Annotated in this window: 43 protein-coding genes, 1 tRNA gene and 1 pseudogene; 21 read left to right on the top strand and 24 right to left on the bottom strand. The window is 72.9% G+C overall.

The genetic code is table 11. From position 1 onward, the window contains the following. From JFN87_RS12865 to JFN87_RS12855, 3 genes are all read left to right on the top strand, one after another. A partial coding sequence (locus tag JFN87_RS12865; protein ID WP_209340144.1) for a glycoside hydrolase family 3 C-terminal domain-containing protein occupies positions 1-1,142 on the top strand: 1,142 nt, incomplete at its 5' end. Positions 1,143-1,429: 287 nt separating this feature from the next. After that, entirely contained in the window at positions 1,430-2,500 is a 1,071-nt protein-coding gene (locus JFN87_RS12860) for a glycoside hydrolase family 25 protein (RefSeq protein WP_209340143.1), read from the top strand. 72 nt (positions 2,501-2,572) lie between these two features. Continuing rightward, complete coding sequence (locus tag JFN87_RS12855; protein WP_030910251.1) at positions 2,573-3,223, top strand: HAD family hydrolase; 651 nt, start codon at positions 2,573-2,575, stop codon at positions 3,221-3,223. Between the two features lie 69 nt (positions 3,224-3,292). Here the strand turns inward: JFN87_RS12855 and JFN87_RS12850 are convergent, their stop codons facing one another. The 6 genes from JFN87_RS12850 to JFN87_RS12825 form a co-directional block, all read right to left on the bottom strand. After that, positions 3,293-3,505: a hypothetical protein gene (locus JFN87_RS12850; RefSeq protein WP_209340142.1), complete on the bottom strand. Its 213-nt coding sequence runs from the start codon at positions 3,503-3,505 to the stop codon at positions 3,293-3,295. Positions 3,506-3,548: 43 nt separating this feature from the next. Beyond that, positions 3,549-4,049 (bottom strand): GNAT family N-acetyltransferase, encoded by a 501-nt coding sequence (locus JFN87_RS12845; protein ID WP_209340141.1) that lies wholly within the window; start codon positions 4,047-4,049, stop codon positions 3,549-3,551. A gap of 76 nt (positions 4,050-4,125) precedes the next feature. Continuing rightward, a complete protein-coding gene (locus tag JFN87_RS12840) occupies positions 4,126-4,863 on the bottom strand; it encodes a hypothetical protein (protein WP_209340140.1) in 738 nt (245 codons plus the stop codon). A gap of 336 nt (positions 4,864-5,199) precedes the next feature. Beyond that, a complete protein-coding gene (locus JFN87_RS12835) occupies positions 5,200-5,820 on the bottom strand; it encodes an Rv1352/Rv1906c domain-containing protein (RefSeq protein ID WP_209340139.1) in 621 nt (206 codons plus the stop codon). 52 nt (positions 5,821-5,872) lie between these two features. Next, positions 5,873-6,481 carry a GntR family transcriptional regulator gene (locus JFN87_RS12830; protein WP_209340150.1) on the bottom strand — a complete coding sequence of 203 codons (609 nt, stop codon included), beginning with the start codon at positions 6,479-6,481 and terminating at the stop codon, positions 5,873-5,875. Between the two features lie 263 nt (positions 6,482-6,744). Next, positions 6,745-6,816, bottom strand: a tRNA-Val gene (locus JFN87_RS12825). Between the two features lie 190 nt (positions 6,817-7,006). Between JFN87_RS12825 and JFN87_RS34325 the strand changes: the two genes are divergently transcribed. The 3 genes from JFN87_RS34325 to JFN87_RS12810 all read left to right on the top strand — a co-directional run bounded on the left by JFN87_RS34325 (position 7,007) and on the right by JFN87_RS12810 (position 9,673). After that, entirely contained in the window at positions 7,007-7,783 is a 777-nt protein-coding gene (locus tag JFN87_RS34325; RefSeq protein ID WP_209340138.1) for a DUF4097 family beta strand repeat-containing protein, read from the top strand. Between the two features lie 122 nt (positions 7,784-7,905). Then, the gene (locus JFN87_RS12815) at positions 7,906-9,303 is read left to right on the top strand and encodes a hypothetical protein (protein WP_245179366.1); all 1,398 of its coding nucleotides are present in this window, start codon (positions 7,906-7,908) and stop codon (positions 9,301-9,303) included. A 145-nt stretch (positions 9,304-9,448) separates the two neighbouring features. After that, a complete protein-coding gene (locus JFN87_RS12810) occupies positions 9,449-9,673 on the top strand; it encodes an FmdB family zinc ribbon protein (RefSeq protein WP_209340137.1) in 225 nt (74 codons plus the stop codon). Positions 9,674-9,759: 86 nt separating this feature from the next. Here the strand turns inward: JFN87_RS12810 and JFN87_RS12805 are convergent, their stop codons facing one another. From JFN87_RS12805 to JFN87_RS12790, 4 genes are all read right to left on the bottom strand, one after another. Next, positions 9,760-10,947: a MalY/PatB family protein gene (locus JFN87_RS12805; RefSeq protein WP_209340136.1), complete on the bottom strand. Its 1,188-nt coding sequence runs from the start codon at positions 10,945-10,947 to the stop codon at positions 9,760-9,762. Between the two features lie 163 nt (positions 10,948-11,110). Further along, the gene (locus JFN87_RS12800) at positions 11,111-11,956 is read right to left on the bottom strand and encodes an HAD family hydrolase (RefSeq protein ID WP_307865425.1); all 846 of its coding nucleotides are present in this window, start codon (positions 11,954-11,956) and stop codon (positions 11,111-11,113) included. Continuing rightward, positions 11,953-14,592 (bottom strand): phosphoribosyltransferase, encoded by a 2,640-nt coding sequence (locus tag JFN87_RS12795; protein WP_209340135.1) that lies wholly within the window; start codon positions 14,590-14,592, stop codon positions 11,953-11,955. The genes JFN87_RS12800 and JFN87_RS12795 overlap by 4 nt, the downstream gene beginning before the upstream one ends. Positions 14,593-15,258: 666 nt before the next feature. Beyond that, the gene (locus tag JFN87_RS12790; RefSeq protein ID WP_209340134.1) at positions 15,259-16,422 is read right to left on the bottom strand and encodes an HpcH/HpaI aldolase/citrate lyase family protein; all 1,164 of its coding nucleotides are present in this window, start codon (positions 16,420-16,422) and stop codon (positions 15,259-15,261) included. A 202-nt stretch (positions 16,423-16,624) separates the two neighbouring features. Between JFN87_RS12790 and JFN87_RS12785 the strand changes: the two genes are divergently transcribed. Beyond that, positions 16,625-17,458, top strand: a complete 834-nt coding sequence (locus JFN87_RS12785; RefSeq protein ID WP_209340133.1) for a TerD family protein — start codon at positions 16,625-16,627, stop codon at positions 17,456-17,458. Between the two features lie 9 nt (positions 17,459-17,467). Here JFN87_RS12785 and JFN87_RS12780 read toward each other — a convergent pair whose 3' ends face one another. The 6 genes from JFN87_RS12780 to JFN87_RS12755 form a co-directional block, all read right to left on the bottom strand. Then, positions 17,468-18,205, bottom strand: coding sequence for a TerD family protein (locus JFN87_RS12780; protein ID WP_209340132.1), 738 nt, complete (start codon positions 18,203-18,205; stop codon positions 17,468-17,470). Positions 18,206-18,488: 283 nt separating this feature from the next. Beyond that, positions 18,489-19,643, bottom strand: coding sequence for a DUF475 domain-containing protein (locus tag JFN87_RS12775; RefSeq protein WP_209340131.1), 1,155 nt, complete (start codon positions 19,641-19,643; stop codon positions 18,489-18,491). A 48-nt stretch (positions 19,644-19,691) separates the two neighbouring features. After that, positions 19,692-20,267: a TerD family protein gene (locus JFN87_RS12770; protein ID WP_030910296.1), complete on the bottom strand. Its 576-nt coding sequence runs from the start codon at positions 20,265-20,267 to the stop codon at positions 19,692-19,694. A gap of 217 nt (positions 20,268-20,484) precedes the next feature. Continuing rightward, a complete protein-coding gene (locus JFN87_RS12765) occupies positions 20,485-21,060 on the bottom strand; it encodes a TerD family protein (RefSeq protein ID WP_209340130.1) in 576 nt (191 codons plus the stop codon). Between the two features lie 217 nt (positions 21,061-21,277). Beyond that, a complete protein-coding gene (locus JFN87_RS12760; RefSeq protein WP_209340129.1) occupies positions 21,278-21,742 on the bottom strand; it encodes a peroxiredoxin in 465 nt (154 codons plus the stop codon). A gap of 139 nt (positions 21,743-21,881) precedes the next feature. Then, entirely contained in the window at positions 21,882-22,310 is a 429-nt protein-coding gene (locus JFN87_RS12755; protein ID WP_209340128.1) for a DUF3052 domain-containing protein, read from the bottom strand. A 487-nt stretch (positions 22,311-22,797) separates the two neighbouring features. Here JFN87_RS12755 and aceE point away from each other — a divergent pair, with 487 nt between their 5' ends. Beyond that, positions 22,798-25,530: a pyruvate dehydrogenase (acetyl-transferring), homodimeric type gene (aceE, locus tag JFN87_RS12750; RefSeq protein ID WP_209340127.1), complete on the top strand. Its 2,733-nt coding sequence runs from the start codon at positions 22,798-22,800 to the stop codon at positions 25,528-25,530. 78 nt (positions 25,531-25,608) lie between these two features. Here the strand turns inward: aceE and JFN87_RS12745 are convergent, their stop codons facing one another. Beyond that, entirely contained in the window at positions 25,609-25,887 is a 279-nt protein-coding gene (locus tag JFN87_RS12745; protein WP_209340126.1) for a small hydrophobic protein, read from the bottom strand. A gap of 185 nt (positions 25,888-26,072) precedes the next feature. Next, positions 26,073-27,668 carry an MFS transporter gene (locus tag JFN87_RS12740; protein ID WP_209340125.1) on the bottom strand — a complete coding sequence of 532 codons (1,596 nt, stop codon included), beginning with the start codon at positions 27,666-27,668 and terminating at the stop codon, positions 26,073-26,075. Between the two features lie 203 nt (positions 27,669-27,871). Here JFN87_RS12740 and JFN87_RS12735 point away from each other — a divergent pair, with 203 nt between their 5' ends. The 3 genes from JFN87_RS12735 (at position 27,872) to JFN87_RS12725 (ending at position 30,877) form a co-directional block, all read left to right on the top strand. Next, a complete protein-coding gene (locus JFN87_RS12735; RefSeq protein ID WP_209340124.1) occupies positions 27,872-28,585 on the top strand; it encodes a TetR family transcriptional regulator in 714 nt (237 codons plus the stop codon). Between the two features lie 90 nt (positions 28,586-28,675). Then, positions 28,676-29,887 carry an alpha/beta hydrolase gene (locus tag JFN87_RS12730; RefSeq protein ID WP_209340123.1) on the top strand — a complete coding sequence of 404 codons (1,212 nt, stop codon included), beginning with the start codon at positions 28,676-28,678 and terminating at the stop codon, positions 29,885-29,887. A gap of 63 nt (positions 29,888-29,950) precedes the next feature. Next, positions 29,951-30,877, top strand: coding sequence for a DUF4429 domain-containing protein (locus JFN87_RS12725; RefSeq protein WP_209340122.1), 927 nt, complete (start codon positions 29,951-29,953; stop codon positions 30,875-30,877). A gap of 97 nt (positions 30,878-30,974) precedes the next feature. Here the strand turns inward: JFN87_RS12725 and JFN87_RS12720 are convergent. Continuing rightward, a pseudogene (locus JFN87_RS12720) lies at positions 30,975-31,442 on the bottom strand (MerR family transcriptional regulator); the annotation flags it as partial. Positions 31,443-31,628: 186 nt separating this feature from the next. Here JFN87_RS12720 and JFN87_RS12715 point away from each other — a divergent pair. Both JFN87_RS12715 and JFN87_RS12710 read left to right on the top strand, forming a co-directional pair. Further along, entirely contained in the window at positions 31,629-32,033 is a 405-nt protein-coding gene (locus JFN87_RS12715) for a GNAT family N-acetyltransferase (protein ID WP_245179374.1), read from the top strand. Between the two features lie 69 nt (positions 32,034-32,102). Then, the gene (locus tag JFN87_RS12710; protein ID WP_209340119.1) at positions 32,103-32,927 is read left to right on the top strand and encodes a serine hydrolase domain-containing protein; all 825 of its coding nucleotides are present in this window, start codon (positions 32,103-32,105) and stop codon (positions 32,925-32,927) included. A 3-nt stretch (positions 32,928-32,930) separates the two neighbouring features. On the opposite strand, the gene JFN87_RS12705 is transcribed toward JFN87_RS12710, so the two are convergent. Then, entirely contained in the window at positions 32,931-34,088 is a 1,158-nt protein-coding gene (locus JFN87_RS12705; RefSeq protein WP_209340118.1) for an alpha-hydroxy-acid oxidizing protein, read from the bottom strand. Positions 34,089-34,168: 80 nt separating this feature from the next. Continuing rightward, positions 34,169-34,843 (bottom strand): pirin family protein, encoded by a 675-nt coding sequence (locus JFN87_RS12700; protein WP_209340147.1) that lies wholly within the window; start codon positions 34,841-34,843, stop codon positions 34,169-34,171. A 42-nt stretch (positions 34,844-34,885) separates the two neighbouring features. Between JFN87_RS12700 and JFN87_RS12695 the strand changes: the two genes are divergently transcribed. The 5 genes from JFN87_RS12695 to fabF all read left to right on the top strand — a co-directional run bounded on the left by JFN87_RS12695 (position 34,886) and on the right by fabF (position 39,819). Next, on the top strand, positions 34,886-36,085 hold the full coding sequence (locus tag JFN87_RS12695) for a PucR family transcriptional regulator (RefSeq protein WP_209340117.1): 1,200 nt from the start codon (positions 34,886-34,888) through the stop codon (positions 36,083-36,085). Positions 36,086-36,172: 87 nt separating this feature from the next. Continuing rightward, positions 36,173-37,114, top strand: a complete 942-nt coding sequence (locus tag JFN87_RS12690; RefSeq protein WP_209340116.1) for an ACP S-malonyltransferase — start codon at positions 36,173-36,175, stop codon at positions 37,112-37,114. A 14-nt stretch (positions 37,115-37,128) separates the two neighbouring features. Next, on the top strand, positions 37,129-38,133 hold the full coding sequence (locus tag JFN87_RS12685) for a ketoacyl-ACP synthase III (RefSeq protein WP_209340115.1): 1,005 nt from the start codon (positions 37,129-37,131) through the stop codon (positions 38,131-38,133). A 76-nt stretch (positions 38,134-38,209) separates the two neighbouring features. After that, positions 38,210-38,458, top strand: a complete 249-nt coding sequence (locus JFN87_RS12680) for an acyl carrier protein (RefSeq protein WP_209340114.1) — start codon at positions 38,210-38,212, stop codon at positions 38,456-38,458. Between the two features lie 98 nt (positions 38,459-38,556). Beyond that, positions 38,557-39,819, top strand: a complete 1,263-nt coding sequence (gene fabF / locus JFN87_RS12675; protein WP_209340113.1) for a beta-ketoacyl-ACP synthase II — start codon at positions 38,557-38,559, stop codon at positions 39,817-39,819. 97 nt (positions 39,820-39,916) lie between these two features. Here the strand turns inward: fabF and JFN87_RS12670 are convergent, their stop codons facing one another. Then, on the bottom strand, positions 39,917-40,792 hold the full coding sequence (locus JFN87_RS12670) for an NAD(P)-dependent oxidoreductase (protein ID WP_209340112.1): 876 nt from the start codon (positions 40,790-40,792) through the stop codon (positions 39,917-39,919). Between the two features lie 54 nt (positions 40,793-40,846). Then, positions 40,847-41,341 carry a DUF3145 domain-containing protein gene (locus JFN87_RS12665; RefSeq protein ID WP_209340111.1) on the bottom strand — a complete coding sequence of 165 codons (495 nt, stop codon included), beginning with the start codon at positions 41,339-41,341 and terminating at the stop codon, positions 40,847-40,849. A 357-nt stretch (positions 41,342-41,698) separates the two neighbouring features. On the opposite strand from JFN87_RS12665, the gene JFN87_RS12660 reads away from it, so the two are divergent. Beyond that, positions 41,699-42,637 (top strand): GDSL-type esterase/lipase family protein, encoded by a 939-nt coding sequence (locus tag JFN87_RS12660; protein ID WP_209340110.1) that lies wholly within the window; start codon positions 41,699-41,701, stop codon positions 42,635-42,637. Positions 42,638-42,657: 20 nt separating this feature from the next. After that, complete coding sequence (locus tag JFN87_RS12655) at positions 42,658-43,632, top strand: aldose epimerase family protein (protein ID WP_372449223.1); 975 nt, start codon at positions 42,658-42,660, stop codon at positions 43,630-43,632. Here JFN87_RS12655 and JFN87_RS12650 read toward each other — a convergent pair. After that, positions 43,619-44,215 carry a TetR/AcrR family transcriptional regulator gene (locus JFN87_RS12650; protein WP_209340146.1) on the bottom strand — a complete coding sequence of 199 codons (597 nt, stop codon included), beginning with the start codon at positions 44,213-44,215 and terminating at the stop codon, positions 43,619-43,621. The two genes, JFN87_RS12655 and JFN87_RS12650, sit on opposite strands and share 14 nt — an antisense overlap. Before the next feature lie 177 nt (positions 44,216-44,392). Between JFN87_RS12650 and JFN87_RS12645 the strand changes: the two genes are divergently transcribed. Beyond that, on the top strand, positions 44,393-46,903 hold the full coding sequence (locus JFN87_RS12645; RefSeq protein ID WP_209340109.1) for a beta-glucosidase family protein: 2,511 nt from the start codon (positions 44,393-44,395) through the stop codon (positions 46,901-46,903). Positions 46,904-47,637 lie beyond the last annotated feature (734 nt).

The following is a 47,637-nucleotide window of genomic DNA, read 5'->3' as shown; positions in this document are numbered from 1 at the left end:
CCCGCGAGGGCGCGCCCGCGCCGGCGGAGTGCCGGGCGGCCCCGCGCCGCATCGCGGTCGTCGGCCCGCAGGCCGGGTCCCCGACCGCCGTGCTCGGCTGCTACTCGTTCCCCGTGCACATCGGGACGCAGCACCCGGACATGCCGTTCGGCATCGAACTGCCCACCCTGCGCGAGGCGCTGGCGGCCGAGTTCCCCGGCAGCGAGATCGTCGCCGCCGAGGGATGCGGCATCGACACGCGGGACACGGACGGGATCGCCGGCGCCGTGGCCGCGGCGCGGGACGCCGACGTCGTGATCGTGGCGCTCGGCGACCGCGCAGGGCTGTTCGGCCGCGGCACGAGCGGCGAGGGGTGCGACGCGCCCGACCTCGCGCTGCCCGGGGTGCAGCAGCGGCTGCTCGACGCCCTGCTGGACTCGGGCACGCCGGTCGTCGCCGCGCTGATCGCCGGACGTCCCTACGCGCTCGGCCGTGCGGTGGACGAGGCGGCCGCGATCGTGCAGACGTTCTTCCCCGGCCAGGAGGGCACCCGCGCGCTGGCGGGGGTGCTGTCCGGGCGCGTCGCGCCGTCGGGCCGGCTGCCGGTGAGCGTCCCGCGCCTGCCGGGTGCCCAGCCGTCCACGTACCTGGCCGCGCCGCTCGCCGCGCGCTCCACCGTGTCGAGCATCGACCCGACGCCCGCGTTCCCCTTCGGCCACGGCCTCACGTACACGGACTTCACGTGGTCGGAACTGAGCGTGTCCACGGCGCGCGCGTCCACCGGGGGCGAGCTCGGCCTGGCGTTCACGATCCGCAACACGGGGGGCCGCCGCGGCACCGAGGTGGTCCAGCTGTACCTGCACGACCCGGTCGCCTCCGTCGTGCGCCCCGTCCAGCGGCTCGTGGGGTGCGTGCGGGTGACGCTGGCGCCGGGCGAGCGGGCCAGGGTAGGGGTGACCGTGCCCGCGGATCTCGCGTCGTTCACCGGCTTGGACGGCCGGCGGATCGTGGAGCCCGGCGCGCTGCGGCTGCGGCTCGGCGCGTCGAGCGGGGACGTGCGGCTGAGCGCGGACGCGGAGCTGTACGGGCCCGTGCGGCAGGTGGACCACACGCGCGCGCTGCACGCACGGTTCACCGTCGGCGCGCCGACGGGCCCCGCCTGACGCGGGGGGGGCGTGCCGGGCGGTACGGGGTAGGGGGCGGTACGGGGTAGGGGGCGGTACGGGCCGGGCGGTACGGGCCGGGCGGCGTGGTGGCGCTGTCGGGCCCGTACCGCCGCCGGTCGCATCCGGACGCGCAACGCGCACGACCCGCACAAGAGTTGTCGGCTTCGCGTAGATCCGGGCAACAGGGCGCGGGAGAGCTACGGCTTCTGGTACGGATGTCCTGGTACGGATGACGTAGTCGTACGGATGACGTAGTCAACGAGTCGGGTCCCCGAGGAGACCGCATGGCCACCAGCCGAGGGGTCGACGTATCCGCCTACCAGGGCGTCCAGGACTGGGCCGCCCGCAAGGCCGAGGGCGTCGTCTTCGCGTTCGCCAAGGCGAGCGAGGGCCAGACCACGCACGACGCCCGCTTCGCCACGCACATCGGCGGCATCAAGAGGGCGGGTCTCGTGCCCGGCGCCTACCACTTCGCCTGGCCCAGCCAGTCGGCGGCGAAGGAGGCGGCCAACTACGTCGCCGCCGTCAAGCCGCACGCGGGCAAGGGGTTCTGCCACTGGCTCGACCTGGAGCGCTACCCCGACGGCCGCAACTACGCGGGCAGGTCGGCCGCCCAGATCAAGGCGTACGCGACGGAGTGGCTCGCCGCCGTGCGCAGGGCCTTCCCCGGGCAGCGGGTGGGCGTCTACACGTCCGGCTCCGACCTCGCCGCCGGTCACGTGCCGGCGGACGTACCGCTGTGGTACCCGGCGTACACCTGGGGCACGACGGCCGTCTCGTACGCGAAAGCGGAGGCGGCGGCGCGGCCGCGGCCGTCCGGGCGCTCGCCCCTGGTCTGGCAGTTCACCAGCACGCCCATCGACCGCTCCCTGTGCTACCTGTCCGCGACCGCCCTGCGCGCCTGGGCCGCGGGCGCCGACGCCCCGGAGGACGACATGCCCCAGTACGTCAATCTCGCCCTGGCCAGGCCTTACACCATCGCCCCAGGTCAGGACTGGGACGCCATCGAGTTCACCAAGGAGTGGACGGACGAGACCGGCGACCACGCGAAGGACGGCAGTGTGTTCGTCCGCGGCAAGGCGCGCTTCACGGGCGAGGTCAGCCTCGTGCTCGAAGGCGCGCCGGCGGGCGCGCAGATCCAGGTGCGCCAGTCGGAGGTGGACGCGAAGGGCGCGTACGTGCTGGACCATCCGATCGCGGAGATCATCGCGACCGAGGGGAACACGTACGCGACGGTGCCGATCACCAACCACCTCCCGGCGGGGCACGGCATGCGCATCCGCGTGAAGGCCTTCCAGCCGACGCCGCTGAAGGTGGCGGCCGCGGTGGTGAAGGCACTGGTCTGGAAGGGCTGACAGAGCGACAGAAACACGCCTCATGACCGTACTGCCTCTCACGGGCACCCCGTTTGCCCTAGATTGACCGTCATGATCCGCGCAGTAGTCCTCGACATCGGCGAGACGCTCGTCCGAGACGACCGGTACTGGGCCTCATGGGCCGACTGGTTGCAGGTCCCACGGCACACCGTCTCCGCACTCGTGGGCGCCGTCGTCGCCCAGGGCAGGGACCACGCGGACGCGCTGCGGCTGATCAGCCCGGGGATCGACGTGGGCGCATCGTACGCGGCCCGGGACGCGGCGGGACGCGGCGAGCACCTCGACGAGAGCGACCTCTACCCGGACGTGCGCCCGGCGCTCGGCGAGTTGCAGGCACGCGGCCTGCGCGTCGTCGTCGCGGGCAACCAGACCGTACGCGCGGGCGAACTGCTGCGCGGCCTCGACCTGCCCGCCGACCTGGTCGCCACGTCCGGTGACTGGGGCGTCGCCAAGCCGGACCCGGAATTCTTCCACCGCGTCCAGCGCGCGGCCGAGGCCGAGGAGGACGAGATCGTCTACGTGGGCGACCATCCGGCGAACGACATCCTCCCCGCACGGGCGGCGGGCCTGCACACGGCCCACCTCAGGCGCGGGCCCTGGGGCCACTTCTGGGCCGACGACCCGACCGTGCTGGACGCGGCGGACTGGTCGGTCGACAGCCTCACCCAGCTGGTCGCGGCGGTCACCGCGGTCGCGGCCTGACGGCCTGACGGCATGACGGCCTGACGGCCTGAGGGCTCAGGCCGCGCTCAGGCCGGGCCCAGGCTGGGCTCAGGCCGCGGCCTCCGCGGCGAGGGCCATCACGTCGTCGCCGCTGAAGCCCGTGACGCGGGCGACCTCCGCCTGGTCTGCGGGGGCAGCGGGGGCAGCTCCCTGCTGGAGTGCGGCGACGGCCTCGGCCCGCAGATCGACCCGGGCGGCTTCGAGGGCGTCGACGGCCTCCTTGTAGCGCTTGGCGGCGAGTTCCAGCTTGGCGGTGTCCATGCGGGCCAGCCTCCCACACCCGCGGCCGTGCCCCGCTGTCTCCCTACGGCCGGGGCTCCAGCTCCCGCTGGTACCAGCTGCCGGGCTTGCCGCCGAGCTCCGAAGGATCGGCCGGGCCGACCCGGACGAACCCGGCCTTGAGCAGCACCCGCTGGGACGCGACGTTGCCGTGCGAGGCGGCCGCCCGCAGTGTGTGCAGCCCGTGGCGCGCCGCAGCCAGCCGGCACAGCTCGCGGACGGCCCCGGTCGCCACCCCGCGACCGGCGACGCGCTGCGCGACCCGGTAGCCGAGCGCGGCCACTCCGTCCTCGAGGTCGTACAGGTTGAACCGGCCGAGCACCGAGCCGTCCTCGTCGAGGAGCACGTGGAAGACGCAGACACCGGCGTCCTGCTCGGCCATCAACGCCTTGAACCGGTCGGCGAACTGCTCGAAGTACGCGTCGCCGCGGTCGGTGATCGAGGCGGCGAAGTAGGCGCGGTTCGCGAGCTCGAAGGCCAGAACCGCGGGCTCGTCGTCGGCTTGAAGTCGTCTCAGCTCGGGCATCGTCCGACCGTACCCGGACGGGGCGCCGCGGCCACCCGAATTTCCGCTCCGGCACTCAGTACTGCCCGCGCCTTCCTCACCGGTGCCGCATCCAGACGTTGGGCTCGCGGTACACGCCCTGGTCGGCGGACCGATCGACGGTGAGCAGGCTCAGGCCGTCCGGGATCACGTAGTCGCCCGACGCGGGAAACGCCATGCCGCTCCACCGCTCCCACTCGGCGACCGTGCCGGTCATCGTCTGCGAGACGGGCGCCGCCGCCAGGATCTCGGCGCCGAGACGCTGATGCGTCCGTATCCACGGGTCGAGGGACATGCCGTCCTCGCGCTTCCACGCCATGAACGTCTCGATGGGAGTCAACGGGTACCGCGCCTTCGTCGTCGGCCGGACCGGCGCGACGACCCGCGCGAGACCGGCCTCCCCGGCGGCCCGGCACAGGGCGGTGATGACCTCGCCCGCGAGCCCGCGTCCCTTGAGCGACGGGGTGACGATCGCGCCGCACACCACCAGGGTGTCGGCCTCCACGCCCTGTTCCCGGCCCTCGACGGCCCGCGCGAGCGACTGCGTGTACCCGCTGGGCAGGGCGTCGGCCGTGCCGTCCCATCGAATGGGCACGCCCCATCCGGACGCCACCGGCACGCCGCTCTCGTCGACCAGCATGAGGTTCAGATCGGCGAAGTACTCCCGCACCCGGCCCAGGTAGTCCTTCACGAGCCGGTCCGCGGTGATGAACTCCGGAAAGCCCTCGCTGAAGAGCTCTTTCATCTGCTCGTCGGGCCAGGTGCGTGCGTCGGTCCGTTCGATCTTCAGTGCCATGGCCTGTTCATAGCACAGCCGTTCGCTACTCCTACCTTGCGGAGATCGCTCCGGGCAGCTCGATTCGGCATGTCCATGACGGATACGTGCCGCCGCCAACACGAGGCGGCCTTCATGCCGCTCGCCCCGCGCCCCGCGCCCCGCACAGCTCGTCATCGACCCGGCGGCGGCCGACCTGGCCATCATGGGTCGACCTCGGGCTCGCGCCTGAGCAGCCCGAGCCGTCACCGCCGGAACCGCCTGCCGCCGATCCGCCACAGAATGGCTCCTGACGAAGCGAAGCCCCCCACCGCGACGCCATACGGCGCGCGGTGGGGCTTGTTCGTGCGTCAGGGGTCAGCCGACCTTCTTCCACTCGGAGCAGCCGGTCGTCTGAAACGCCTTATCGCTGCTGCGGATGGTGACGGTCGTCTGCCCGCTCGGGTTGCCATTCGCGAGAATTTCGCCGAAGTCCCCGGACGTGCCCTTGAGACGAGCCCAGTAGCAGGAGGGGAAGCCCGAGTCCGCCGGCCCGGACGTCTTGTACGTGCCCGCCTTGATGTCGCTACCGACGACGAACGTCCCGTCGCCGGGGATCGTCGCCGCCGCCTTTGGCGCGACCGTCTTCGTTCGCGTCTTCGTCACCGTCTTCGTGGCGGTGGCTGTCACCGTGACCGTCGGCGCCGGCTTCGCCTTGGCCATTGGCGCGTCCGTGACCGTCTCGGTTGCCGTCGTCGTGGCTGTCGGCACCGGAGCGGGCTTCGCGTCCGCAGCCGTCTTCGTCGTCGCGCTGTCGCCGCCGCCGGACGTGCCGATGGCGACACCGACGAAGAACAGGACGGCGGCGCCCGGGATGACGAACCGCTTCAAGGTCCAGCCGGGCCGCCGACCGTAGTCCTTCGGCTGCTGCGGCTCAGGCTGCTGCCCCCACTGCGTCGGCTCGTCGGGCGTCGGCTGCTGCTGATTGTCCCAAGTCATGGAATCCCCCCAAGTCTGTGGAGAGATGACCGTAGCGCCCCGGTCTGACAGTTCATGAGGAGCAGACTCCGGTCGTGGCCAAACCGTGACGGATAGGTGGGGGTGGGGTGATCAACGCGGAGGGCACTAGTCTCTGTTGCTGTTCCTGCTGACGATCAGACCCTTCACCAAACGGTCGGTAGCAGAACCGGCGTTGTCGAGCGGTCCTCGAGCAGCGGCTTGCCCGAAACCGTTCGCCAAAAGCCGCATGGCACTGGTCGGGCTCGTCCGCGTATCCACCGACAAGCAGAACGTCGACCGTCAGCACGGCGCACTCGACCCCATCTGCGTCAAGGTCTTCGAGGAGAAGGTCTCCGGCAAGCTCGCCGTCGCCGAACGCCCCGGGCCGATGACGCTCGCCGAGCTGTTCCAGCGCAACATCGCCGTCAAGGTCGTCAAGGTCATCGGCGTGGGCGAGCACGGAGATAAACCTCCTGCTCGCGCTCGCCCTCCGATGCGTCGGCATCACCAGGTCGCGATCACGCAGCTCCTGCACCGCGCGCCCCGCGGTCCCGAGCGCCACCCGGTACTCGCGCGCCAGATCCCGCTCCCCGGGCAGCCGCGCGCCGACACTCAGCTCGCCGCCCTCGATCCGCTGCTGCACCGCGTCGGCCGGCTGCATGTACACGGGCACAGGGGAGCTGAGCTCGAACGGGCTCTCCTTCACAAGGCGCCCCCTCGGTAAGAGAGGGGGTCACCGCTCTTTGGCCTCCTGACCAGGGAGTTGCCCGTCCCGCCGTAGGAGATATCTGGGGGACGCGCTGCGGTAGCTGGACCGTAGCCAAGGTGTGGTGAGAGTGCGGCCAGAGTGTCAGAAAATGCGAAAGCCCAGGTCCCTTACGCCTGCGACCTGGGCTTTCCTCATGGACCGTGCTGGTCCGGCGGTGGGCGCGGACGGTTTCGAACCGCCGACATCTGCCTTGTAAGGGCAGCGCTCTACCCCTGAGCTACGCGCCCCTCAGTGAGGGAACAGCGTACATGGCCCGCGGGCCCGGGCGGCAAACCCGTGGCGCGGTGGGGGTGGGCGGGGGTTAGCCCTACCCCGTAGACGGTGGGCGGCCGGATCGGATCCGTGCGCGTGCGCTTCTACCGTGGCTGTACCGCACGCCGCCGAACCACAGGCCGAATCCCAGGGGGACCGATCACCGTGACCACCGCACGCGCACGCCGCCGTATCCGCGCCGCACTCGCCGTCTGCGGGGCCGTCGCCGTCGCGGCGACCGTCAGCGGGTGCGGCGACGACGGGGACGGCGGGCCCGTGCAGAAGCACACCTTCGCCTTCTCCGGCACGAAGCTCACCATCAAGGCCGGCGACTCCGGCGTGCGGGTCGCGCCAGGGGACGTCAAGGGCGTCCACGTGGAGCGGCAGGTCCACGGGTGGGTGGTGCTCGGGCACGGGCCCGACGCGACGTGGCGCCTCGACGGGCACACGCTGACCCTCGACGTGAAGTGCTCGGGCTTCGCCGCCGACTGCGGGGCGCGGCAGTCGGTGCTCGTGCCGCGCGGCGTCGCCGTCACGGTGGAGAGCACGAACGGCAAGGTCGAGGCGTCCGGCTTCGCCACTCCCCTGTCCGTGCGCACCGACAACGGGAGCGCGGAGGCGCGCGACAGCTCGGGTCCTGTGACGCTCCGCTCCCGCAACGGTTCCGTCGCCGCGTACGGCATCACCGGCAAGAAGGTGACGGCGAGCTCCGACAACGGGCGCATCCACCTCGGGTTCTCGGCCGTGCCCGACCGTGTCGACGTCACCAGCCGGAACGGGGGCATCCGGGTCGACCTGCCCGCCGGGCACACGGCGTACGCGGTCGACGCCACCGTGCGCAACGGCAGCACGGACATCGGCGTGCCGCGGGACGGCTACAGCACGCACACGGTGGAGGCGCACGCGGACAACGGCGGGATTTCCGTGCACGCTGCCAACTGAACGACCCGTGTGTTCGTCCCTGCCGGGTGGGACAATGTACCGGCAGGGCGAAACCGGCACGGGAGAGGCATGTGACACACGCGCGTCCGCACTCTGGGGACTCCGGAGGCTCTGGAGCGAGGATGAGCGGGGCCGGTGCGGGCCGCGCCGCGCCCGGGCGCCGTGGCGCGCGGCTGCTGGCCGCCGTGCTCGCGCCCGTCCTCCTGCCCGTACCCCTCCTCGTCGCGGCGCTGCCCGCCGCCTTCGCGAGCGGTGGCGGCGGTGGCGGGCGCCGCTGGTTCGGCGGCGGGCGCGGCAGCGAGAACCAGCGCGCCGCCGCGCAGGAAGCGAAGGACGCGGCGGCCGAGGCCTTCTACGAGCTGGACACCGCCCAGCGCGACCTGCGGCTCTCCATCGAGACCATCGGCGCCGTCGACAGCACCCCGCGCGCACGCAAGGCGCTCGACGGCTTCGCCGCGCTCGGCCGCCGCATCGACGAGGCCAGCGGCATCTACATCACGGCGGTCGACGCGCACGACCTCGACCGCCACGATCTCGACGTCGCCACGGCGACCCGCGCCCACAACGAGCTGACGAAGGCGAAGGACGAGCTGGTCCGGGTCAAGGGCGAGCTCGACACATTCGCGCGGGGGCTCGGCCCGCTGCTCGACAGCGCCGAGACGCAGCTCGCGCGCCTCGCGCCCGCCGTCGAGCGGGCCAAGCAGGCGCTGCTCGCGGCGAGCAACGCGCTCGACACGGTGCGTGGCTCCGGTCTGCGGGCCGACGACCTGGCCGCGCGGCTCGCGGCGCTCTCGCCCGAGCTGACGCGACTCAACGAGGGCGCGGGCAGGCACGGCGTCGGCGAGACGCTGCAGCGTGCCGACCGCGTGCTGCGCGAGGCCGAGGCCGTACGGTCGGAGGCCGACCGGCTGCCCGAGCGCGCGAAGGAGATCGATCGCCGCCTGGTGTCGCTGCGCACGCGCGCCCAGGCGCTCGCCAACCGCGCGGGGTCGGTCGAGCCGGTGCTCAGCGAGCTGCGGCGCCGTTTCTCCGCCGCGTGCTGGCAGGACCTGCAGCCGGTGCCCGCGCAGGCCGGCGAGAGCGTGCGGCAGGCCGAGACCAAGCTCAAGGAGGCGGCGAAGGCCCGCGAGGAGCAGCGCTGGCCGGACGCGACGGCCCTGCTGAGCACCGTCCGCGCGCTGCTGAACGACACTGACGAGGCCGTGTCGGCCGCCGGTGACCGCCTCCAGCGGCTGAACGCGGTGCAGAAGGACCCGCAGCAGGAGGTCGACCGCACGCGCTTCGCCGTCCGCGACGCCCAGCGGCTCGCGATGGCGGGCCGCGCCACGCCCGACCCCCGGCACGCCCGCCCGCTGGACGAGGCGGTCGGGCGCGTGGACCGCGCGCTGGCCGGTCTTGAGGGGCGGCACCCCGACTACTGGCACTTCCTGACGGAGATGGAGGCCGTGCGCGCGACGGCGTCGCACGTGGTCGACGAGATCCGCGAGGAACGCGCGGGCAACCGGGCGCCGCGCCGCTGAGCTCCCGGGCGCGGCCGGCGTAGGCGCCGCCCGTGTAGGCACGGCCCACGTAGGCGCGGGTCCACGTGGGCGCGCGGGTCCACGTGGGCGCGGGCTCACGTACGCGCGGCCCACGTACGCGCGGCGCACCGGATACGCTCGTGGCATGCCTCGTTACGAGTACCGCTGCCGCGCCTGTGGCGCCACGTTCGAACTCCGGCGCCCGATGGCCCAGTCAGGCGCCCCCGCGCCCTGCCCCGCCGGGCACGGCGACACCGTCAAGCTGCTGTCGACCGTGTCCGTCGGCGGCTCGGCGCAGGGCGGCGACGCGCCCGCCGCCGGGGGCGGCGGTGGCGGTGGCTGCTGCGGCGGTGCCTGCGGCTGCGGCTGAGCCGTAGCGCGCGGAGGGGAGGGGGGAGAGAGCAGCGTGCCGGCGCGCGTCGGAGCGTGCGGGCGCGGCAGGCGTGCGGGCGCGCGTCAGAGCGTGCCCAGCCGCCGCACCGCCTCCTCCAGCAGCGTCGCGCTCGTCGCGAAGTTGAGCCGCGCCCACCCGGGCGCCCCGTACTCCTCGCCGTCCGCGAGCCGTACCCGCGCCCGCCGCGCCACGTGGGCGGCGGCCGTGGCGCCGTCCGGCAGCAGCGGCCGCAGGTCGAGCCAGGACAGGTATGTGGCGGCGGGCGGTACGTAGCCCGCGCCCGGCCCTCCCACGTCCGGTACGTGCTCCGCGAGGAGGCGCGTCAGCAGGTCGCGGTTGGCGCGCAGGTACGCGCGCAGGCCGGCGAGCCAGGCGTCGCCCTGCGCGAAGGCGGCCTGCCCGGCGAGGACGCCGAGCAGCGAGATCCGGAACGGGAGCAGCTCCGGCAGGCCGCGGAACGCGTCGGCCGCCCGGTCGGTGACCGGCAGCATCAGGGCGCACTTCAGGCCCGGCACGTTGTACGCCTTGGACGCCGACGTCAGCACGACGGACCTGGCGCCGTCGCCCTGCGGCACGGTCGCGTACGGGACGAAGGCACGGTCGTCGAGGACCAGGGGCGCCCAGATCTCGTCCGCGATCACGGCCGCGCCGTGCTCCGCCGCCGCGGCGGCGACCGCCGCGAGTTCCGCGCGGTCGGCGAGGTGCCCCGTCGGGTTGTGCGGGTGGCACAGCAGCATGGCGGTGGCCCCGTCGGTGAACGCACGCCGCAGCCCCTCGACGTCCCTGCGCACGCCGCTCGGGGTGCGCAGCAGGGGGACGGGGACGAGCGTGCGGCCCGTCTCCCGCATGGCCCGGAAGTACGGGCCGTACGCGGGCGTCTCGACGATCACGCGGTCCCCCGGCGCGGTCAGCACGCGCAGCGCCTCCGCCACGCCGACCATGACCTCGGAGACCGGCACGAACGCGTCGGGGTCGGGCCGCCAGCCCCAGTGCCGGTCCGCGAACGCGGCGAAGGCGGCGGGGAGTTCGAGCGCGTCGGGCGGTGCGTAGCCGAAGTCGCCGACGGCGAGCGCGCGGGTGAGCGCTTCCGCGACGGGCGGCGCGGGGTCGAAGTCGGTCTCGGCGACGGACAGCGACAGCACGTCGTCTGGCACGCCGAGCCACTTGGTGTGGTGCCTGCTGCGGAGCACGTCGAGGTCGACGGCGTCGAAGGGTGAGGTGCTGGGTGATGTGCTCGGTGTGCGGGGCATGGGCGACTCCCTTACTGCGTGCCCGAGATGGTTCGTCCGGGCATCGACGCGCAGCGGCGGTTCACCCGCCGGTTTCCGGCAGGGAGATGCGCCGCACACGACACTGCCAAGCGCACAACACCGTAGACACGCCCCGCCGGGTTTCCAAACGATATGCCGTGCGTCACAGCGGCGCGCCGCCGGTGGCCGCGAGGAACGCGCGGAGGATCTCCTCGCCCGCCAGGACGCCCGCCGTCGTGAGGGCGCGCACGCCGGGCGCCGTCCAGCCGGCCTCGGCGAGTTCGCCGTGGCCCGGGCGCCAGGCCAGGTCGGCCGCGGTGAGCAGGTCCGCGTCCAGCAGGGAGTCGCCCGCGGCGAGCGTGAGGGGCGCGTCCGTGCGCCGCGCGACCTCGGCGAGCGCCGCGCTCTTCGTGAGCGGCCCCGGCACTGCGTACACCTTCCGCCCCTGGAGGGACACCGTCCAGCCGCGCCCGGCCGCCCAGCCGGACAGCTCCTCGACCCAGCCGGCGGGCAGCAGGGCCCTGTCGACGACCAGGTAGGCGAAGAGGTCCTCCGCCACGCGCTCCTTGAGCAGCCACCGCTCGTCCGCCGCCGCGAGCAGATGCGCACGCACCTCGTCGAGGGGGGCGCACTGCTCCCCCAGGCGTTTTGCGACGAGCGCCCGCCAGTCCTCGTCGGGCACGCCGTCCACGAGGAGGTGCCCGCCGTTGGCGCAGATCGCGAAGCGCGGTGGCGGGCAGGGCAGCCGGATCCGCGCGTACTGCTCGCGTGTGCGGGTCGTCGTCGGTACGAAGACCGCGGCGCGGGCGAGGGTGTCGAGCAGGCGTGCGGCGGTCTCGGTGAGGTACGACAGCGGCCTGCCCTCGTAGACCTCCACGCACAGCAGGCGGGGCGCGTCGGCGTCGGCGCCCGTCAGCCGGAGGGCGGCGGCGGAGTAGATGAGCGTGCGGTCGAGGTCGCTCGCGACGACCGCGGGACGGGGGCGCGTACCGTCCACCGCGGGCGTCACGACGCCGTCCCGGCGGAGCCCGAGCCCGCGGAGCCTGGACCAGCGGAGCCCGCGCCTGCCGTGCCCGGCGACACCGCCGTGCCGTCCGCGCCCGTCGCGCCGCGCGTGTACCGGGGGTGGATCAACCCCACACAGCTGTAGGGCAGTTCGTCCACCTCTTCGACGGGCACACCGCGCTGCTCCGCCAGCATCCGTACGTGGTCGAGGTCGGCGCCCGCGCCGCGCCTCGCGAGGATCCGCCACGGCACCCGCCGCAGCAGCACCCGGGTGGTCTCCCCCACGCCCGGCTTGACGAGGTTCACGTCGTCGATGCCGTACTCCTCACTGATCCGCTCGACGGCGGCCCACCCCGCCCACGTGGGCGAACGGTCCGCCGCGAGCAGCTCCTTGACGTCCGCGCCGACCGCGTCCGCCACCTCGTCGAACCGCGCCGACACCGCGTCCACGAACAGCCCTGACACGTCCGCGTCCGCGAGTTCGCGGTAGAACTTGGCCCCGTGGAAGTCGTCGGGGCCGACCAGGTCCGCGCGCAGCACCGTGCGCGAGACGAGCCCGGAGACCGTCGAGTTGAGGCAGGCCGACGGGATCAGGAAGTCCTCGCGCGTGCCGTACGTGCGCACGCAGCCGCCGGGGTCGGCGAGCACCGCGATCTCCGGGTCGAACCCCTCGAAGTCGCCGATGGCTGCCGCGAGTTCGCGGGTGATTGCGCCTTTGCCCGTCCAGCCGTCCACGAACACCACGTCCGCCGGGTCGTGGTGGGCGGCGAGCCAGCGCATCGCTGTGGTGTCGATCCCGCGCCCGCGCACGATCGACACAGCGTAGTGCGGGAGTTCGAGGCCGTGGCGGTGTGCCGCCCAGCGGCGCATCAGCACCCCGACCGGTGTGCCCGCGCGGGCCAGCGACACCAGCACGGGGCGCGGCGAGCGCTCCGTGAGCACCGTCTCCGTGACGGCGCCGACCGCACGCGCGATCCGGGCGGCGGACGTGTCGAGCGCGGCCCGGAACAGCTCCTGGTAGGCGGCGTTCGGCTGGTACTCGACGGGCAGCGACTCGGCGTAGTGCGCGCCACCGCTCTGGATGGCCTCCTCGCGCTCCTCGGTCGGCGCCTCCAGTTCCACACCCGACAGGTCCTGGAGCAGCCAGCCCACCTCGTCCGGCGCGTAGGAGGAGAAGGCGGGGCCACGCAGTGGCTCGGGCAGCATGGTGGTGTCCTGACGATCGGATGGGTGCGGCCGCGGGCGGGGCCCGGCGGGGCGTTGCGCGGCGCCGGACGGCAGGTACGTGGGGACGACGGCGACGACCACAGGACCGACGTGCGCGGCCAGTTGGGCCAGCAGGCCGCCGGGTGCGCGCAGCTCGGCCGAGTCGCCCGCCGAGTCCACGGCCAGTACCACCGCGTCGAATCCGCCGCCCGCCACGTTGTACGCGTAGCGCACGCCCGCGCCGTCGGCGGCGCCCTCGGGAAAGGCGGCGGTGTCGTGCGCGGGGAAGGCGAGGCGGCTGCGGATGGCGTAGCCGGGGTCGTCGACGGCGAGCACCGGCGACCTGGTCGTCGTCGAGTACCGCACCTCGGTGCCGGGCGGCGCGGTGCGCTCCAGCTCCTCCGCGAGCCGCAGCGGCGCGTACATCAGCTCCTCGAAGCCGAGCACCAGCACGCGCCGCGCCGCCGGTGGCAGCGCGGCCGCGAGCGTCGACGCCATGGCGGGCACCGCCGCGTTCAGCGCGTCGCGGTGCGCGGGCAGGAAGCCGTGCCGCCCGCCGTCGGGCAGGCGCTCGGGCCAGTCGAGACGTACGCGGGTGACGTCCGCGTGGCCGGGTGCGGGCGCGGCGGCCAGCGCCTCGCGCGGGGGCGCCTGGGCCGCCTCGTGCGCCCGTACGAGCGCGGTGCCGCGGTCGAGCACGCCGTCGGGCAGCCGGACGGTTCCCGACGCGAGGGTGACGAGGTCGACGCGGGCCCCGATCTCGGCGGCGAACGCGGCGAGCCGGCCGCGGTCGCCGTCGGAGCGCATGTCCACGAGCGCCACGATGACGTACCAGGCGCGCGGGCGGCGCTCGTGGAGCGCGCGGATCGTGTTGAGCACGGTGTTGCCCGTGGAGAACTCGTCGTCCACCAGCACCAGCGGCCCGTCGCCCGCGAGGAGCGCCGAGTCCTCGGGCAGCAGGAGGTGGGAGGTGGCGTGCGAGTGGGACTCCTCGAATCCGCCGGCGCGCTCGACGCCGGCGACGGGTCGCCGCGTCGAGTGCAGGTACGGGGCGTCGCGCACGCCGTCGGCGACGCAGTGCCCGAGCCCGGTCGCGGTCTCCGCGTAGCCGAGGACGACGGCGTCCGGGGCCGCGGCGCCGAGCAGGGCGCGCACGCGCTCCCCGAGCCGCAGGCCGGTGGCGCGTACGACGGTGGGGCTCTGCGGCACGTGCTTGCCGAGCACGTTGGAGACGAGCAGGTGTGCGCGCTTGGGGTTGTCGCGCAGGGCGAGGCCGAGCAGGCCGCGCAGGGCGGGGTCGCCGTCGAGCCGCACATCGAGCGCGCGGGCCACCCAGTCGCCGGACCAGCCCCCCGCATCGGCGGCGAAGCCGCCGCCGGGCACGGGCGCCGGCGGCGGCGCGGTAGCCGTGGCGTGATCGCCACTGTCCTGCATGGGAGCCGCCTGGCCCCCAGCGATACGCCCGGGCACGCCGCCCTCGCGGCCCTCCCGACGCGACGACGCCGCTGCGGCACCCGCCGCACCAGCATCGGCAGCACCCCGCGCGGGCGCCGCCGCGCCCTCGCCGTCCTGCGCAAGGGCGGCTGAGGCACCACCTGGCGCGAGTGCCGCCTCCTCCTCGGCAGTACGCACGGCCTCGCGGCCCTCCCGGCGCGACGCCGCTGCGGCACCCGCCCCACCAGCACCGGCAGCGCCCCGCGCGTGCGCCGCCACGCCCTCGCCGTCCTGCGCAAGGCCGGCTGAGGCGCCATCTGGCGCGGGAGCTGCCTCCTCCTCGGCGATACGCACGGGCACGCCGGCCTCGCGACCCTCCCGACGCGACGCCGCCGCTGCGGCGCCCGCCGCACCAGCACCGGCGGCACCCCGTACGGGCGCCGTCGCATCCTCGCCGTCGTGCGGCGGCGCGGACGCCGCCCGGTCCGCGGCGCCCGCCGCGACCGCGTCGTGTTCGTCACGCATGTCCCGCACCTCCTGCCGCTCGGCGCTCCGGCGTCCCGGCGCGGTGGTCGCGCTCCTCCGGGGCTGGGGCCGTCACCGATCTGCGGGCCGGCGCCGGCGCCCCGCCGGCGGGGCGGCTCCGATCCCCCGGTGCCCGGCCCGTCACCGGCCGAGTCCCGCCGCGAGCAGTTCGACGAAGCCGATGTCCTCGCGCGCTACGCCGAACACCTCGGCGCGCAGCAGCGTCCGCTCCGCCCAGGCGCGGTGCGGCTTCACCTCGTTCATCTTGTTCGTGTACGCGGACCGCACCACCCCGCCTCCACCGCGCTCCGGCCGCAGGATGTCCTCGGCGTCCACGAACTCCTCGTGGCTGACCACCGACAGCGCGTGCACGGGCATGACGTGCGAGGGGTGGATGCAGGTCTTGCCGAGCAGGCCGTTGGCGCGGTCGAGCTCGATCTCCCGCAGCAACCCGTCGAGGTCGTGCTCGATCAGTGTCGTACGCAGGGACTCCGCGCGCCCGGCGAGGAACGGGCTGCTGCGCAGCTGCGGCTTGAACATGCGCTCGTGCAGCCGGAAGTACTCCCACACGGGCCCGGTGATCGTGAAGCCGGTGCCGTCGGCCCTGCCCAGCACGTTCACCACGTCGGAGATGACGTTCGCGACGATCCGCACGTCGTACGCCGTCGTGTCGGCGGCGCGCCGCAGCCCGTACGCGGAGCAGAAGTCGGTCACGCCCAGCCGCAGCGCCAGGACGCGGTCGCGGTACTTGTCGACGATCCGCGCGATGTCGAACAGCGTCTCGGCCCTGGTCTCCAGGTGCAGCAGCTCGGGCGACTCCAGCACCGGCATGGCGAAGAGCCGCCGCCCGCAGGCACGCTCGGCCTCGCCGAGCGCCGACAGGAAGGCCTCGCCGCGCTCGTACGTGAACTTCGGCAGTACGAATCCGGACAGCAGGCGTGCCGCGTGGCCGAGCCTGTGCACGAGGTCCGTGATCTGCCCGGCGTCCCTGACGCGGACGAACAGCAGCGGCAGGGCGGCGCCGCGCGTCTCCAGGTCGATGAGCTGGGTGACGAGGTTGGCCTCGCCGTGCGCGACCTCGCCGTCCCCGATCGAGTCCTCGAGGCACAGCACCATGGACCGCACCCCGGCGGCCTCCTGCTTGAGGATGTCGTCGGCCAGGCGGGGCCGGGTCGCGGGGCTGTAGAGCGTGGCGCCGAGCGCCGCCGACAGCACCCGGGCCGGGGCGTCCCCGGTGAACTCCGCAGGCTCCTGATGGAACAACCGCCGCCTGTCCTCCGGCGGGACGTGCCCGAAATGACGCATACATCCTCCCCCGTACTACCCGTGGTCCTCTTCGGATCATTCGCTCACATGGCCGGTAATAGTACGTACGAACCGATGGCGCCGGTTCCCCCGGCACGTGAAATCCTGGTGCCGCGGCCGGTGCGGACGCACGCTCGCCGTCCCCCCGCGGGGGCCCGTGCCGCGTTGTCCCGGCCCGAGGGCGGAAGGCAGGATGGCCCGCATGACGCACGCGATGACGAAGGGCTCCAACGTCCCACTCGGCGTGAGGGGCGTACGGGCCGTGCTGCGCTGGACGCCGGGCACCGGCATCCCCGACGTGGACGCGTCGGCGCTGCTGCTCGGCCACGACGGACGGGTGCGTTCGGACGAGGACTTCGTCTTCTACAACCAGCCCAGGCACCCGTCGGGCGCCGTGCGGCGGCTTTCGAAGAAGCAGCGCCCCGACGGCCTCACGGACTCCGTGGAGGCCGACCTCGCGGCGCTCGACCCGTCGGTCGACCAGGTCGTGCTGGCCGCCTCGTCGGACAGCGAGCCCTTCGGGCACGTGCGTGACCTGCGGATCCTGCTGTACGACACCGCCGCGCCCGAGGGCGAGCCCATCGCGGTCTTCGACGTGCACCCGGAGACGGGCGAGGAGACCGCCATCATCTGCGGGGAGCTGTACCGCAGGGGCGACGGCTGGAAGTTCCGTGCGGTCGGCCAGGGCTACCCGACGGGCCTCGTGGGCCTCGCCACGGCGTTCGGCGTCTCCGTGGACGAGACGGACCCGGCGACGGCCCCCGCCTCCGCCGAGCCGCCCGCCGGGCCCCGCATCCCGCCCGTGCCGCAGGCACCGGCACCGGCCTACGGCTATCCGCACCCGGCGCCGCCCCCCGTGCCCTCGCCGGCAGCCGCGTACGGCTACCCGCAGCCGGCCTCCCCCCAGCCCTACGGCTACGGCTACCCCCAGCCGGCGGCCGCCGCCGCGCTCCCCGACGACGGCGCCCCCGTCCCCGCCCAGGACCCGTCCTTCCGCCTGCCCCCGATGGGCCCGCAGTTCGTGCACGGCGCCTGAGGGGGCCGCTCACGCCTTCGTCTTGTAGCCCCTGCCCCACTGGAGGCCCCAGCCGTACAGGCGGTCGAGTTCGGCCTGGAAGCCGTAGACGAACCTGACCTCGCGCCGCACCAGCAGGTCGCCCTTCACGTTCTCCAGGGCGAACACCGCGCAGGACCTGGCCTGGGGGGCGCGTTCGTCGAGTTCGATCTCGACGCGCGGGCCGTTGCTCGGGTAGAGCGTCACCTTCGCGTGCGTGCGGTCGAAGGCCGGCGTCTGGTCGTAGATGTAGACGAAGAACAGCAGGCGCTTGATCGACTCGCGGTGGTCGAGGTTGACGAAGATCGTCTCGCCGGACGGCGCGCCGAACCGGTCGTCGCCGCTGAGCTTGACGTAGGGGGCGATGTTGAGGTCGCCGAAGAAGCTGCCGAGCGGCTGGACGACGCCCTTGCTGCCGTCCGTCAGCTCGTAGAGGCAGCCCAGGTCGAGGTCGACGTTGACCACGCCCTGCGTGTGCGCCTGCACCACGTCGGGCTGGAACAGCTTGAACGGGTGGCGCAGCATGCCGCCCTGTTTCGACCTGCCCTCGATGTCCGAGGTGCGCATCCGCCACGACAGGTTGACGCGCAGGTTGCCCGTCGCCGCACCCTGCTTGGTCAGCGAGACCGACGGATGGCGCCGTGTCAGCTCGATGGAGTTCGACGCCGAATTGCCCGAATCGAACTGTGCCGCCCTTCCTCCCGGCCGCAGGCCGTCCCAGAAAGACATGCTCACCCACCCCTGTCGCTCCGTGTGCGTCCGACCGTGCGTCGTGGGGCGGTCCGCGGACCCGCAGGCCCGTGCACCGCCCCCCGCACTTGAGCGTTCCCTCGCTCCGCCGTGCCGCACACCCCGGGGCGCGCGTCCTCCGGGTCACACGGGGTCGCACGGGGTCGCGCCCCTGTGGCATGCGGGCATATCCGTGCGACAAGGGCGCCCGGCACCGCGCGGCCCGGCGCCCGCAGGTCGCGCCCGTCGCGCCCGCGCGCCGGTCGCGCCGGTCGCGTCGGCGTCAGGCGCGCGCGCCCGCGTGTTCCTCCGACTCGTGGGGGCCCTCGCCCCCGTCGCCGCCCTCGGCCTCCAGCTTCTTGTTCCTGCGCACGGACGACCAGAAGGAGGCGCCGATGAGGACGACGCCGACCAGGCCGGTGATGACCTCGTTGATCTCGTGCTGGATCGTGACGAGCAGGATCACGGCCAGCGCACCGATCGCGTAGTGCGCCCCGTGCTCCAGGTACACGTAGTCGTCAAGGGTGCCCTGGCGCACCAGGTACACGGTCAGGGACCTGATGTACATCGCGCCGATGCCGAGGCCGAGCGCCATCCAGAAGATGTGGTTGGTGATGGCGAAGGCGCCGATGACGCCGTCGAAGGAGAACGACGCGTCGAGGACCTCGAGGTAGAGGAACATGAAGAAGGCGGCCTTGCCCGCGAGGCCCACGGCGGAAACGGTCCTGCCCGCGGCGCGCGCCTTCGCCTCTTCCTCCTCCTCGCGTTCCTCCTCCTCTTCGAGGGTGTTCTCGAAGTGGCCGGAGAGGCCGCCGACGATGAGGTACGTGATGAGCCCCGCCACGCCGGCGAGCAGCACCGTCGAGGACTTGTCCGCCGCGTGGCCCGAGCTGGTGTGCGCGTGGGCCGCGAACGTCTGCGAGACGACAAGCAGGGCGATCAGCGCGACGCAGACCGACAGCATGTCGACCTTGCCCAGCTTGGCGAGCGGGCGCTCCAGCCATGCGAGCCACTTGATGTCACGGTCCTCGAGGATGAAGTCGAGGAAGATCATCAGCAGGAACATGCCGCCGAAGGCGGCGATGGCCGGGTGGGCGTCGGTGACCAGCGACTCGTAGCGGCTGGGGTCGTTCAGGGCGAGCTTGACGGCCTCGACCGGGTTCACCTTGGCCGTGATCGCCACGATCAGGACGGGGAAGACCAGCCGCATGCCGAAGACGGCGATGAGGACGCCGACGGTGAGGAAGATCTTCTGCCAGTAGGCGTTCATCTTCTTCAGCACGCCGGCGTTGACGACGGCGTTGTCGAAGGAGAGGGAGATCTCCAGGATCGAAAGGATCAGGACGACCCCGAACGCCTCCCACCCCCAGAAGACGGCCGCCGCGGCCAGGCCGAGGGCGGTGATGCCCATCGGCCAGCGAAAGGTTTTCAGGATCACTGCTTCCCCATCCGGTGGTACGGGTTTTCCCCCGTGCAGAGCGTTGCTTTACGCAACATTGACCCCGAAGTCTAGGGCGATGCCCCGCAGGCCCGACGCGTACCCCTGGCCCACGGCCCGGAACTTCCACTCGCCGCCGTGCCGGTAGAGCTCGCCGAAGATCATCGCCGTCTCCGTGGAGGCATCCTCCGTCAGGTCGTAACGGGCGAGCTCCTGGCCGTCCGCCTGGTTGACGACGCGGATGAACGCGTTGCTGACCTGCCCGAACGTCTGGCGGCGGTTGTCGGCGTCATGGATGGAGACCGGGAAGACGATCTTGTCGCACTGCTCGGGCACCTGGGAGAGGTCGACGAGCAGCGACTCGTCGTCGCCCTCGCCCTCGCCGGTGAGGTTGTCGCCCGTGTGCTCGACGGAGCCCTCGGGGCTCTTGAGGTTGTTGTAGAAGACGAAGTACTCGTCACCCAGCACCCGGCCCTCGCGGCACAGGAGCCCGCTCGCGTCGAGGTCGAAGTCCGCTCCCGTGGTGGAGCGTGCGTCCCAGCCGAGCCCTACGAGCACCTGGGTGAGGTTCGGTGCGGCCTTGGAGAGGGAGACATTGCCCCCCTTGGCGAGTGTGACGCCCATGATGTTGAGTCCTCCCCGATGGTGATCCTGTGCGTTCCGCGCGCGATGCGCGTCCTGCGCGGACACGGCGCGTCTCACGTCATGCCCGGTCGTGTGCCCTCTATGCACTGCACGCCGATCACGCCACGAACGGTTCCTGCGGGCACCGGCGTACACGGGCCGCGCCCGGCGCCGCACGGTGATCGGTGCGGCGCCGGACGCGGTGTGGTGGTACGGGTCAGACGTTGACGCCGAAGTCCTGCGCGATGCCGCGCAGGCCCGACGCGTACCCCTGGCCGATGGCGCGGAACTTCCACTCCGCGCCGTTGCGGTAGAGCTCGCCGAACACCATCGCGGTCTCCGTCGAGGCGTCCTCGGTGAGGTCGTACCGGGCCAGCTCGCTGTTGTCGGCCTGGTTGACGACGCGGATGAACGCGTTGCGCACCTGGCCGAAGGACTGCTGGCGGGTCTCCGCGTCGTAGATGGAGACCGGGAAGACGACCTTCTCGACGTCGGCGGGGACCGCGGTCAGGTTGACCTTGATCTGCTCGTCGTCGCCCTCACCCTCGCCCGTGAGGTTGTCACCGGTGTGCTCGACGGAGCCGTCCGTGCTCTTGAGGTTGTTGAAGAAGACGAAGTTGCCGTCCTGCGCGACCTTGCCCTCGGCGTTCGTCAGCAGGGCGCTGGCGTCGAGGTCGAAGTCCTGCCCTGTCGTCGTACGGATGTCCCAGCCAAGACCCACGGTCACCGCGGTCAGGTTGGGCGCGGCCTTGGTCAGCGAGACGTTTCCGCCCTTGCTGAGGCTGACTCCCACGAGTCCTCCCATTGGTTGTCGGGGCCGGCGGCCGTGGTCAGCGGCAGCTGCCGCGGGCCTCGCGCACCCCAGGTGCGTTGCATTCGGATCAACGTCTGGATCCTAGTGACGGGTTCCCTCAGGCCGCGCGTTTTCCCGCGCGGAGTGCGCCGTACGCCGCGGACGAGTGCGCCGTACGCCGCGGACGCCGTCGTCCCGCACCCGTGCGAGCGCCCGATCACAGCCGGGAGAGCGCCCTGACGTAGTCGTCGCTGTCGCGCGCCCGGTGCACGGGGTTCACGACGCTCCACCGCACGGTCCCGGACGTGTCGATGACGAACGTGCCGCGCACGGCGCGCCCGCGCTCCTCGTCCAGGACCCCGTAGGCGCGTGCCACGGCGCCGTGCGGCCAGTGGTCAGCGAGCAGCGGGAACGCGATGCGCTCCTGCTCGGCGTAGGCGCGCAGGGCGTGCACGGAGTCGGCGGAGCAGGCCAGCAGTTGCGCGCCGGCGTCGGCGAAGGCGTCGGCGCGGTCGCGCAGCTCCTGGAGCTCGCCCGTGCAGGTGGTGCTGAACGCGTACGGGTAGAAGACGAGGACCACATGGCGCCCGCCCTGGCCTCGGAAGTCCGAGAGCCGCACGGTCTGGCCGTGCTGGTCCTGGAGCGAGAAGTCGGGTGCTTGCGCACCGGCCTCGACGGCCATGTGAGCTGTCCTTTCGCGCGTACGCGGCCTACGCGACGCGAGCCTGCAGGTGAGCCCCCGCCGCGACGTCGGCGGCGGGGGCGGTCGTGCGAGGTGCCCGGGGCCCGCCCGCACAGCGGTGCGGGGCCCGGGCGCGCGTTCAGCGCTTCGACTTGGGCGTCACCAGGCGGCTGCCGGTCCAGTCCTTGCCCGCGTTGACGCTCTTGGTCTGCGACAGGCCGGCCGTCTGGGCCGCCTCGTTGATGTCGCTCGGCTCGACGTAGCCTTCACGGCCGGTCTTGGGTGTCAGCAGCCAGACCACGCCGCCGTCCTCGATCAGACCGATCGCGTCCACCAGCGCGTCCGTAAGGTCGCCGTCCTCGTCCCGGAACCAGAGGAGGACGGCGTCGGCAACGTCCTCGTATTCCTCGTCCTCGAGCCCTTGGCCGATGACGGCCTCGATGGACTTGCGGAGTTCCGGCTCGACGTCGCTGTCGTAACCGATCTCCTGGACCACCTGTCCGGGCTCGAACCCCAGACGAGCCGCCTGCTGGGTCCGCTCCTCCGCGTGGTCCGCGGTCGCGCTCACGGATTGCCTCCTGATCATGTTGCGGTGTCTGCTTCGGCCTCGCGCACACGCGAGGCGATGGCCGTAGTCCACACGGGCGGGACGGATCGCGCAAGTACCCGACGGCCGAGACCGTCGAAACGGTGACGTTCCGGGCCTCTCTCCCGCGTGCTCCGGCACTCGCCCGGCGACCGTGCGTAACGGGCGCCTTGTCTTTTCTCCATGTTCGCCATGGTATGACGCCGGACTGCGCCATTCGAGTGAGAACCGCCGGTGGACGGTGCCGCCGGGCGTGGCACGTCCTGGCCGGTAGAGCCGCGCCGTACGGGGTACGGACCGGGTACGGACACGGTACGTGCGCCGGGCCGGCCCGCCACGAGGCGGCCCGCCGCACCGTTACCTTCCCGTAGAGGTGACGTTCGCGTATGTCGCGGTACACGATGGGGTCGCGACGTACGACACCCACAGAGAGCGCCACAAACAGCGCCACAGACAGTGAGGGAACAGCGTGGCTTCCGGATCAGATCGCACCCCGATCATCATTGGCGGCCTTCCCAGTCAGGTCCCGGACTTCGACCCGGAGGAGACCCAGGAGTGGCTCGACTCGCTCGACGCCGCCGTGGACGAGCGCGGCCGCGAACGGGCCAGGTACCTGATGCTCCGGCTGATCGAGCGCGCGCGTGAGAAGCGCGTGGCCGTGCCGGAGATGCGCAGTACGGACTACGTCAACACCATCGCGACGAGGGACGAGCCGTTCTTCCCCGGCAACGAGGAGATCGAGCGCAAGGTCCTCAACGCGACGCGCTGGAACGCGGCGGTGATGGTCTCGCGCGCCCAGCGGCCCGGCATCGGCGTCGGCGGCCACATCGCCACCTTCGCGTCCTCCGCCTCGCTCTACGACGTCGGCTTCAACCACTTCTTCCGCGGCAAGGACGACGGAAGAGGCGGCGACCAGGTCTACTTCCAGGGACATGCCTCCCCCGGCATCTACGCGCGCGCGTTCCTGCTCGACCGGCTCACCGAGGCGCAGCTCGACGGCTTCCGGCAGGAGAAGTCGAAGGCGCCGAACGGGCTGTCCAGCTACCCGCACCCGCGGCTGATGCCGGACTTCTGGGAGTTCCCGACGGTCTCGATGGGCCTCGGCCCGATCGGCGCGATCTACCAGGCCAGGATGAACCGCTACATGCTGGCGCGCGGCATCGCGGACACCTCGGACTCGCACGTGTGGGCGTACCTGGGCGACGGCGAGATGGACGAGGTCGAGTCGCTCGGCCAGTTGACCATCGCCGCCCGCGAGGGCCTGGACAACCTCACGTTCGTCGTCAACTGCAACCTGCAGCGCCTCGACGGCCCGGTACGCGGCAACGGCAAGATCATCCAGGAGCTGGAGTCGGTGTTCCGCGGCGCCGGCTGGAACGTGATCAAGCTCGTGTGGGACCGCACATGGGACCCGCTGCTCGGGCAGGACAGGGACGGCGTCCTCGTCAACCGGCTGAACACGACGCCCGACGGCGACTTCCAGACGTACGCGACGGAGACCGGCGCGTACATCCGCGAGCACTTCTTCGGCGACGACCACCGGCTGCGCGCCATGGTCGAGAACATGACCGACGAGCAGATCCTCCACCTCGGGCGCGGCGGCCACGACCACCGCAAGGTGTACGCGGCGTACGCGGCCGCCAAGGCGCACCGCGGGCAGCCGACGGTGATCCTCGCGCAGACCGTCAAGGGGTGGACGCTCGGCCCGAACTTCGAGGGCCGCAACGCGACGCACCAGATGAAGAAGCTGACGGCGGACGACCTGAAGCGGTTCAGGGACCGGCTGCACCTGCCGATCCCCGACAAGGATCTTGAGGGCGGCGCGCCGCCGTACTACCACCCGGGCCGCGACTCGGAGGAGATCCAGTACATGCACGACCGCCGCAAGTCGCTCGGCGGGTTCGTGCCGACGCGCGTGGTGCGTGCGAAGCCGCTGGCGCTGCCGGGCGACAAGGCGTACACGACGGTCAGGAAGGGTTCGGGGCAGCAGCAGATCGCGACGACGATGGCGTTCGTCCGGCTGCTGAAGGACCTGATGCGGGACAAGGAGATCGGCAAGCGCTTCGTGCTGATCGCGCCGGACGAGTACCGCACGTTCGGCATGGACTCGTTCTTCCCGAGCGCCAAGATCTACAACCCGCAGGGGCAGCAGTACGAGTCGGTGGACCGCGAGCTGCTCCTGTCGTACAAGGAGTCCAAGACTGGCCAGCTGCTGCACGACGGCATCACGGAGGCCGGCTGCACGGCGTCGCTGATCGCGGCGGGCTCGGCGTACGCGACGCACGGCGAGCCGCTCATCCCCGTGTACGTCTTCTACTCGATGTTCGGTTTCCAGCGCACGGGCGACCAGTTCTGGCAGATGGCCGACCAGATGGCGCGCGGCTTCGTGCTGGGTGCGACGGCCGGCCGCACGACCCTGACCGGCGAGGGGCTGCAACACGCGGACGGCCACTCGCACCTGCTGGCGTCCACGAACCCGGCCTGCGTGGCCTACGACCCGGCGTACTCGTTCGAGATCGCGCACATCGTGCGGGACGGCCTGCGCCGGATGTACGGCGAGGAGAGCGAGAACGTCTTCTACTACCTCACCGTCTACAACGAGCCCATCAAGCACCCCGCGGAGCCCGAGGACGTGGACGTCGAGGGCATCCTCAAGGGCGTCCACCGGCTGTGGAAGGGCGAGCGCGGCTCCATCCCCGCGCAGATCATGGCGTCGGGCGTGGCGCTGCCGTGGGCGGAGGAGGCGCAGCGGATCCTCGCCGAGGAGTGGGACGTACGGGCCGACGTGTGGTCCGCGACGTCCTGGACGGAGCTGCGGCGCGAGGCGATGGCGGTCGAGGAGCACAACCTGCTGCACCCGGAGGAGGAGCAGCGCACGCCGTGGGTGACGCGGAGGCTGAGCGGCGCGCAGGGCCCGTTCGTCGCGGTGTCGGACTGGATGCGGGCGGTGCCCGACCAGATCGCGCAGTGGGTGCCCGGCACGTTCAGGTCGCTGGGCGCGGACGGCTTCGGCTTCGCGGACACGCGCGGCGCGGCGCGGCGCTTCTTCCACATCGACGCGCACACGATCGTGCTCGCGGTGCTCACGGAGCTGGCGAAGGACGGCAAGGTCGACCGCTCCGCCCTCAAGCAGGCGCTGGACCGCTACCGGCTGATGGACGTGGCGGCGGCGGACCCGGGCACGGCGGGCGGCGACGCGTAGCGCCAGGCGGCGGGCGCGCAGCGGCCCCGGCGGGTGGACACCCACCGGGGCCGCGTGCTGCCCGGCTCGTCGCGGCCGTCAGACCAGCTGGACGAGGGCCAGCACCAGGTCGATGGCGCCGAGCACGACGGCCACCACCGCCGGTATGCGGCGGTTGGACCAGTGGCGGTCCATGGCGATCCAGCCGGTGACGAGTGCGGCCGGGCCGAGCACGATCCCCAGAACGAAGAATCCGGCGATCGCGCAGACGAGGCCGATGATCCCGAACGTCTCGCGGTCCGGCCCGTTGCGCGGCCTCATCCGGCCGCGCGAGCGGGGGCTCACGCGCGTACGGGTACTGCTGCCGAAGCCCGCCATGTCTTCCGTCCTCCCGGAACTGATGGTCGGTTCGAGCCTTCAGTGGCCGCGTACCCGCCGAACACCCGTCCACTCGGGGTGGCTTCGGGCCGGTGCTTCGCACCGCGACACGCCGAAGGCCCCGCCGGGCCGGCGGGACCTTCGGCGCGCGTCGACGTCGGATGGGCGCCGTCGGAGGGGCGCCGTCAGATGTGCGCCGCTCCGTTCGCCGCGTCCGCGTTCTCGCCGCGCTTGGTCAGCAGCGCGACGAAGATCGCCACGAACGCCACGCCGGCGGCGACCAGGCACGCCAGCGTCATGCCCGACATGAACGTGTCGTGCGCGACGGACGTGATCTTCTCGGCGATCGCGGCCGGCACGCCCTTCGGCACGGGGGCGGTGCCGACCTGGACGGCCTCGGAGGCGGGTCCCACCTGGCCGGGCTTCAGCGGCGGCAGCCCCGCCTTCGTCCAGTTGCCCGGCAGGTCGTTCGAGACGCGGGAGGCCATCACGGCGCCGAGCACCGCCGTGCCGAGCGAGCCGCCGATCTGCATGGCGGCCTGCTGGAGGCCGCCGGCCACGCCGGAGAGCTCCATCGGCGCGTTGCCGACGATCACCTCGGTCGCGCCTACCATGACGGGGGCGAGGCCGAGTCCGAGCAGCGCGAACCACAGCGACATGAGCCCGGTGCCGGTGTCGATGCCGAGCCGGGACATGCCCAGCATGGCGACGGTCGTGAAGATCATGCCCCCGGCGAGCGGGATACGCGGCCCGACCTTCGTGATGACGGCGCCGGCGAGCGGCGAGGCGACGATCATCATGCCGGTCAGCGGCAGCAGGTGCAGGCCCGCGTCGACGGGCGACATCCCGTGCACGTTCTGCAGGTAGAACGTCACGAAGAACAGGCCGCCGAGGAACGCGATCGCCATCAGGGCCATCAGCAGCACGCCCGCCGACACGGGGACGGACTTGAACAGGCCCATCGGGATGAGGGGTTCCTTGACCCGGTTCTCCCACAGCGCGAAGGCGACGAAGCACAGGATCGAGATCCCGATGAACGCCCAGACGCTGCCGCTGCCCCAGCCCCAGTCGGGCGCCTTGATGATCGCCCAGACCAGGCAGAACATGGCGGCGGACAGCAGTCCGATGCCCGGCAGGTCGAACGACCGCGGCGCCTTCTCCGCGCGGTGGTCGAGCAGGATGAACGCGCCGAGTGCCAGCGCGATGACGCCGACCGGCACGTTGATGAAGAACACGGACTGCCAGCTCACGTGCTCCACGAGCACGCCGCCGAGGATCGGGCCGCCCGCGGTGGAGGCGCCGATGACCATGCCCCAGATCCCGATGGCCATGTTGAGCTTCTCGGCGGGGAAGGTGGCGCGCAGCAGTCCGAGCGCGGCCGGCATCAGCAGGGCGCCGAACAGGCCCTGGAACACCCTGAGGGTGACCACGAGCCCGATGCTGTGGGAGAGGCCGATGGCGCCGGACGCCGCGGCGAACCCGATCACCCCGATCAGGAACGTCTGGCGGTGCCCGAAGCGGTCACCGAGTTTGCCGGCGGTGATCAGGGCCACCGCGAGGGCGAGGAAGTAGCCGTTGGTGATCCACTGGACGTCGGCGAACGAGGCGCCGAGGTCCTTCTGGATGGCGGGGTTCGCGATGGCGACGATGGTGCCGTCAAGCGCCACCATCATGACGCCGATGGCCACGGAGAAGAGCGTCAGCCAGGGGTGGCCGCGCAGACCCTTCTTGGAAGGCGCCGTGACGGGAGGCGCCGAGTCGACGGTGGTCTGACTTGTCATACCGCACACGCTAGTGTCAGCTGCTGACAGTTGACAAACCAAATCACTAGTCGGTAACTGTCACGTGGCTCACAACGGTCTCCACTACCGTGGAAAGGAACGTGACCTTCCGCTCGGCGAGCGGCCGGCGGGCGCGGCGAACAGGCACAACGGCACCAGCGGCACCAGTGGCACACCGGTACAGACGAGCGAGGTCCCCAGCAGTGAGCGTCGGGCAGGACACAGCGGCAGAGCGGCCGGCGGGGCTGCGCGCACGCAAGAAGCAGCGCACCCGCGACGACCTCATGCGCGCGGCCCTCGAGCTCTTCACGACGCAGGGGTACGAGGCCACCACCGTCGACGAGATCGCCGACGCCGTCGAGGTCTCGCAGCGCACGTTCTTCCGCTACTTCGCCAGCAAGGAGGACGTCGCGTTCGGCGTCGCCTCCCTGATGGAGGGCCAGTTCGTCGAGCAGCTGCGGCTGCGCCCCGCGGGCGAGGACCCGATCCTCGCGATGCGCAGGGCGGTCGCCTGCGCGTGGGAGCTGATGGGCGAGACCATCGAGGAGGTCGCCCCCGTCGAACTGGTCATGCGGGCCTACCGGATGATCGAGTCGACACCCGCCCTGCTCTCCGCCGCACTGCGGCGCGGCAGCGAGACGGAGGACGAGATCGTGGGGATCATCGCCGCGCGCGAGCACCTCGACGTCGAGTCCGACCCGCGCCCGCGCGTCGCGGTCGCGGCCGTGTGCGGGGTGATGCGCATGGCGGGCCGCGTCTGGGGACAGCCGGGGCACGAGACCAGCGTCGAGGCGCTCGCCGCGCTCACCGAGACCTATCTCGACGCCCTGACGCCGTCGCTGACCGGACCGTGGCTCGGGGCGCGTGAGCCACGAACCGGGCGCCGCGTGTGTCGCGATGACGTCCCCGTGGGCTAGCCTGGCCGGGATGTGACCTGTACGTGATCCGCGCGTGACCTGCCTCACCCGTAGGCGCGGACGTCGACGCGCCTCCTAGGTGATAGCTCAGTGACTCCTTTCGGCTCCTCCCCGACCCTGATGGCGTGGCGGGCTCTTCTGGCACTCGCCGTGGTCTTCGTGATGCTCGCGACCACCGGGTGGACCGCCGTGCAGCGGGGCCAGAGACCGGTCGATCCGCTGAAGGCCGCCGTCGCGGCCTGGCGCAGGGGGTCGGTCGGGCACCGGCACCTGCCGGACCCGCACTCACCGCCCGGCCGGCTCGCCACGTTCTTCGGGTCGCTCACGGCCGGTCAGCAGACCAGGCTCGTCGACGCCTACCCGCTGGCGGTCGGCAACATGAACGGCGCGCCGGTGAAGCTGCGCTTCCGCGCCAACCGGATCGCGCTGCGCCAGGAGGCGATCGTCGAGCGGCACCGCTCGCAGGACATGCGGCTGTCGCGCGACGGGCGCTCGCACGCCTTGCAGACCATGCTGAGCTACCAGTCGATGCTGGCGCCCGGCCGCAGGTTCCTGGCCTTCGACCCGTCGGGCAGCGGGCGGGTCGCGGAGGTGTTCGGCGACCTGGCGCACGCGCAGCGGGTCTCCGTGGTCGTGCCCGGCGTCGACACCAACGTGCTGACGTTCCAGAAGACCGGCAAGTGGTACAGCGCGCCGTCCGGCATGGGCTCCGCGCTGTACACGGCGGAGCGCGCCGCCTCACCGGCCACGAGCACCGCCGTGATCGCCTGGGCCGACTACACCGCGCCCGCGGGGCTCGGCATGGACGCGGCCATAGGGACGCTCGCGAAGGCCGGGGCCGTGCGCCTGACGGCGCTCACCAGGGCGCTGCCCGGCAGGGCGCCGATCGCGCTGTTCTGCCACAGCTACGGCTCCGTGGTGTGCGGCATGGCCGCACGCACGCTGCCGCCGCGCGTGCGGGACGTCGCCGTCGCCGGCAGCCCGGGCATGCGGGTGGGCAGCGAGCGCGGCCTGCACACCCGGGCGCGCGTGTGGGCGATGCGCGATTCGGGCGACTGGATCCAGGACATCCCGTACGTGGACGTCGTCGGCCTCGGCCACGGCGCCGACCCCGTCTCCCACGGCTTCGGCGCGCGCGTCGTGTCGGCGGCCGGGGCGCAGGGCCACAGCGGCTACTTCCAGCCGGGGACGACGAGCCTCGACAACTTCGCCGACATCGGTGTCGGCGACTTCGACGCGGTCGCGTGCGCGCGGGGCGTTTCGGGCTGCCACAGCGGAATCCACGCCGAGGGCCCCGCCTGACGCGCGTAGATTTTCGTGCTTTGACAGGAGACGTACGGGGAATCGCGGCCTACGATGTGGCACATGGGTGACGTACTGGCCGGTTTCCACGCCACCTGGGAGTTCGAGGGCGACTCCGTTCTGATCCGTTTCGGACGCGGGATACGGACGCCCAGACTCTTCCAGGCGCTGCGCGAGCGCCGCATCCCCCACGCGGCGCTGGCATCGGTGAGCGTGTCACCCGGCAGACGTGGCGCGGTCGTTCTGCGCGCCACCGTGCGTCCGGGCGCGGACCCGCTGATGGATGTGGCGGCGGGCCAGCTCAAGGAGGGGTACGACCCCTACCGTCTCGTGCTGCCCGCCGGGCGCGAGACGCTCGCGGAGTACTACGCCGAGGAGTTGCGCTCGGTGCTGTCCGGCGGCGCGGACGGCGCGGAGGCGGCCGAGGCGCACCTGGTGGCCGCGCCCGAGGCGCCGCTCGGCTTCAAGGCCTACGACGGCAAGGCGACGTTCGACGGCAGCCAGGTCGCCTTCCGGTGGTCATGGACGGGCGCGTCGACGGAGAAGTGGAAGGCCGGCGACCAGACGTTCCACGTCGGGGACCTGCAGGGCGTCGAGTGGCGCTCGCCCGAGGCGTTCGACGGCTACCTGCGGCTCGTGCGGCGCCAGAGCGCCCACGTGCCCGCGCGCGGAGCCGTGCGCAGCACCATCCCGGGCCAGCCCGAGTCGCCGGAGGCGGAGCGGCGTACCCAGGCGGACCACGACCCGGCCGCCGTCGTCTTCGGCCTCGGCTACGGGCCCGTGCACGAGTCGCTGCCGTTCGCGGCGGCGGTGCTCGCCGCGGTGCGGGGCGGCAACGGCGGGCGGGCCCACGCGGCGGTGCCGGCCGCGGCCGACCCGTCGGGGGCGGTGGCGGACCGCATCCGCCACCTGGGCGAGCTGCACCGGGCGGGGCTCGTGACCGACGAGGAGTTCAGCACGAAGAAGGCGCAGCTGCTCGCCGAGCTCTGACGCACGCCGCCCCGGCCTCCGCGGGAGCGCCTTCGGGCGACGGTTCGTTCTGCACCGTCGCGCTCTGCGCGGGCCCGGTGCCGGCGGCCGCGGTCCCCGCGGCCTTCGCCTCCCACGCCAGGCGTGCGTTACCGTAAAAGTCGATCTTGTGGTCGAGGACGGCGACGGTGGTCTGGAGCTCCCGGATCCTCGCGAGGACGTCGCCGCGGGTGCGCCGCAGCAGCTCTTGGCGCGCCTCGAACGTGGAGTCGCCCTGCCTCGTCATCTCGGCGTAGCGGACCATGTCCGCCACGGGCATGCCGGTGAGCCGCAGCTTGCCCACGAAGGCGAGCCAGTCCAGGTCCCGGTTGCTGAAGCGGCGCTGGCCGGTGTGCGACCGGTCGACGTGCGGCATCAGCCCGATGCGCTCGTACCAGCGCAGGGTGTGCGCGGTCAGGCCGGTGACGGCGACGACCTCGCTGATCGTGTAGTGGTCATTGCCGTCGGGCCGCGGGTGCGCGGTCGGCGCCGAGGCGCGGTCGTCCCGCCCCTGCGCCCCCGCGGGCGTGCTCTCGGTGAGCGTCATGGCCCCAACGCTAATTCCTTGGAGTGCACTCCAGGCAACACGCGTGGCGAACGCCCTACTCTGCGGCCCATGGACACCGCATCCCCAGCCGAGCCCACGCCCACCGGCCAGGGCACGCACGCCGATGCGCCCGTACGGGCCGCGCGGCCCTCGGACGCCGAGGAACTCGTACGCCTGCGCGCCGTGATGCTCGGCTCGATGGGCCCCTACGACGACGACTCCTGGCAGCCCGCGAGCATGGCCGTCCTGCGCGAGCGGCTCGCCGAACCCGGCGGCCGCCTGGCCGCGTTCGTCGTGGACGCGCCCGGCGCCCGCGGTGCGCTCGCGGCGTGCGCCGTCGGCACCGTGGAGCAGCGGCTCGGCGCACCAGGCAACCACGCGGGCCTGTCGGGGCACGTGTTCAGCGTCGTCACCGACGCGGCGATGCGCCGGCGCGGCTACTCGCGCGCCTGCATGCGGGCGCTGCTGGCCTGGTACCGCGAGCAGGGCGTGGTGAAGATCGACCTGCACGCCTCACCCGAGGGCGAGCCGCTGTACGCGTCGCTGGGATTCGTGCGCACTCCCGCGCCCTCGATGCGCCTGATGCTGTGATCCGGCAGGCGTCACGGCCCGGTGGACGCCCTGTACGTCCGGCGCGTGCCACGCCGTAGGGTCGGTCGCATGCAGTGCCTTGAGCAGATCGAGAAGTGGCCCGTCGAGCACGCGGCGGCGGCCGTCGTACGGGCCGACGGGACCGTCGCCGGGACGTACGGGCCTTCCGGCCGGCGTTTCCCGCTCGCCTCGGTGACCAAGCCGCTCGCCGCGTACGCCGTGCTCGTCGCGTACGAGGAGGGGGCGATCGAGCTCGACGAGCCCGCGGGCCCCGACGGCTCGACGGTCCGCCACCTCCTCGCGCACGCGAGCGGCCTCGCGCCCGACGAGCGCCGCGCGCTGTCCGCTCCCGGCACCCGGCGCGTGTACTCCAACGCGGGGTTCGAGACGCTGGGCGACCACGTGGCGCGTGCCACGGAGATCGCGTTCCCCGACTACCTGCGCGAGGCCGTGCTCGAACCCCTCGGCATGGCCGCGACGGCGCTCGAGGGCGCGGGTTCCCCCGCGCGCGACGCCGTCTCGACGGTGGACGACCTGGCGCGGTTCGCGGCGGAGCTCCAGGCGCCGCGGCTGCTCGACCCGCGCACGATCGCCGAGGCGATGACCGTGCAGTTCCCGGGGCTGGCCGGCGTGCTGCCCGGCTACGGCAACCAGCGGCCCAACGACTGGGGCCTCGGCTTCGAGATCCGTGACTCCAAGTCGCCGCACTGGACGGGCGCCTCGTCGTCGCCCCGCACGTTCGGCCACTTCGGGCAGTCGGGCACGTTCCTGTGGGTCGACCCGGACGCGGGCGCCGCGTGCGTGGCGCTGAGCGATCGGGACTTCGGCCCGTGGGCGATCGAGGCCTGGCCCCCGCTGACGGAGGCGGTACTCGCCGAGCTGCGCGCGGCCTGACGCTCACCGCACGGCGCGCAGCGCCCGGGGCGTGAGGTCCCCCCGGGTGGGATAGCCGTCGACGGCCATGATCAGGTCGGCCTCGGCGAGCAGCGAGCGAAGCACGTGCACGATGCCGTCGACGCCTCCGAGCGCCAGCCCGTAGCAGTAGGGGCGGCCGACCCCCACCGCGGTGGCGCCGAGCGCCAGCGCCTTGATGATGTCGGCGCCCGTGCGCACGCCCGAGTCGAACAGGACCGGCAGCCCGTCGGCGGCCTCCAGCACGTCGGGCAGGCACTCCAGGGCGGTCAGTCCGCCGTTGGCCTGCCGTCCGCCGTGGTTGGAGCAGTAGATCGCGTCCGCGCCGTGGTCCTTGGCGCGGCGGGCGTCGTCGGGGTGGCAGATGCCCTTGAGCATCAGGGGCAGGTCGGTCTCGGACCGCAGCCAGTCCAGGTCGTCCCAGCGGAAGGGCCCCCCGAAGATCGGCAGCGTCCGGACCACCGTCTCGACGGGGTCGTCGCCGGGCCGCAGCCGTGCGCGGAACACCGGGTCGCTGGTGTAGCTGCTCAGGCAGCCGCTCGGCACCTGCGGGTAGTTGGAGCCCGCCAGGTCGCGGGGGCGCCAGCCGGTGACCCAGGTGTCGAGGGTGACGGCGATGCCCCGGTAGCCCGCGGCCTCGGCGCGGTGGACCAGGCTCGCGCCCAGCTCGCGGTCGGGCGGCACGTACAGCTGGAAGAAGCCCGGCGTGTCGCCGGCTTCCGGCGCCACGTCCTCCATCGGGTCGGAGGACAGGGTGCCGGCGAAGAACGGCACGCCGGTCCGCGCGGAGGCGCGCGCGGCGGCGATGTCGCCGTGCCCGTCCTGCGCGCACACGCCGATCACCCCGACCGGTGCCATGAACACCGGCGAGGGCAGCCGGGTCCCGCACAGCTCGATCGACATGTCGCGTTCGGTGGGCGCCACCAGCATGCGCGGGTACAGGCCCCAGCGCTGAAACGCCTCGCAGTTGGCGCGCTGGGTGTGCTCGTCACCGGCGCCGCCCGCCACGTACTGCCAGACCTTCGGGGGCAGCGCGGCCGACGCCTTCTTCTCCAGCTCCGCGAAGGTGATCGGATAGGGCGGCTGGTGCCCGTGACGCCCCTGTTCGTACAGCTCATCCTGGTACGAGGAGAATTCAGTCATGTGCGGCGGAGTACCCACATGCGGTACGCCGATGCGTGCGGCCGCGATTGCGTGCGGCCGCGATCGCGTGCCGGCGGCGATCAAACGCGCGGCGCCATCTCCCACAGCAGCACCTCTGCCGGGGCGCCCCCCTGCTCCCGCGGTCCCGCCAGTTCCAGGCCCCGGGTGTCCGTGAGGCGCGCCGAGTCCCCCGGCCGCAGCTCCTCGCCGTCGAGCAGCACCGCGCCGCGTACGACGTGGACGTAGACGTACGCGCCGTCCGGCACGGCCGACCGCTCGCCCGCACGCAGCCTGCGCACGTGCAGCATCGCCCCGGCCTCCGGCAGGGCGTACGGCGTCGAGTCGGCGATGCCGCGCACGATGTCGTAGGCCGGGTCGCCGCCGGGCTCCAGCGGCGCCAGCCACATCTGCACGAAGACGAGTGGCTCGTCGCCCTCGTTGCGCTCGCTGTGCCGCACGCCGGAGGCCGAGCCGAGCCGCTGCAGGTCGCCCGGACGGACGACCGTCGCGTGGCCCGCCGAGTCGCGGTGGGTGAGCTCGCCCGACACCACCCACGTCACGATCTCGGTGTGGCTGTGCCGGTGCTCGTCGAAGCCCGCGCCGGGCGCGAGGCGTTCCTCGTTGCAGGCGACGACCGCGCCGAAGCGCAGGTTGCCTGGGTCGTAGAAGCTGCCGAACGAGAAGGCGTGCAGGGACTCGATCCCGGCCGCCGCGTCCCCGCCCCGATGCCGGTCCTCCGCGTACCGTACGGACATCACGGTCCTACGGTAGCCCCGGCACGTCGGCCACTCGCCCTGATGAGGCAGTCTTGTCCCGTGCCTGTACCCGCGAACGAACCCCACCCGCACGCAGCCACCCTGCGCCGCCTCGAACAGTCGTCGGGGCGGCTCGCCGCGAACGCCATCGCCCTCATGGACGAGACGCTGCCGTGGTACCGCGCGATGCCACCGGAGAACCGTTCGTGGATCGGCCTCGTGGCGCAGGCGGGCATCGCCGCGTTCACCGAGTGGTTCCGGCGCCCCGAGACGCCGCAGGCGATCTCGACCGACGTCTTCGGCACCGCGCCGCGCGAACTGACCAGGGCGATCACGCTGCGGCAGACGGTGGAGATGGTGCGCACCACCATCGAGGTCGTGGAGTCGGCCGTGGAGGAGATCGCCGCGCCGGGCGACGAGTCCGTGCTGCGCGAGGCGCTGCTGCTGTACGCGCGCGAGATCGCCTTCGCCACCGCGCAGGTGTACGCGCAGGCCGCGGAGGCGCGGGGCGCGTGGGACGCCCGTCTTGAGTCCCTCGTGGTGAACGCGGTGCTCTCCGGCGAGGCGGACGAGGGCGCGGTCTCGCGTGCCGCGGCGCTCGGCTGGAACTCCCCCGACCACGTGTGCGTGCTGCTCGGCACGGCGCCCGAGGGCGACAGCGAGCTGACGGTCGAGGCGATCAGGCGCGCCGCACGGCACGCGAAGCTCCAGGTGCTGACCGGCGTGCTCGGCAACCGGCTCGTGGTGATCGCCGGCGGCTCCGACAACCCGCTGCAGGTGGCGAAGTCGCTGATCGGCCCGTACGCGGCGGGCCCCGTCGTCGCGGGGCCCGTGGTGCCCGACCTGCAGGCGGCGACGCGGTCGGCGCAGGCGGCCGCCGCCGGGCTCAAGGCGTGCATGGCGTGGCAGGACGCGCCGCGCCCGGTGCTCGCGGACGATCTCCTGCCCGAGCGCGCGATCGCCGCCGATCCGGCCGCGCGCGAGCAGCTGGTGGAGGAGATCTACAGACCGCTCGAAGAGGCGGGTTCCGCGCTGCTGGAGACGCTGAGCGTCTACCTGGAGCAGGCGAGCAGCCTGGAGGGCGCGGCACGCATGCTGTTTGTGCACCCCAACACCGTGCGCTACCGGCTGCGCCGTGTGACGGACGTCACCGGATGGTCGCCTTCCGACGTGCGATCCGCCTTCACGCTGCGGATCGCGCTGATCCTCGGGCGACTCGCGGACGCCGACGTACAGTTCTGAGATTGTAAGTTCTCCACAATTCCCCTTGCGGTTCTTCGTCCCTGTCCCCACGGGCCCAATGGACCGCCGACAAGAGAGAGTGGAAGCGTGCTCGTACTCGTCGCTCCCGGCCAAGGCGCCCAGACGCCCGGCTTCCTGACCCCCTGGCTCGACCTCCCCGGCGCGGAGGAGAAGCTGCGGCAGTGGTCGGCCCTCATCGATCTCGACCTCGTGCGCTACGGCACCGAGGCCGACGAGGCGGAGATCCGCGACACGGCGGTGGCCCAGCCGCTGCTGGTCGCCTCCGCGCTGCTGTCCGCGCGGCAGCTGTTCCCCTCGACGGGCGAGCTCACCGCGGCCGTCGGAGCCGTCGCGGGCCACAGCGTCGGCGAGCTCGCCGCCGCCGCGCTGGCCGGGGTCCTGACCGACGAGGAGGCGCTGCGCCTGGTGCGCACCCGCGGCCTCGCGATGGCCGAGGCGTCCGCCGTCACGAAGACGGGCATGGCGGCCCTGCTCGGCGGCGACCGCGACACGTCCATCGCGCACCTCGAACGGCTCGGCCTGACGCCCGCCAACGTGAACGGCAGGACGCAGATCGTGGCGGCCGGCACCATGGAGCAGCTCGAAGCGCTCGCCGAGGACAAGCCCGAGGGCGTGCGCCGCGTCGTCCCCCTCAAGGTGGCCGGCGCCTTCCACACCCACCACATGGCCCCCGCGGTCGACGCCCTCGAAGCGGCGACGAAGGAGCTCGCGCCCCGCGACCCGGCCCTGCCGTACGTCTCGAACAGGGACGGGCAGGCGGTCGCCACGGGCGCCGACGTGCTCGCCCGCCTGGTGGGCCAGGTCGCCAACCCGGTGCGGTGGGACCTGTGCATGGAGACCTTCCAGTCCCTGGGCGCCACCGCCCTGGTGGAGCTGTGCCCGGGCGGTACGCTCACCGGCCTGGCCAAGCGCGACCTGCCCGGAGCCGGGACACTCGCGCTCAAGACCCCCGATCAGCTCGACGCGGCCCGCGCGCTGGTTTCCGAGCAGTCCTCCACGGCCGGATGAAGGAGCCCTCGATCATGTCGAAGATCAGCCCCAGCAAGGGTGCGCCGTACGCGCGCATCATGGGCGTAGGCGGCTACCGCCCCACCCGTGTCGTCCCCAACGAGGTGATCCTCGAGACGATCGACTCGTCCGACGAGTGGATCCGCTCACGCTCCGGCATCGCGTCGCGCCACTGGGCGTCCCCGGAGGAGACGGTCGCGGCGATGTCCATAGAGGCGGCCGGGAAGGCCATCGCCGACGCGGGCGTGACGCCCGAGCAGATCGACGCCGTGATCGTCTCGACGGTGTCGCACTTCAAGCAGACCCCGGCCATCGCGACGGAGATCGCGCACGGGATCGGCGCGGGCAAGCCGGCCGCGTTCGACATCTCCGCGGGCTGCGCCGGCTTCGGCTACGGCCTCACGCTGGCCAAGGGCATGATCGTGGACGGCTCCGCCGGCCATGTCCTGGTCATCGGCGTGGAGCGGCTGTCCGACCTGACGGACCTCACCGACCGTGCGACCGCCTTCCTGTTCGGCGACGGCGCGGGCGCCGTGGTCGTCGGCCCGGCGAAGGAGCCGATGATGGGCCCCACCGTCTGGGGCTCCGAGGGCGACAAGGCCCAGACGATCCGCCAGACGGAGCCGTGGACGGCCTACCGCGACGGCGGCAGGCCCGAGAAGTTCCCCGCCATCGCACAGGAGGGCCAGTCCGTCTTCCGCTGGGCCGTCTTCGAGATGGCCAAGGTCGCCCAGCAGGCCCTCGACGCGGCGGGCATCGGCCCCGCCGACCTGGACGTCTTCATCCCGCACCAGGCGAACATGCGGATCATCGACTCGATGGTGAAGACCCTCAAACTGCCGGAGAGCGTCACGGTCGCGCGTGACGTGGAGACCACCGGCAACACCTCGGCCGCCTCGATCCCGCTCGCCATGGAGCGGCTCCTCGCGACCGGGAAAGCGAAGAGCGGCGACACCGCCCTCGTCATCGGCTTCGGGGCGGGTCTGGTGTACGCCGCGACGGTCGTTACCCTCCCCTAGGCGAGTTCCCCGCAGGCCACCGGCCGAGGGAACGGGCACGAAGCAGAACCCCACCACTATCGAAGGAGCGCCAGACATGGCCGCCACTCAGGAAGAGATCGTTGCCGGTCTCGCGGAGATCGTGAACGAGATCGCCGGTATCCCGGTCGAGGACGTCCAGCTGGACAAGTCCTTCACCGACGACCTGGACGTGGACTCGCTGTCCATGGTCGAGGTCGTCGTCGCCGCCGAGGAGCGCTTCGACGTCAAGATCCCGGACGACGACGTCAAGGAGCTCAAGACGGTCGGCGACGCCGCCGACTACATCGCCAAGCACCAGTCCTGACGCACCGCGCGGCAGGACTGATCGGATCGCACGGCTGAGGCCACCCGGTGGTGGCGCCGTATGAATTCAACCTTCTGAACGTGGAGACAGGAATTCCAGTGAGCTCGACCAATCGCACTGTGGTCGTCACCGGTATCGGCGCAACCACACCACTGGGTGGCGACACCGCGTCCACCTGGGAGGGCCTGCTCGCGGGCCGCTCCGGCGTACGCACGCTCGAGGGCGAGCGCTACGCGGACCTGCCGGTACGTTTCGCCGCCTCGGCGGCCGTCGATCCGAGCGAGGTCCTGGCCAGGCCCCTCGCGCGCAAGCTCGACCGCTCGGCGCAGTTCGCGCTCGTCGCGGCCCGTGAGGCGTGGGCCGACGCCGGTTTCACGGCGAAGGCCGGCGACGACGCGGCGGTGGACCCCGACCGGCTCGGCGCCGTCGTGGCGTCAGGCATCGGGGGCATCACCTCGCTGCTCGACCAGTACGACTCGCTGCGCGAGAAGGGGCCGCGCAAGGTGTCCCCGCACACCGTGCCGATGATGATGCCGAACGGCCCTGCGGCCAACGTCAGCATTGAGGTGGGCGCCAGGGCCGGGTCCCACACCCCGGTGTCCGCCTGCGCCTCCGGCGCCGAGGCGATCGGGTACGCGGTCGAGATGATCCGCACCGGCCGCGCCGACGTCGTCATCGCGGGCGGCACGGAGGCGACGATCCACCCGCTGCCGATCGCCGCGTTCGCCAACATGATGGCGATGTCGAAGGAGAACGACGCGCCGGAGAAGGCGTCGCGCCCCTTCGACAAGTCCCGCAACGGCTTCGTCATGGGCGAGGGCGCGGGCCTGATCGTGCTGGAGACCGCGGAGCACGCCGCCGCGCGCGGCGCCCGCGTCTACTGCGAGGTGCTCGGCCAGGGCATCTCCTCGGACGCGTACCACATCACGGCGCCCGAGCCGACGGGCGACGGCATCGCGGCGGCGCTGCGCCACCTGCTGGAGAACACCGGGCTCAAGCCGTCCGAGGTCGTGCACGTCAACGCGCACGCGACCTCGACGCCGCTCGGCGACCTCGGCGAGATCAAGGCGCTGCGCCAGGTGTTCGGGGACGACCTCGACCATGTGGCCATCTCCGCCACGAAGTCGATGACGGGCCACCTGCTGGGCGGCGCGGGCGGCATCGAGACGGTCGCCACGATCCTCGCCCTGCACCACCGGATGGCGCCGCCGACCATCAACGTCAACGAGCTGGACGACGAGGTCGACGCGGACATCGTGCGCGACGAGCCGAGGCCGCTGCCCGAGGGCACGATCTCGGCGGTCAACGACTCGTTCGGCTTCGGCGGGCACAACGTGGTGCTGGCGCTGCGCACGCTCTGACGGCCCGCGCGCCCGCACACCAGGGCCCCGCCTCCCGCGTGGAGGCGGGGCCCTGCGCGCTGCGGTGACGTACGGGCGGGCCGGTCACCGGCCGTTCTCAGTCGCCGAAGCTGGCGAAGTAGCCGGCCGCCATGTCCTCGTCGCCGTGGCCCGACGCCTCGGCGCGGCGGAACCGCTCGGCGCCCGCCTCCGCGACGTCCATCCGCACGCCGGCCGCCTGCGCGGCGGCGAGGATCAGGCGGGTGTCCTTGGCCGCGTTGGAGAGCGCGAAGCTGGGCGCGAAGTCGTCCCTGGCGATGGCGTCGGCCTTGAGGTGCACGTAGCCGCAGTCCATGAGGCCGCCCTCGATGGTGTCGAGGAACGACTGCGGGTCGATGCCGAGCCCCTTGGCGAGGGCGACGGACTCGCCGGTGGCGTGCGTCAGCGCGAGCGTCCAGTTGTTGCAGACGAGCTTGAGGCGGGTCGCCGCCGCCGTGGAGCCGTCGTCGCCCGCCCACACCGTGCGCTGCCCGATCGCGTCGTGCACGGAGACGAGCGCCTCGCGCGCACGGTCGGGTCCCGCGGCGAGGTTCGTGAGCTTGCCCGCCTCGGCCGGCGCCTTCGTGCCGAGGACCGGGCCGTCGACGAAGACGAGCCCGTGCTCGGCGCCGAACGCGGCGAGCCTCGGCACGTCGTCCACGCCGACCGTCGTGGACTGGAGCCAGACGGCGCCGCTCGTGAGGCCGGGCGCCGCTTCGCGCATGGTTTCGAGGACGGCGGCGCCGTCGAAGAGCATGGTGATGACGGTGGAGGCTCCGGTGACAGCCTCGGCCGGGGTGCCGAAGACCTGGGCCCCGTCGGCGGCGAGTGGCTCGGCCTTGGCGCGGGTGCGGTTCCACACGCGCAGGGTGTGGCCCGTCCGCAGCAGGTTGCGGGCCATGGCGGCCCCCATGATTCCGGTGCCGAGCAGGGCGACGCTCTTGTGATCAGCCATGGCCCCACGGTACGGCGCGGCGCCGCGCGGTCGCCTTCCGGCGGGGCGTGCCGGTCAGACGACCTGGTGGAGCCAGCGCACCGGCGCGCCCTCGCCGGCGTAGCGGAAGGGTTCGAGCTCGTCGTCCCACGGCTTGCCGAGCAGCCTCGCGATCTCGTCCCGCAGCGCGCTCTCGTCGCGCCCGGAGCGGCCGAGTGCGGCCCGCAGCCGGTCCTCGGGCACCAGGATGTCGCCGTTCATCCCAGTGACGGCGTGGAAGATGCCGAGGTCGGGGGTGGCGCTGTAGCGCTCGCCCTCGGCCGCGTGGCTCGGCTCGGCGGTGACCTCGAATCTGAGCATCTGCCAGCCGCGCAGCGCCGAGGCGAGTTCGGACGCCGTGCCGGCCTGCCCCTTCCAGGAGAACTCGGCCCGCAAGGTGCCCGGGGCCGCCGGCTGCCTGATCCAGTCGAGCTGGACGCGGACACCGAGCACGCCGCCGACCGCCCACTCGACGTGCGGGCACATCGCGCGCGGTGCGGAGTGCACGTACAGGACTCCACGTGTCGTCACCGGGACCTCCAGTCTGGGACGAGGTTCGCCTTCCCAGCGGCCTCAGAGGCTGCTGTCCTACCCCCTGCGGGGCCGGACAACTGCCTCTCAGTAAACATCATCGAAAGCAGAACTCCGCAAATGGGACAGCATGTGACGTGATGCAACCTACCGGAGCCGCGGTCCGCCGAGTGCCGCTGGTTCGACGTGGAAAAGTTACCGCGCGAAGGGGCTGTGAGGGTGACGTACCGTCGGTCCGGTGCCCGATTCACGCGAAGCTTTCACTCGCCCGTGCGGGGCTGGGAGTGCGCATAGGCCAGTGGCGGTTTCACCTGGCCAACAACCGGGAAGAGCGGTGTTTCCATGAGGTGTCGAGGCATGCGACGGGGTAGGCGTACGGCGGCGCGCGGTGCGGGCGCCGCGGTCGCCGTGGCGGCGCTGCTCGCGGCCGGCGGCTGCGGCTCCCCGCACCACGGCCAGGACGCGCGCGGGACCTCACACACCCCGTCCGCGTCCCCGTCCTCCCCGTCCCCTTCGCCGAGGCGCACCGAGGCGGCGGCTTCCACCTGGGACCGCGACCCGGCATCCGTCGCGGCGGTCGGAGACTCCATCACCCGCGGGTTCGACGCGTGCGGGCTGCTGCGTGACTGCCCGTCGATGTCGTGGGCCACGGGGACGGACCCCTCGGTGGACAGCCTCGCGCTGCGGCTGCTCGGCCCCGGGCACCTCCGTGGCCACAGCTGGAACGCGGCGCGCTCCGGCGCCACGATGGCCGCGCTGCCGGCCCAGATGGCGCGGGTCGCGGTGCACAGGCCGGGTCTCGTGACGGTGGCGGCCGGCGCGAACGACGCGTGCCGCGACTCGGTGGACGGTATGACGTCCGTCGCGTCGTTCCGTACGTCGTTCGAGGCGGCGATGCGCAAGCTGCGCGCGGTGTCGCCGTCGTCCCAGGTGTACGTGTCGAGCGTGCCCGACCTGCGCCGGCTGTGGGCCACGGGCCGCGGCAACCCACTGGGGCGCGAGGTGTGGAAGCTCGGGATCTGCGCGTCGATGCTCGGGAACGCGCAGAGCGACGACGCGGCGGCCAGGCAGCGCAGGCAGACGGTGTACGACCGGATCGTGGCGTACAACGGCGTGCTGCGCGACGTGTGCGCGCGGGATCGGCGGTGCCGCTACGACGGGGGCGCGGTGTTCGGCTACCACTTCTCGGCGGCGCTGCTCAGCCCCTTCGACTTCTTCCATCCGAGCAAACAGGGGCAGGCCACGCTGGCGCGCATCGCGTACGCCCGTGTCACGGAGGCGGATCCGACCACGTAGGCTGCCCGATCGTGACGAGTGTGGAGCGGGAAGCGGCGGGCGCGGTGCCCGGGGGCGGCGACGTGGAGTGCTGGACGCTGGAGCGTGGCGGTACGCGCGTGCGGCTGCTGACGTACGGCGCGATCGTGCAGTCGGTCGAGGTGCCCGACCGGTCGGGTGACGTGGCGGACGTGGTGCTCGGGCTCGGTTCCGCCGCCGAGTACGCGGCGTGCCCCAAGCCGTACTTGGGCGCGGTGGTCGGGCGGTACGCGAACCGGATCGCGGGCGCCTCGTTCACGCTCGACGGCGTCGGGTACGACCTGCCGGCCAACGACGGCCCCAACTGCCTGCACGGCGGCCCCGAGGGGTTCGACCGCCGGGTGTGGCGGGCGGAGCGTGTGCCGGACGGCGTGCGGATGTCGCGGGTCAGCGAGGCGGGCGAGCAGGGCTTCCCCGGACGCCTCGACGTGGCGGTGACGTACACGCTGGACGAGGCGGGCGCCCTCACCCTTCGCTACGACGCGGTGGCGGACGCCCCGACGCCGGTGAACCTGACGAACCACACGTACTGGAACCTGAACGGCGCGAAGTCGGGACCCGCCGTCGGCCGCCACACGCTGCGGCTCGGCGCCTCCCGCATGACCCCGGTGGACGCGGCACGCATCCCGACGGGCGGGACGGCGCCGGTGGCCGGCACGCACCACGACTTCCGCGAGCCGCGCGAGCTCGACGGCGACCACGACCACAACTTCGCGCTGGACGGCGGCGGCCCCGCGGCGGAGCTGTACGCGCGGGAGACGGGCAGGCTGCTGACGATCACGACGACGGAGCCCGGCATCCAGCTGTACACGTCGGACGGCTTCGCCCCGCCGGTGCCTTACGCGCCGGGCTCGGGCGTCGCGTTGGAGACGCAGGGCTTCCCCGACGCACCGAACCGGCCCGAGTTCCCCTCCACGATCCTGCGCCCGGGCGAGCGCCACGCCTCGACGACGACGTACGCCTTCACGACGCGCTGAGCCCCGCGGGGCCGGGCTCGCCGCCGCGCAGCAGGGTCAGGAAGTGGCGGAAGACCACCGGCATGTCGACGGCCTCCGGGTCGAGCAGCCACTGGTACTGCAGGCCGTCCATCACCGCCGTGAGGAGCGGGGCCGCCTGCTCGGGCGTCAGGCCGCCGGGCAGGCGCTCGCCGAACTCGTCACGGAGCGACTCCGCCATGTCGGCGCGCACCTGGCCGTAGCGGTGGGTGAAGAACTCCCGCGCCGGGTGGTCCTCCGTCACACTCTCGCCGAGCAGCGCGGAGAACGTCTGCACGATGCCGGGGCGCATGGCGTTGTAGTCGACGAGTGACGCCAGCAGTTCGAGGCGCCAGCCCTCGCCGCGGCGTGCGCCACCGCCGGTGTCCCACTGGTCGCGCTCGTCGAGGACCGCGACGAGCAGCGCCTCTTTCGTGGGGAAGTGGTGCAGCAGGCCCTGCTGGGTGAGGCCGACGCGCTCGGCGACCGCCCCCAGCGTGGTGCCGCGGTAGCCGCGTTCCGCGATCACCTCGATCGTGGCGCGCAGGATCTCCGCCCGCCGCTCCTCGCTCCTGGCTCTCGCCACCATCCGCCTCGGCCCTCCGGTCGGTCCCTGGTCGGCTCCTGGGCAAGGACCGTACGCCATACGACCGGCCGTAATATTACAAAATAATAACGAGACCTACTCGACTACAAGTCGGTGGCTCAGTATGTAACGGTCAGCTCGGCACTCCTCACCCACCCGGCATCCGGAGGTACGGCCTTGACCGGCGCATCCACCACACCCGCGGACGACGCGCGGGAGGCGAGCGTCGAGGCGGCGCTCGCCGCGCTCGACCTCGACGCGAAGACCCGGCTGCTCGCGGGGCAGGACCAGTGGTCGCTGCCCGCGCTGCCCGAGATCGGGCTGCCGTCGCTGGTCATGTCCGACGGGCCCGTCGGCGTCCGCGGCGTGCGCTGGACGCCTGACGACCCGTCCGCCGCGCTGCCGTCGCCGACCGCGCTCGCCGCGAGCTGGGACCCGGCGCTCGCGCGGCGCGCGGGGCGGCTGCTCGCGCAGGAGGCGCGCCGCAAGGGCGTGCACGTGCTGCTGGCGCCGACGGTCAACCTGCACCGCTCGCCGCTCGGCGGCCGCCACTTCGAGGCGTACAGCGAGGACCCTTACCTGACCGGGGAGATCGGCACCGGGTACGTGCGGGGCGTGCAGGACGGCGGCGTCGGTACGACGGTCAAGCACTTCGTGGCCAACGACGCGGAGACCGACCGCTTCACCGTCGACAACGTGGTGTCGCGGCGCGCGCTGCGCGAGCTGTACCTCGCGCCGTTCGAGGCCATCGTCACGAACGCGCGCCCGTGGGGCGTGATGGCCGCGTACAACACCGTCAACGGCTCGTCGATGACCGAGAACCGGCGCCTCCAGCTGGAGGTCCTGCGCGGCGAGTGGGGCTTCGACGGGGCCATCGTCTCCGACTGGCTCGCCGCGCGCTCGACCGTCGGCGCCGCACTCGGCGGCCTCGACATCGCCATGCCGGGGCCCGTGACGGTGTACGGCGAGAAGCTGGCCGCGGCCGTGCGGGCGGGCGAGGTCGAGGAGTCGGCGGTGGACGCGGCGGCGCGCAACGTGCTGCGGCTCGCCGCGCGCGTCGGCATACTGCCGGGCGTGGCCGGCGCCGGCGACGAGCCGCGGGCCTCGGTGGACGGCGAGGCGGTGGACGGCGAGGCGGTGGACGGCGACGCGGTGACGCGCGAGATCGCGCGCCGCTCGTTCGTCCTCCTGCGCAACGAGGCACGCGACGGGCACCCCGCGCTGCCCATCGACCCGGCGCGCACGCCGAAGGTCGCGCTGATCGGCGCGGCCGCGCGGGACGCCCGCATCCTCGGCGGCGGCTCGGCGACGGTCTTCCCCGCGCATGTCGTCGCGCCCCTCGACGGGCTGTCGTCCGCGCTGCCCGAAGGGTCGCTGACGTACGCGGTCGGCGCCGACCCGAACACCGAACTGTCCGTGGCGGGAGGCGACTTCGAGCTGGCGGCCACGGCGCGCGCGGCGGACGGGCGGGTGCTCGCCACCGTCCCGCTGCCCGACGGGCGGGTGCAGTGGGTCGGCAGCGACCTGCCGGACGGCGTCGACTACGACGAGCTGGCCGTCGTCGAGGTCGCCGGCACGTTCACGGCGCGCGACAGCGGCGAGCACGCGTTCGGCACGCGCGGCCTCGGCGGCTTCACGCTCACCGTGGACGGCACCGTGCTGTACGAGGGCCGCCAGGAGCCGGCCGAGTCGAGCGACCCGTTCGAGGCGTTCTTCGGGGTGCCGACCGAGCGTGGCCGCGTACGGCTCGAATCGGGCAGCACGGTGGAGGTCTCGCTGCGCGTCACGGTCTTCAAGGTCACCGACGCGCCGATGAACGCGATCGGCTTCTCCCTGCTGCATCTCGGCCCGCAGCGCGACCCGGACGAGATGATCGCGGAGGCCGCGCTGACGGCGGCGGCCGCCGACACGGCGGTCGTGGTGGTCGCCACCACGGAGCGCGTCGAGTCCGAGGGCTTCGACCGTCGCGACCTGCGGCTGCCGGGCCGCCAGGACGACCTGGTGCGGGCGGTCGCGGCGGCCAATCCGCACACGTTGGTCGTCGTCAACACCGGCTCCCCGGTGGAGATGGACTGGCGCGACGACGTCGCGGCGGTGCTGCTGAGCTGGTTCCCGGGCCAGCAGGGCGGCGCGGCGCTCGCGGACGTCCTGCTGGGCGCCGAGGAGCCCGGCGGACGGCTGCCCACCACCTGGCCGGCCGCACTGGCCGACGCACCGGTCGTGAACACTACCCCGAGCGAGGGACAACTCCGCTACGAGGAGGGTGTGTTCATCGGCTACCGCGCGTGGGAGAAGGCGGGCACGGCGCCCGCGTACGCGTTCGGCCACGGGCTCGGCTACACCGAGTGGCACTACGAGACGGTGGACGCCTCGCAGGCCGAGGCCCGCGTACGCCTGCGCAACGCGGGCGCCAGGCACGGCCGCGAGGTCGTGCAGCTCTACGTGGCGCCCCAGGACGCCCCGTCGGACGCCCCGGAGCGCCCGGCCAGGTGGCTGGCCGGCTTCGCCACGGTGGAGGCGGCGCCGGGCGAGACGGTGGAGGTCGCGATCCCGCTGCGGCGGCGGGCCTTCGAGATCTGGGACGAGACGGCGGATTCCTGGTCGCTGATCGAGGGCAGGTATGAGATCCAGGTGGCGCACTCCCTCGCGGACGTGCGCCTGAGCGCCCCACTGACGGTGGAGCGCTGACCCCTCAGCCGTACGGCCCCGAGGCGGCCCCTGACACCGCCCCGGGGCCGTACGTCCCCGCGTGCGGCGCGCCGCGCCGCCATCCGCGTCACGTCGAGCGGTCCGGCGCGCCCGCGCACGTGCGCCCGCCACGCCGCCCTGGCTCAGGGCCTGGCACGGGGTCATGGCTGACCGGGACCCGCGCGGTGGCGGTGCCCGCCAGACCGCCTCGCGTCGCACGCGGCCGGCCAGGCCGCACAGTCGCCTGGTGCGGAGCCGCGCCGAACTGCGGGGCCCGTGCCGGGCCGCGCCCCCGGCTACCGGCGTGGTGCCGGTACCCACCTGCTCCACCACGCCGCCCGACGGGGCGACGAGGGTCAGGGAGCGGCGCGCCCGCCACGCCGTCTCGCGCCCGGCAGCGGCGCGCCGCGCAGACGCAACACGCGGCGTCGCCATGCACGTTGCGTCGCGGGTCGGCGACCGGCCGTGCTGCCCTGGCCGGGGGTCATGGCTGACCGGTAGCGGCGAGATGGCGGTGACCACCGTCGCCCGGGTCCGGCGCCATGCCGGTAGCCGTCCGCACCGACCCCGCCGACTCGGCGTCCGGCGTGGCCGGTTCAGGCCCACGGCACGGGGCACGCGCTTGCCGCCGCCGGGTGCAGAGTCGTGCCGGGCTGCCGTCACCCGGCTACCGGCGCCGCGCCGGACGCGGCCGGTCAGGCCCGCGGCGCGGGCGCCCCGTCGCCCGGGCCTGC

The organism is Streptomyces montanisoli, from assembly GCF_017813245.1.
Taxonomy (GTDB): Bacteria; Actinomycetota; Actinomycetes; order Streptomycetales; family Streptomycetaceae; genus Streptomyces; species Streptomyces montanisoli.
This window is presented reverse-complemented; position numbering and strand designations above follow the sequence as displayed.

Excerpts from the sequence above, each read along its gene's own strand:
- JFN87_RS12855 (WP_030910251.1), top strand. The coding sequence starts at position 2,573 with ATGATCCGCGCAGTAGTCCTCGACATCGGCGAGACGCTCGTCCGAGAC.
- JFN87_RS12810 (WP_209340137.1), top strand. The coding sequence starts at position 9,449 with ATGCCTCGTTACGAGTACCGCTGCCGCGCCTGTGGCGCCACGTTCGAA.
- JFN87_RS12710 (WP_209340119.1), top strand. The coding sequence starts at position 32,103 with ATGCAGTGCCTTGAGCAGATCGAGAAGTGGCCCGTCGAGCACGCGGCG.
- JFN87_RS12740 (WP_209340125.1), bottom strand. The coding sequence starts at position 27,668 with ATGACAAGTCAGACCACCGTCGACTCGGCGCCTCCCGTCACGGCGCCT.
- JFN87_RS12725 (WP_209340122.1), top strand. The coding sequence starts at position 29,951 with ATGGGTGACGTACTGGCCGGTTTCCACGCCACCTGGGAGTTCGAGGGC.
- JFN87_RS12795 (WP_209340135.1), bottom strand. The coding sequence starts at position 14,592 with ATGCAGGACAGTGGCGATCACGCCACGGCTACCGCGCCGCCGCCGGCG.
- JFN87_RS12845 (WP_209340141.1), bottom strand. The coding sequence starts at position 4,049 with ATGCCCGAGCTGAGACGACTTCAAGCCGACGACGAGCCCGCGGTTCTG.
- JFN87_RS12700 (WP_209340147.1), bottom strand. The coding sequence starts at position 34,843 with ATGTCCGTACGGTACGCGGAGGACCGGCATCGGGGCGGGGACGCGGCG.
- JFN87_RS12770 (WP_030910296.1), bottom strand. The coding sequence starts at position 20,267 with ATGGGCGTCACACTCGCCAAGGGGGGCAATGTCTCCCTCTCCAAGGCC.
- JFN87_RS12780 (WP_209340132.1), bottom strand. The coding sequence starts at position 18,205 with ATGTCTTTCTGGGACGGCCTGCGGCCGGGAGGAAGGGCGGCACAGTTC.
- JFN87_RS12760 (WP_209340129.1), bottom strand. The coding sequence starts at position 21,742 with ATGGCCGTCGAGGCCGGTGCGCAAGCACCCGACTTCTCGCTCCAGGAC.
- JFN87_RS12680 (WP_209340114.1), top strand. The coding sequence starts at position 38,210 with ATGGCCGCCACTCAGGAAGAGATCGTTGCCGGTCTCGCGGAGATCGTG.
- JFN87_RS12715 (WP_245179374.1), top strand. The coding sequence starts at position 31,629 with ATGCTCGGCTCGATGGGCCCCTACGACGACGACTCCTGGCAGCCCGCG.
- JFN87_RS12695 (WP_209340117.1), top strand. The coding sequence starts at position 34,886 with ATGAGGCAGTCTTGTCCCGTGCCTGTACCCGCGAACGAACCCCACCCG.
- JFN87_RS12660 (WP_209340110.1), top strand. The coding sequence starts at position 41,699 with ATGCGACGGGGTAGGCGTACGGCGGCGCGCGGTGCGGGCGCCGCGGTC.
- JFN87_RS12685 (WP_209340115.1), top strand. The coding sequence starts at position 37,129 with ATGTCGAAGATCAGCCCCAGCAAGGGTGCGCCGTACGCGCGCATCATG.
- JFN87_RS12785 (WP_209340133.1), top strand. The coding sequence starts at position 16,625 with ATGACGCACGCGATGACGAAGGGCTCCAACGTCCCACTCGGCGTGAGG.
- JFN87_RS12860 (WP_209340143.1), top strand. The coding sequence starts at position 1,430 with ATGGCCACCAGCCGAGGGGTCGACGTATCCGCCTACCAGGGCGTCCAG.
- JFN87_RS12830 (WP_209340150.1), bottom strand. The coding sequence starts at position 6,481 with ATGCAGCCGGCCGACGCGGTGCAGCAGCGGATCGAGGGCGGCGAGCTG.
- JFN87_RS12790 (WP_209340134.1), bottom strand. The coding sequence starts at position 16,422 with ATGCGTCATTTCGGGCACGTCCCGCCGGAGGACAGGCGGCGGTTGTTC.
- JFN87_RS12850 (WP_209340142.1), bottom strand. The coding sequence starts at position 3,505 with ATGGACACCGCCAAGCTGGAACTCGCCGCCAAGCGCTACAAGGAGGCC.
- JFN87_RS12705 (WP_209340118.1), bottom strand. The coding sequence starts at position 34,088 with ATGACTGAATTCTCCTCGTACCAGGATGAGCTGTACGAACAGGGGCGT.
- JFN87_RS12835 (WP_209340139.1), bottom strand. The coding sequence starts at position 5,820 with ATGACTTGGGACAATCAGCAGCAGCCGACGCCCGACGAGCCGACGCAG.
- JFN87_RS12805 (WP_209340136.1), bottom strand. The coding sequence starts at position 10,947 with ATGCCCCGCACACCGAGCACATCACCCAGCACCTCACCCTTCGACGCC.
- JFN87_RS12815 (WP_245179366.1), top strand. The coding sequence starts at position 7,906 with ATGAGCGGGGCCGGTGCGGGCCGCGCCGCGCCCGGGCGCCGTGGCGCG.
- JFN87_RS12745 (WP_209340126.1), bottom strand. The coding sequence starts at position 25,887 with ATGGCGGGCTTCGGCAGCAGTACCCGTACGCGCGTGAGCCCCCGCTCG.
- JFN87_RS12670 (WP_209340112.1), bottom strand. The coding sequence starts at position 40,792 with ATGGCTGATCACAAGAGCGTCGCCCTGCTCGGCACCGGAATCATGGGG.
- JFN87_RS12840 (WP_209340140.1), bottom strand. The coding sequence starts at position 4,863 with ATGGCACTGAAGATCGAACGGACCGACGCACGCACCTGGCCCGACGAG.